Origin of the sequence: Lysinibacillus sp. NPDC086135, from assembly GCF_044746345.1 — a bacterium.
In the GTDB taxonomy this organism is placed as follows: Bacteria; Bacillota; Bacilli; order Bacillales_A; family Planococcaceae; genus Lysinibacillus.
Genome location: NZ_JBIVCA010000002.1, coordinates 229,447 through 285,647, shown reverse-complemented (window position 1 = coordinate 285,647; position 56,201 = coordinate 229,447). Strand labels below are relative to the sequence as shown.

Annotated in this window: 71 protein-coding genes and 1 pseudogene (1 of these 72 running past the window's edge); 46 read left to right on the top strand and 26 right to left on the bottom strand. The window is 34.2% G+C overall.

What is annotated here, in order from left to right; genetic code table 11:
- The 7 genes from ACIPKN_RS04480 to paaX all read left to right on the top strand — a co-directional run.
- On the top strand, positions 1–34 hold the 3' end of the coding sequence (locus ACIPKN_RS04480; protein ID WP_142510190.1) for an enoyl-CoA hydratase/isomerase family protein. It extends 743 nt beyond the left edge of the window; 34 of the gene's 777 nt are visible here — the last part of the coding sequence; its start codon lies beyond the left edge, outside the window; it ends in the stop codon at positions 32–34.
- 2 nt (positions 35–36) lie between these two features.
- Entirely contained in the window at positions 37–810 is a 774-nt protein-coding gene (locus ACIPKN_RS04475; RefSeq protein ID WP_400933762.1) for an enoyl-CoA hydratase-related protein, read from the top strand.
- A 16-nt stretch (positions 811–826) separates the two neighbouring features.
- Positions 827–2,335: an aldehyde dehydrogenase family protein gene (locus tag ACIPKN_RS04470; RefSeq protein ID WP_400933759.1), complete on the top strand. Its 1,509-nt coding sequence runs from the start codon at positions 827–829 to the stop codon at positions 2,333–2,335.
- A 74-nt stretch (positions 2,336–2,409) separates the two neighbouring features.
- Positions 2,410–3,279, top strand: a complete 870-nt coding sequence (locus ACIPKN_RS04465; protein WP_400933757.1) for a 3-hydroxyacyl-CoA dehydrogenase — start codon at positions 2,410–2,412, stop codon at positions 3,277–3,279.
- On the top strand, positions 3,276–4,478 hold the full coding sequence (locus ACIPKN_RS04460; protein ID WP_400933754.1) for an acetyl-CoA C-acyltransferase: 1,203 nt from the start codon (positions 3,276–3,278) through the stop codon (positions 4,476–4,478). Before ACIPKN_RS04465 ends, ACIPKN_RS04460 begins: the two co-directional genes overlap by 4 nt.
- A gap of 512 nt (positions 4,479–4,990) precedes the next feature.
- Positions 4,991–5,767, top strand: coding sequence for an enoyl-CoA hydratase-related protein (locus ACIPKN_RS04455; protein WP_400933751.1), 777 nt, complete (start codon positions 4,991–4,993; stop codon positions 5,765–5,767).
- 21 nt (positions 5,768–5,788) lie between these two features.
- Entirely contained in the window at positions 5,789–6,613 is an 825-nt protein-coding gene (gene paaX / locus ACIPKN_RS04450) for a phenylacetic acid degradation operon negative regulatory protein PaaX (protein WP_400933748.1), read from the top strand.
- A 576-nt stretch (positions 6,614–7,189) separates the two neighbouring features.
- On the opposite strand, the gene ACIPKN_RS04445 is transcribed toward paaX, so the two are convergent.
- Together ACIPKN_RS04445 and ACIPKN_RS04440 are read right to left on the bottom strand one after the other, a co-directional pair.
- A complete protein-coding gene (locus ACIPKN_RS04445; protein WP_400933745.1) occupies positions 7,190–7,597 on the bottom strand; it encodes a PaaI family thioesterase in 408 nt (135 codons plus the stop codon).
- Positions 7,594–8,571 (bottom strand): NAD(P)H-dependent flavin oxidoreductase, encoded by a 978-nt coding sequence (locus ACIPKN_RS04440; protein ID WP_400933742.1) that lies wholly within the window; start codon positions 8,569–8,571, stop codon positions 7,594–7,596. Before ACIPKN_RS04440 ends, ACIPKN_RS04445 begins: the two co-directional genes overlap by 4 nt.
- Positions 8,572–8,645: 74 nt before the next feature.
- Between ACIPKN_RS04440 and ACIPKN_RS04435 the strand changes: the two genes are divergently transcribed.
- The 3 genes from ACIPKN_RS04435 (at position 8,646) to ACIPKN_RS04425 (ending at position 11,033) form a co-directional block, all read left to right on the top strand.
- Positions 8,646–9,161 carry a gamma carbonic anhydrase family protein gene (locus ACIPKN_RS04435; protein ID WP_323655468.1) on the top strand — a complete coding sequence of 172 codons (516 nt, stop codon included), beginning with the start codon at positions 8,646–8,648 and terminating at the stop codon, positions 9,159–9,161.
- Positions 9,162–9,344: 183 nt separating this feature from the next.
- Entirely contained in the window at positions 9,345–9,764 is a 420-nt protein-coding gene (locus ACIPKN_RS04430; protein ID WP_132358317.1) for a hypothetical protein, read from the top strand.
- 852 nt (positions 9,765–10,616) lie between these two features.
- On the top strand, positions 10,617–11,033 hold the full coding sequence (locus ACIPKN_RS04425; RefSeq protein ID WP_323655467.1) for a DUF3139 domain-containing protein: 417 nt from the start codon (positions 10,617–10,619) through the stop codon (positions 11,031–11,033).
- A 346-nt stretch (positions 11,034–11,379) separates the two neighbouring features.
- Here ACIPKN_RS04425 and ACIPKN_RS04420 read toward each other — a convergent pair whose 3' ends face one another.
- Both ACIPKN_RS04420 and ACIPKN_RS04415 read right to left on the bottom strand, forming a co-directional pair.
- Positions 11,380–11,997, bottom strand: a complete 618-nt coding sequence (locus ACIPKN_RS04420; RefSeq protein WP_400933737.1) for an NUDIX hydrolase — start codon at positions 11,995–11,997, stop codon at positions 11,380–11,382.
- Positions 11,987–12,640, bottom strand: coding sequence for an HAD family hydrolase (locus ACIPKN_RS04415; protein WP_400933735.1), 654 nt, complete (start codon positions 12,638–12,640; stop codon positions 11,987–11,989). Before ACIPKN_RS04415 ends, ACIPKN_RS04420 begins: the two co-directional genes overlap by 11 nt.
- 989 nt (positions 12,641–13,629) lie before the next feature.
- On the opposite strand from ACIPKN_RS04415, the gene ACIPKN_RS04410 reads away from it, so the two are divergent.
- From ACIPKN_RS04410 to ACIPKN_RS04400, 3 genes are all read left to right on the top strand, one after another.
- Positions 13,630–14,337: an MBL fold metallo-hydrolase gene (locus tag ACIPKN_RS04410; RefSeq protein WP_400933733.1), complete on the top strand. Its 708-nt coding sequence runs from the start codon at positions 13,630–13,632 to the stop codon at positions 14,335–14,337.
- Between the two features lie 93 nt (positions 14,338–14,430).
- Positions 14,431–14,679, top strand: coding sequence for a hypothetical protein (locus ACIPKN_RS04405; protein ID WP_400933731.1), 249 nt, complete (start codon positions 14,431–14,433; stop codon positions 14,677–14,679).
- A 274-nt stretch (positions 14,680–14,953) separates the two neighbouring features.
- A complete protein-coding gene (locus tag ACIPKN_RS04400; RefSeq protein ID WP_400933729.1) occupies positions 14,954–15,112 on the top strand; it encodes a hypothetical protein in 159 nt (52 codons plus the stop codon).
- On the opposite strand, the gene ACIPKN_RS04395 is transcribed toward ACIPKN_RS04400, so the two are convergent.
- From ACIPKN_RS04395 to ACIPKN_RS04380, 4 genes are all read right to left on the bottom strand, one after another.
- Complete coding sequence (locus ACIPKN_RS04395) at positions 15,102–16,259, bottom strand: Ger(x)C family spore germination protein (protein ID WP_400933727.1); 1,158 nt, start codon at positions 16,257–16,259, stop codon at positions 15,102–15,104. The genes ACIPKN_RS04400 and ACIPKN_RS04395 overlap by 11 nt on opposite strands.
- A gap of 207 nt (positions 16,260–16,466) precedes the next feature.
- On the bottom strand, positions 16,467–16,871 hold the full coding sequence (locus ACIPKN_RS04390) for a VOC family protein (protein WP_400933725.1): 405 nt from the start codon (positions 16,869–16,871) through the stop codon (positions 16,467–16,469).
- Between the two features lie 76 nt (positions 16,872–16,947).
- Positions 16,948–17,295: a serine hydrolase gene (locus tag ACIPKN_RS04385; RefSeq protein WP_400933723.1), complete on the bottom strand. Its 348-nt coding sequence runs from the start codon at positions 17,293–17,295 to the stop codon at positions 16,948–16,950.
- 5 nt (positions 17,296–17,300) lie between these two features.
- Positions 17,301–18,149, bottom strand: coding sequence for a serine hydrolase domain-containing protein (locus ACIPKN_RS04380; RefSeq protein ID WP_400933721.1), 849 nt, complete (start codon positions 18,147–18,149; stop codon positions 17,301–17,303).
- Between the two features lie 49 nt (positions 18,150–18,198).
- Between ACIPKN_RS04380 and ACIPKN_RS04375 the strand changes: the two genes are divergently transcribed.
- The 4 genes from ACIPKN_RS04375 to ACIPKN_RS04360 all read left to right on the top strand — a co-directional run bounded on the left by ACIPKN_RS04375 (position 18,199) and on the right by ACIPKN_RS04360 (position 20,257).
- Entirely contained in the window at positions 18,199–18,558 is a 360-nt protein-coding gene (locus tag ACIPKN_RS04375; RefSeq protein WP_400933719.1) for a hypothetical protein, read from the top strand.
- 111 nt (positions 18,559–18,669) lie between these two features.
- Positions 18,670–18,849, top strand: coding sequence for a hypothetical protein (locus ACIPKN_RS04370; protein ID WP_400933717.1), 180 nt, complete (start codon positions 18,670–18,672; stop codon positions 18,847–18,849).
- A gap of 141 nt (positions 18,850–18,990) precedes the next feature.
- Complete coding sequence (locus ACIPKN_RS04365; protein WP_400933715.1) at positions 18,991–19,638, top strand: pentapeptide repeat-containing protein; 648 nt, start codon at positions 18,991–18,993, stop codon at positions 19,636–19,638.
- 61 nt (positions 19,639–19,699) lie between these two features.
- A complete protein-coding gene (locus ACIPKN_RS04360; protein WP_400933713.1) occupies positions 19,700–20,257 on the top strand; it encodes a putative glycolipid-binding domain-containing protein in 558 nt (185 codons plus the stop codon).
- 187 nt (positions 20,258–20,444) lie between these two features.
- On the opposite strand, the gene ACIPKN_RS04355 is transcribed toward ACIPKN_RS04360, so the two are convergent.
- A complete protein-coding gene (locus ACIPKN_RS04355; protein WP_400933711.1) occupies positions 20,445–21,203 on the bottom strand; it encodes an SDR family NAD(P)-dependent oxidoreductase in 759 nt (252 codons plus the stop codon).
- Between the two features lie 131 nt (positions 21,204–21,334).
- Here ACIPKN_RS04355 and ACIPKN_RS04350 point away from each other — a divergent pair, with 131 nt between their 5' ends.
- The 3 genes from ACIPKN_RS04350 (at position 21,335) to ACIPKN_RS04340 (ending at position 23,665) form a co-directional block, all read left to right on the top strand.
- Positions 21,335–22,219 carry a LysR family transcriptional regulator gene (locus ACIPKN_RS04350; RefSeq protein ID WP_132358281.1) on the top strand — a complete coding sequence of 295 codons (885 nt, stop codon included), beginning with the start codon at positions 21,335–21,337 and terminating at the stop codon, positions 22,217–22,219.
- 374 nt (positions 22,220–22,593) lie between these two features.
- Positions 22,594–22,836, top strand: a complete 243-nt coding sequence (locus tag ACIPKN_RS04345) for a hypothetical protein (protein ID WP_400933709.1) — start codon at positions 22,594–22,596, stop codon at positions 22,834–22,836.
- Positions 22,837–23,188: 352 nt separating this feature from the next.
- On the top strand, positions 23,189–23,665 hold the full coding sequence (locus tag ACIPKN_RS04340; protein ID WP_400933708.1) for a hypothetical protein: 477 nt from the start codon (positions 23,189–23,191) through the stop codon (positions 23,663–23,665).
- A 126-nt stretch (positions 23,666–23,791) separates the two neighbouring features.
- Here ACIPKN_RS04340 and ACIPKN_RS04335 read toward each other — a convergent pair whose 3' ends face one another.
- Complete coding sequence (locus tag ACIPKN_RS04335) at positions 23,792–24,217, bottom strand: hypothetical protein (protein ID WP_400933706.1); 426 nt, start codon at positions 24,215–24,217, stop codon at positions 23,792–23,794.
- Positions 24,218–24,231: 14 nt separating this feature from the next.
- On the bottom strand, positions 24,232–24,534 hold the full coding sequence (locus ACIPKN_RS04330; RefSeq protein WP_400933705.1) for a PadR family transcriptional regulator: 303 nt from the start codon (positions 24,532–24,534) through the stop codon (positions 24,232–24,234).
- 645 nt (positions 24,535–25,179) lie between these two features.
- Between ACIPKN_RS04330 and ACIPKN_RS04325 the strand changes: the two genes are divergently transcribed.
- The 5 genes from ACIPKN_RS04325 (at position 25,180) to ACIPKN_RS04300 (ending at position 28,238) form a co-directional block, all read left to right on the top strand.
- A complete protein-coding gene (locus ACIPKN_RS04325; RefSeq protein WP_400933704.1) occupies positions 25,180–25,815 on the top strand; it encodes a TetR/AcrR family transcriptional regulator in 636 nt (211 codons plus the stop codon).
- Positions 25,816–25,844: 29 nt separating this feature from the next.
- Positions 25,845–26,042 carry a hypothetical protein gene (locus tag ACIPKN_RS04320; RefSeq protein WP_400933703.1) on the top strand — a complete coding sequence of 66 codons (198 nt, stop codon included), beginning with the start codon at positions 25,845–25,847 and terminating at the stop codon, positions 26,040–26,042.
- 21 nt (positions 26,043–26,063) lie between these two features.
- Positions 26,064–26,318 (top strand): hypothetical protein, encoded by a 255-nt coding sequence (locus tag ACIPKN_RS04315; RefSeq protein WP_400933702.1) that lies wholly within the window; start codon positions 26,064–26,066, stop codon positions 26,316–26,318.
- Positions 26,319–27,208: 890 nt separating this feature from the next.
- Complete coding sequence (locus tag ACIPKN_RS04305; protein ID WP_400933701.1) at positions 27,209–27,976, top strand: alpha/beta fold hydrolase; 768 nt, start codon at positions 27,209–27,211, stop codon at positions 27,974–27,976.
- A 49-nt stretch (positions 27,977–28,025) separates the two neighbouring features.
- On the top strand, positions 28,026–28,238 hold the full coding sequence (locus ACIPKN_RS04300; RefSeq protein WP_400933700.1) for a hypothetical protein: 213 nt from the start codon (positions 28,026–28,028) through the stop codon (positions 28,236–28,238).
- Between the two features lie 397 nt (positions 28,239–28,635).
- Here ACIPKN_RS04300 and ACIPKN_RS04295 read toward each other — a convergent pair whose 3' ends face one another.
- Both ACIPKN_RS04295 and ACIPKN_RS04290 read right to left on the bottom strand, forming a co-directional pair.
- Positions 28,636–29,085: a GNAT family N-acetyltransferase gene (locus ACIPKN_RS04295; RefSeq protein ID WP_400933699.1), complete on the bottom strand. Its 450-nt coding sequence runs from the start codon at positions 29,083–29,085 to the stop codon at positions 28,636–28,638.
- Positions 29,086–29,816: 731 nt separating this feature from the next.
- Positions 29,817–30,434, bottom strand: coding sequence for a hypothetical protein (locus ACIPKN_RS04290; protein ID WP_400933698.1), 618 nt, complete (start codon positions 30,432–30,434; stop codon positions 29,817–29,819).
- 1,073 nt (positions 30,435–31,507) lie between these two features.
- Between ACIPKN_RS04290 and ACIPKN_RS04285 the strand changes: the two genes are divergently transcribed.
- From ACIPKN_RS04285 to ACIPKN_RS04265, 5 genes and pseudogenes are all read left to right on the top strand, one after another.
- Complete coding sequence (locus ACIPKN_RS04285; protein ID WP_400933696.1) at positions 31,508–32,305, top strand: retropepsin-like aspartic protease; 798 nt, start codon at positions 31,508–31,510, stop codon at positions 32,303–32,305.
- Positions 32,302–32,655 (top strand): hypothetical protein, encoded by a 354-nt coding sequence (locus ACIPKN_RS04280; RefSeq protein WP_400933694.1) that lies wholly within the window; start codon positions 32,302–32,304, stop codon positions 32,653–32,655. Before ACIPKN_RS04285 ends, ACIPKN_RS04280 begins: the two co-directional genes overlap by 4 nt.
- A gap of 89 nt (positions 32,656–32,744) precedes the next feature.
- On the top strand, positions 32,745–33,458 hold the full coding sequence (locus ACIPKN_RS04275) for a DUF2278 family protein (protein WP_400933692.1): 714 nt from the start codon (positions 32,745–32,747) through the stop codon (positions 33,456–33,458).
- A gap of 377 nt (positions 33,459–33,835) precedes the next feature.
- Positions 33,836–34,267, top strand: coding sequence for an SAM-dependent methyltransferase (locus ACIPKN_RS04270; RefSeq protein WP_400933690.1), 432 nt, complete (start codon positions 33,836–33,838; stop codon positions 34,265–34,267).
- Positions 34,268–34,282: 15 nt separating this feature from the next.
- Positions 34,283–34,513, top strand: a pseudogene (locus tag ACIPKN_RS04265) (class I SAM-dependent methyltransferase); the annotation flags it as partial.
- A gap of 379 nt (positions 34,514–34,892) precedes the next feature.
- Here ACIPKN_RS04265 and ACIPKN_RS04260 read toward each other — a convergent pair.
- Positions 34,893–35,102, bottom strand: a complete 210-nt coding sequence (locus tag ACIPKN_RS04260; protein WP_400934053.1) for an excalibur calcium-binding domain-containing protein — start codon at positions 35,100–35,102, stop codon at positions 34,893–34,895.
- A 701-nt stretch (positions 35,103–35,803) separates the two neighbouring features.
- On the bottom strand, positions 35,804–36,079 hold the full coding sequence (locus ACIPKN_RS04255) for a hypothetical protein (protein ID WP_400933688.1): 276 nt from the start codon (positions 36,077–36,079) through the stop codon (positions 35,804–35,806).
- A gap of 687 nt (positions 36,080–36,766) precedes the next feature.
- On the opposite strand from ACIPKN_RS04255, the gene ACIPKN_RS04250 reads away from it, so the two are divergent.
- The 3 genes from ACIPKN_RS04250 (at position 36,767) to ACIPKN_RS04240 (ending at position 38,941) form a co-directional block, all read left to right on the top strand.
- Positions 36,767–38,068, top strand: coding sequence for an MFS transporter (locus ACIPKN_RS04250; RefSeq protein ID WP_400933686.1), 1,302 nt, complete (start codon positions 36,767–36,769; stop codon positions 38,066–38,068).
- Positions 38,069–38,181: 113 nt separating this feature from the next.
- On the top strand, positions 38,182–38,415 hold the full coding sequence (locus ACIPKN_RS04245; protein WP_400933684.1) for a DUF3953 domain-containing protein: 234 nt from the start codon (positions 38,182–38,184) through the stop codon (positions 38,413–38,415).
- 268 nt (positions 38,416–38,683) lie between these two features.
- A complete protein-coding gene (locus ACIPKN_RS04240) occupies positions 38,684–38,941 on the top strand; it encodes a YjcQ family protein (RefSeq protein WP_142511061.1) in 258 nt (85 codons plus the stop codon).
- Between the two features lie 63 nt (positions 38,942–39,004).
- Here the strand turns inward: ACIPKN_RS04240 and ACIPKN_RS04235 are convergent, their stop codons facing one another.
- On the bottom strand, positions 39,005–39,328 hold the full coding sequence (locus ACIPKN_RS04235; protein WP_400933682.1) for a hypothetical protein: 324 nt from the start codon (positions 39,326–39,328) through the stop codon (positions 39,005–39,007).
- A 214-nt stretch (positions 39,329–39,542) separates the two neighbouring features.
- On the opposite strand from ACIPKN_RS04235, the gene ACIPKN_RS04230 reads away from it, so the two are divergent.
- The gene (locus ACIPKN_RS04230; RefSeq protein ID WP_400933680.1) at positions 39,543–40,403 is read left to right on the top strand and encodes a hypothetical protein; all 861 of its coding nucleotides are present in this window, start codon (positions 39,543–39,545) and stop codon (positions 40,401–40,403) included.
- A 170-nt stretch (positions 40,404–40,573) separates the two neighbouring features.
- On the opposite strand, the gene ACIPKN_RS04225 is transcribed toward ACIPKN_RS04230, so the two are convergent.
- Both ACIPKN_RS04225 and ACIPKN_RS04220 read right to left on the bottom strand, forming a co-directional pair.
- The gene (locus tag ACIPKN_RS04225) at positions 40,574–40,831 is read right to left on the bottom strand and encodes an IS3 family transposase (protein ID WP_400933678.1); all 258 of its coding nucleotides are present in this window, start codon (positions 40,829–40,831) and stop codon (positions 40,574–40,576) included.
- A gap of 236 nt (positions 40,832–41,067) precedes the next feature.
- Positions 41,068–41,415, bottom strand: coding sequence for an IS3 family transposase (locus ACIPKN_RS04220; protein ID WP_400933676.1), 348 nt, complete (start codon positions 41,413–41,415; stop codon positions 41,068–41,070).
- 98 nt (positions 41,416–41,513) lie between these two features.
- On the opposite strand from ACIPKN_RS04220, the gene ACIPKN_RS04215 reads away from it, so the two are divergent.
- The 5 genes from ACIPKN_RS04215 to ACIPKN_RS04195 all read left to right on the top strand — a co-directional run bounded on the left by ACIPKN_RS04215 (position 41,514) and on the right by ACIPKN_RS04195 (position 43,753).
- Entirely contained in the window at positions 41,514–41,663 is a 150-nt protein-coding gene (locus ACIPKN_RS04215) for a hypothetical protein (protein WP_400933674.1), read from the top strand.
- 82 nt (positions 41,664–41,745) lie between these two features.
- Positions 41,746–41,958: a hypothetical protein gene (locus ACIPKN_RS04210; protein WP_400933672.1), complete on the top strand. Its 213-nt coding sequence runs from the start codon at positions 41,746–41,748 to the stop codon at positions 41,956–41,958.
- Between the two features lie 257 nt (positions 41,959–42,215).
- The gene (locus ACIPKN_RS04205) at positions 42,216–42,527 is read left to right on the top strand and encodes a hypothetical protein (protein WP_400933670.1); all 312 of its coding nucleotides are present in this window, start codon (positions 42,216–42,218) and stop codon (positions 42,525–42,527) included.
- 202 nt (positions 42,528–42,729) lie between these two features.
- Positions 42,730–42,900: a M15 family metallopeptidase gene (locus ACIPKN_RS04200; protein ID WP_400933668.1), complete on the top strand. Its 171-nt coding sequence runs from the start codon at positions 42,730–42,732 to the stop codon at positions 42,898–42,900.
- A 379-nt stretch (positions 42,901–43,279) separates the two neighbouring features.
- Positions 43,280–43,753, top strand: a complete 474-nt coding sequence (locus ACIPKN_RS04195; protein ID WP_400933666.1) for a hypothetical protein — start codon at positions 43,280–43,282, stop codon at positions 43,751–43,753.
- Between the two features lie 131 nt (positions 43,754–43,884).
- On the opposite strand, the gene ACIPKN_RS04190 is transcribed toward ACIPKN_RS04195, so the two are convergent.
- A complete protein-coding gene (locus ACIPKN_RS04190) occupies positions 43,885–44,340 on the bottom strand; it encodes a hypothetical protein (protein ID WP_400933664.1) in 456 nt (151 codons plus the stop codon).
- Positions 44,341–44,748: 408 nt separating this feature from the next.
- Between ACIPKN_RS04190 and ACIPKN_RS04185 the strand changes: the two genes are divergently transcribed.
- The 4 genes from ACIPKN_RS04185 (at position 44,749) to ACIPKN_RS04170 (ending at position 48,177) form a co-directional block, all read left to right on the top strand.
- Positions 44,749–45,180, top strand: a complete 432-nt coding sequence (locus ACIPKN_RS04185; RefSeq protein ID WP_142511069.1) for a BrxA/BrxB family bacilliredoxin — start codon at positions 44,749–44,751, stop codon at positions 45,178–45,180.
- A complete protein-coding gene (locus ACIPKN_RS04180) occupies positions 45,168–45,959 on the top strand; it encodes a class I SAM-dependent methyltransferase (protein ID WP_400933661.1) in 792 nt (263 codons plus the stop codon). The genes ACIPKN_RS04185 and ACIPKN_RS04180 overlap by 13 nt, the downstream gene beginning before the upstream one ends.
- A gap of 779 nt (positions 45,960–46,738) precedes the next feature.
- On the top strand, positions 46,739–47,101 hold the full coding sequence (locus ACIPKN_RS04175) for an AroM family protein (protein WP_400933659.1): 363 nt from the start codon (positions 46,739–46,741) through the stop codon (positions 47,099–47,101).
- Between the two features lie 479 nt (positions 47,102–47,580).
- Complete coding sequence (locus tag ACIPKN_RS04170; RefSeq protein WP_142510951.1) at positions 47,581–48,177, top strand: YpjP family protein; 597 nt, start codon at positions 47,581–47,583, stop codon at positions 48,175–48,177.
- A gap of 155 nt (positions 48,178–48,332) precedes the next feature.
- Here the strand turns inward: ACIPKN_RS04170 and ACIPKN_RS04165 are convergent, their stop codons facing one another.
- The 7 genes from ACIPKN_RS04165 to ACIPKN_RS04135 form a co-directional block, all read right to left on the bottom strand.
- Complete coding sequence (locus ACIPKN_RS04165; protein WP_400933657.1) at positions 48,333–49,523, bottom strand: tyrosine-type recombinase/integrase; 1,191 nt, start codon at positions 49,521–49,523, stop codon at positions 48,333–48,335.
- A 125-nt stretch (positions 49,524–49,648) separates the two neighbouring features.
- Positions 49,649–50,119 carry an ImmA/IrrE family metallo-endopeptidase gene (locus ACIPKN_RS04160; RefSeq protein ID WP_248718981.1) on the bottom strand — a complete coding sequence of 157 codons (471 nt, stop codon included), beginning with the start codon at positions 50,117–50,119 and terminating at the stop codon, positions 49,649–49,651.
- Positions 50,120–50,200: 81 nt separating this feature from the next.
- Positions 50,201–50,941 (bottom strand): hypothetical protein, encoded by a 741-nt coding sequence (locus ACIPKN_RS04155; protein WP_248718982.1) that lies wholly within the window; start codon positions 50,939–50,941, stop codon positions 50,201–50,203.
- Complete coding sequence (locus ACIPKN_RS04150) at positions 50,938–51,558, bottom strand: hypothetical protein (RefSeq protein WP_248718983.1); 621 nt, start codon at positions 51,556–51,558, stop codon at positions 50,938–50,940. Before ACIPKN_RS04150 ends, ACIPKN_RS04155 begins: the two co-directional genes overlap by 4 nt.
- Positions 51,521–52,711 (bottom strand): hypothetical protein, encoded by a 1,191-nt coding sequence (locus tag ACIPKN_RS04145; protein WP_248718984.1) that lies wholly within the window; start codon positions 52,709–52,711, stop codon positions 51,521–51,523. Before ACIPKN_RS04145 ends, ACIPKN_RS04150 begins: the two co-directional genes overlap by 38 nt.
- Positions 52,712–53,219: 508 nt before the next feature.
- A complete protein-coding gene (locus tag ACIPKN_RS04140) occupies positions 53,220–54,017 on the bottom strand; it encodes a hypothetical protein (protein WP_400933653.1) in 798 nt (265 codons plus the stop codon).
- 161 nt (positions 54,018–54,178) lie between these two features.
- Complete coding sequence (locus ACIPKN_RS04135; protein WP_400933651.1) at positions 54,179–54,571, bottom strand: helix-turn-helix domain-containing protein; 393 nt, start codon at positions 54,569–54,571, stop codon at positions 54,179–54,181.
- 124 nt (positions 54,572–54,695) lie between these two features.
- On the opposite strand from ACIPKN_RS04135, the gene ACIPKN_RS04130 reads away from it, so the two are divergent.
- The 3 genes from ACIPKN_RS04130 to ACIPKN_RS04120 are packed head-to-tail and all read left to right on the top strand — an operon-like array spanning position 54,696 to position 56,013.
- A complete protein-coding gene (locus tag ACIPKN_RS04130) occupies positions 54,696–54,923 on the top strand; it encodes a helix-turn-helix transcriptional regulator (protein WP_400933649.1) in 228 nt (75 codons plus the stop codon).
- A 30-nt stretch (positions 54,924–54,953) separates the two neighbouring features.
- Positions 54,954–55,670, top strand: a complete 717-nt coding sequence (locus ACIPKN_RS04125) for a Rha family transcriptional regulator (RefSeq protein WP_400933647.1) — start codon at positions 54,954–54,956, stop codon at positions 55,668–55,670.
- A 40-nt stretch (positions 55,671–55,710) separates the two neighbouring features.
- Positions 55,711–56,013 (top strand): hypothetical protein, encoded by a 303-nt coding sequence (locus ACIPKN_RS04120; protein ID WP_400933645.1) that lies wholly within the window; start codon positions 55,711–55,713, stop codon positions 56,011–56,013.
- Positions 56,014–56,201 lie beyond the last annotated feature (188 nt).

Genomic DNA, 56,201 nt, shown 5'->3' with positions numbered 1-56,201 from the left:
TGAAAAACGTCAACCGAACTTTAAGGGGAGATAATTATGTTTGAAACTATACAATACGAACTGAAAGAATCCGTAGCCTATATTTCATTAAATCGTCCCGACACATTAAATGCATTTACTGCACAGATGAATCATGAAATTCGTACTGCCGTCAAACAAGCATCATTAGATGATGAAGTACGTTGTATTGTACTTCGTGGTGAAGGACGTGCATTTTGTTCAGGTCAAGATCTTTCAGCTATTGGTGAAGATTTGAAGCTTGGTGATATATTAACAGATTACTATGGTCCGATGGTTAAACAGTTACATAGCTGTGAAAAACCAATTATCGCAGCTGTGAATGGTGCAGCTGCAGGTGCTGGCTTTAGTTTAGCGCTTGCTGCCGACTTTCGAGTAATGTCGGAAAAATCTTTCTTTATGAATGCCTTTATCCATGTAGGATTAATTCCTGATTCTGGTAATTTATACTACTTAAAACGATTAGTTGGCGATGCTAAAGCTCTTGAAATTTCTGTACTCGGTCAACGTATAAAAGCAGAGGAAGCCAAACAATTAGGTTTAACAACTGCTGTCTATAGCAATGAAACATTTGAAGATGACGTTCATTCATTCGCGCAACAGATTGTCCAGTTACCGACAAAAGCAATCGGCCTTATTAAACGTAATATCAAGGCAGCAGAACACTTAAAGTTCGAAGACTTCCTTGTTTACGAAGCACAAAGCCAAAGTATTGCCGGAGCGACAGATGATCATCAAGAAGGTATGAAAGCATTTGCAGAAAAAAGACAGCCTCAATTTAATGGACAATAAAAAGGAGTGAATGATAATGACACAACAAGTACAAGAGAAAGTATTAGTGAAACGCGATTTTTATCATTTAATTATTAACGGTGAAAAGGTAGAGAGCAGTAATGGTGAGACATTCCGAACGATTAATCCTGCGACAGGTGAAGTCGTAGCGACTGTTGCAAAAGCTTCACAGGAAGACGCAGAGCGCGCAGTGCAAGCGGCTCGCCAAGCGTTTGATTTCGGAAAGTGGAAGCAATATCCTGTGAATCGTCGCGCACAGGTGCTCCATAAGATTGCTGCTATTATGCGCTCTCGCTTTAATGAAATTGTAGAGCTTGAGATGCTAGATACAGGGAAATCCCTTGGCACTGCGCAGGGCCAAGTAAACCAAGCGATAGAAGATTTCGAATTTTACGCGGGCGCGATTGTTGGCCATCGTGGAGCTGTAAATAATATGCCAGGTCAATTTCATAATTATACTGAAAAAGAGCCTGTCGGAGTATGTGCACAAATTGTTCCTTGGAATTACCCACTCATGATGGCTGCTTGGAAAATTGCCCCAGCCATTGCTGTTGGTTGTTCCGTTATTGTTAAACCAGCTTCTCTAACACCTTTAACAGCGATCGTGTTAGGCGAAATTTGCCTAGAAGCAGGTGTACCAGCTGGGGTTGTGAATATCATTCCTGGTTCAGGTAAAGATGTAGGGAATTACTTAGTGGAGCATCAACAAGTTGATAAAGTGGCCTTCACAGGTTCCACACCAGTCGGAAAAGGAATTATGGAAAAAGCTTCACAAACATTAAAACGCGTTACATTAGAGCTAGGCGGGAAATCACCAAATCTAGTGTTTGAAGATGCTGATATTGATGCTGCGGTAGATGGTTCACTGTATGGCATTTTTTATAACTCAGGGCAATCTTGCGAGGCACGTTCACGCTTATACGTGCACAAAGACATTTATGATGAGTTTTTAGAGAAATTTGTTGCTAAAACAAAAGCAATTAAACTAGGTGATCCGTTCGATAAAGGTACTCACATGGGGGCAATTATCGACCAAGAACAATTAAATACAATCGATGGCTATGTGAAATCTGCCATTGAAGAGGGCGCAACCATTTTAACAGGTGGCAAAGTGGCGACCGTAGAGGGCTTTGAAAAAGGCTTCTGGTATGAACCAACTATTATTACAGACGTAACTCAATCCATGAAAGTAGTGCGTGAAGAAATATTTGGTCCAGTAGTTGTTGTCATGCCATTTAGCGATGAAAAAGAAGCGATTCGACTAGCAAATGATTCAGAGTTTGGTTTAGGATCAGCAGTTTGGTCTAAAGATGGGGCACGTGCCACTCGTGTTGCGAATCAAATCCAAGCAGGAATCGTAATGGTCAATTGCCCATTCTCCGCAATGCCAGGTACCCCATTTGGCGGGTATAAACAATCTGGTTTCGGACGTGAGCTATGTATCGAAACATTAGATTTATATACAGAGACGAAAAGTATCATTTCATATTATGGTAGCCGCCCACTAAATCCACTAGGCGTCTAACCACCACAAAAACCATATGCGATGAGATATCTTCACTCGTCGTATGTGGTTTTCACAATAAGGAGGTTGCTTTCATGAAAAAAATTATTGTCATCGGGTCAGGGGTTATGGGTCGTGGCATTGCCTACGTTAGCGCAATCAGTGGCTTTGAAACAGCTATTATAGACATTAACGAACAGGCGTTACAAAATGCCCAAAATGACATTACAGCCATTTTCGAAAAATCTGTTGTACGAGGAAAATTAACAGCACAACAAGTACAAGAAGCAACATTACGTCTGACTTATGTGACAGATTTAGCTACTGTCGCAAATAAAGCAGACTTAATCATTGAAGCCGTACCCGAAAAAAGGGACATTAAACGGGCTGTCTTTGAGCAGATGGAACAGTTTGCTTCACCGCACTGTTTATTTGCCACAAATACTTCAACGATGAGCCCAACAGAAATTGCTTCTTATGCAAAACGACCTGAACAAACGATTGCGATGCACTTTTTTAATCCTGTGCACAAAATGGAACTCGTGGAGATTATTAGAGGTTTAGAAACTAGTGATGAAACAGTCCAAACCATTTGCAAAATTGCTGAACAAATGGGCAAACAAACGGTCGTCGTCAATGAATTCCCAGGTTTTGTTACAAGTCGTATTAGTGCACTCGTTGGGAATGAAGCATTTTATATGTTACAGGAAGGCTTAGGTAGTCCTGAAGACATCGATAAAGCCGTTAAGCTGGGCTTAAATTATCCGATGGGACCGTTCGAATTGGTCGATTTAGTCGGTCTTGATGTTCGTTTGAATAATTTGCGATATTTACATGAAAAGCTCGGTGAAAAATACCGCCCAGCACCATTGCTCGAACAATATGTACAAGCTGGACGTCTAGGTCGAAAGAGTGGAAAAGGGGTTTATGACTATAGCGAGCAAAAAGAGGTGGTGAAAAAATGACAGAAGTCGTAATTGTAGATGCTGTTCGTACACCAATTGGTCGTTATAAAGGTGCATTAAAAACTGTTCGGCCGGATGACTTAGCTGCGACGGTCATAAAGGCGCTTATAGAGCGAAACCCAAAAGTGCCAGTCAAACAAATCGAGGATGTCATTTTCGGAAATGCCAATCAAGCGGGAGAAGATAATCGAAACGTCGCCCGTATGGCTGCATTACTTGCTGAGCTACCAATAGAGGTCGGGGGAACTACTATTAATCGCCTTTGTGGTTCAGGCATGGATGCTATACATTTTGCAGCTCGAGCTATTAAGAGTGGTGAGGGCGATATTTTTATCGCCGGTGGTACGGAAAGTATGACACGTGCACCGTTTGTCATGGGGAAACCGGAAGTGGATTATCCGAGGGGCGATCAAAAGATGTTTGATACAACGATCGGCTGGCGTTTTACGAACCCAAAATTGCAAAGCATGTATGGAGTGGATACAATGCCCCAAACTGCTGAGAACGTAGCCAAACGTTTTAATATAAGTCGCCAAGAACAAGATGCTTTTGCATTTGAAAGCCAACAACGTGCGAAAAAAGCGCTTGCCACAAAGCGTTTCGCTGAAGAAATCGTGCCTGTGTACGTGAAAGATAGAAAAGGACATGAAATTATCGTGGATACTGATGAACATCCACGCCCCGATACATCCTTAGAAGCACTTGCTAAACTAAGACCTATTTTTGAAAATGGGACTGTGACAGCTGGTAATGCTTCTGGTGTGAATGATGGTGCCTCGGCATTATTATTAATGAGTGCTGAAAAAGCAAAAGAGTTAGGTATAACACCATTAGCACGATATATAACAGGTGCTGTTACAGGCTTAGAGCCTGCTGTTATGGGTTTAGGTCCTATTTATTCTTCAAAAAAAGCATTACAACGTGCAGGCCTAACAACAAATGACATTGGTTTATATGAAATAAATGAAGCGTTTGCTTCTCAAGCAATAGAATCCATTAAGCAGCTTGAACTGAATCCAGCACAAGTTAATGTCAACGGAGGCGCTATTGCATTTGGTCATCCACTAGGTGCAAGCGGTGCCCGAATAGTGACTACATTGCTTTACGAAATGAAAAAACAAAAAGTACAATATGGCCTTGCTTCCATGTGTATTGGTGTCGGGCAAGGAATTGCGACGATTATTGAAAATATTGAATGATATTAAAGTGTCCAATTAAATGAAAGTATGATTTTTTGCGACACGAAGGGGGTGATTTCCGTTCCGGCTGGGCGCTTTGTTGCTGCCGCTACGTTAGCACTACGCTTTCGCACAGAGCAAAGCTTCCTAGGGGCGTCCGATGAGCCGCTTCACTCGCGGTGCTCGCTCCAGGGTCTCATCTGTGACGCTGATCCCCAAGGAGTCGCCCAGCCTCCACTCCAATCACCCATATCACCTAACATGTATTTTCTGGCATGTCATAATATTTAAACGAATATGCAACAACAGGTGTTTTCTGTGCGAAAGCGAAGCGGCAGCAACAAATGTTTTCTGTAGCGAAAGCAAAGCGGCAGCTACAAAGCGAGTAGCCCATAGCGGAAATCAGCCTCTTCGAATTAATGGTTAATCAATACACTTTTTAATATTAACATAAAAGTTTTCAACAACATGAAACGGCACAATCGATGTGCCGTTTTTTTTGAAACAATCGAATAGAAAAGGAGAGTTTGCAAATGAAAAGTATTTCATTTAGAATAGAAAATTATATTGCATATGTAACAATTAATCGCCCAGAGGTGTTAAATTGTTTCAATTATGATACTTTATCTCAACTGCAACAAGTAGTAGATGAATTACATATAGATGAGGATGTCCGCGCTGTCATTTTTACAGGTGCTGGCGAAAAGGCATTTAGTGCGGGGGCTGATTTAAAAGAGCGAAAAACATTAACAACGCAAGAAGTACGTCGAAACGTACGAGCAATTCGAGACGTGTTTAATAGTATAGCAAATTTACCACAACCAACTATTGCAGCAGTGAATGGGCATGCATTAGGTGGTGGATTTGAATGGTTATTGGCATGTGATTTTGCGATTGCAGTTAACGAGGCACTACTCGGACTAACTGAAACAAGCTGGGCAATAATTCCTGGTGCAGGTGGTACGCAGCGATTACCACGATTAATCGGTGAAATGAAGGCAAAAGAAATGATTTTAACAGCCACGAAAATTACCGCTACAGAGGCAGAAGCTCTAGGCATCATTTTAAAAGCAGTGCCACAGGAGGCGTTGTTGGACGAATGTGAATCACTCGCAATGCGAATTATGCAAAATGGCCCTGTCGCTGTTCGTCAAGCAAAATATGCTATTACGCAAGGAATGAATACCGATCTACAAACGGGTCTTGCGATCGAATCAAAAGCATATGAGTTAGTCATTCCGACAGAAGATCGTCTCGAAGCTTTACAGGCGTTCAGTGAGAAACGGCAACCTGTATTTCAGGGAAAATGAGTTAGAAAGTAGAGGGAGAGAATGGGTGCAAATACACAGTCTATGATTTTTACGCTCTATGGCGATTATATTATGCGTTACGGTTCAAAAATTTGGATCGGTAGTTTGATTCGTTTATTAAAAGAATTCGGTCACACAGAGCAAAATGTACGCGTATCTGTATCTAGAATGGTTAAACAAGGATGGCTGCAATCAGAAAAACGGGGGAATCGTAGTTTTTATTTTTTAACAAAACGCGGTGAAATACGAATGCAAGAGGCGGCAAATCGTATTTTCAAGTTAAAACCGACTCAGTGGGATGGGAAATGGAGACTATTAATGTACTCTATTCCAGAAGATAAGCGACAAATTCGAGATGAATTACGTAAAGAGCTCTTATGGAGTGGATTTGGGTCCTTTTCGAATGGTTGTTGGATATCCCCGAATAATTTAGAAGAAGAAGTTAAACTCCTCATTCAAAAATATGATATTGCGAATCATGTAGACTTTTTTACAGCTGAATACATTGGCCCTCATGATCATGAAGCACTAATCGAAAAAAGCTGGTCGTTGGCTGAGATTGAGGCGCGTTATGAGCAGTTTATGGATCAATATAGTAAGCAATATATTATTCATCAAAGTGCAATCTCTAGACAAGAAATGTCGGATGCTGAGTGTTTTGTAGAGCGTACAAATCTTGTTCATGAATACCGTAAATTTTTATTTATCGATCCAGGACTGCCACAAGAATTATTACCGCCTATGTGGAGTGGAAATCATGCTGCACTATTATTCCAAGAATATTATAATTTATTGGAAGGCCCATCATGCCGTTTCTTTGAAGAAATATTCCATGCAGATAATTAAGAATGAAAAAAGAGCTTGTCCATATTTATGGATAAGCTTTTTCTATGTTAAAATATAGTTTTTTCAGCAAACGAGGAGTTGATTTTCCGTTCCGGCTGGGCGCTTTGTTGCTGCCGCTTCGCTTTCGCACAGAAAAAACATTTGTAGCTGTCGCTTCGTCACACTGCGCTTTCGCACAGAAAACATTGTTGCTGCCGCTTTGCTTTCGCACGGAGCAAAGCCTCTTAGGGGCGTCTGATGAGCCTCTTCGCCGCAGGGTTTCGGGCCAACACGATGTTGGTCACGAAGGCGTAATCACAGGACGTGATGATTTTAGCCTTCGTTCCCTATTGTTGATCCCAAAGGAGTCGCCAAGCCTTCACTCCAATCAACCACTGATCTTTCGCATGAATCTTCAGGCATGTTCCTCTAATTTATAGTGAAATAAAGAAACTTCGGCAACTCATAGTGTTCACTTTTGATATAAGCCCATAGTAAAGCGAAAAGCCTGGGGCGGAAATCACTCTTATGAAAGCGCGACAATCTTTACAAATATTTTCCCGACTATTTTTTTCAACACTACGAGAACGTATTCATTTAGAGGATCATGATAGAAGATGTTATTTTGGCAGCATATTGTCCATTTTGAGAAACGGATGCTTCCACATAGCATGTTTTTCGGCCTTGCTTGACAATTGTTGATTCAACCGTAGCCGTTCCGGTGTGAAGTGGTCGTAAAAATGCTGTTTGCAAATTGATCGATGCAAACCCTTGATTACTTTCTAATATTGAAGCCATCGAATAGGCCATCGTAATATCTGCTGCAGAAGTGATAAATCCTCCCATGACGACTTGATGCCCATTTAAAAAGCGTTCATCGATGTTCCAAGTGCAAACGGCTTTACCGGCAATAGCCGTTTTTACATGAATACCTAATGTTTTATCACATGCTGGTGGTTCAATTTCTCCATCAATCACTCGCTTTAAGTCGATCATAGTTGTCATAATTGAACACCCCTAACTGAGTCTTGGAATGTATTCAATAATGTCCGATTTAAACATTGCCGAGCATCATCCATCATAGTCTCGATAAGAGTCATAACGGTCGGTAAGTCTTGAATAATCCCTGCGATTTGACCGCTATTCATAAAACCGCCTTGTTCATTTCCTTCCATAGCACCTTTTATATGATAGGTTTCGGAAGTACGTTCTTGATAGTCAGCAAGTGTTATACCTCTTGCTTCATCAGCGAGAAGCGAAAAGGTGAAAGGGGAACATAACACACGGCGAACTTGTCCAACCGAACGTCCTAGAATGACCGTTTCCACATCAGTTGCATCAATTAGTCTTTGTTTATAAGTCTGATGTACCGGCATTTCCTGTGTAGCAATAAAGCGAGTTCCCATCTGAACACCAGCCGCTCCAAGCATTAACGCAGCTGCTAATCCGCGACCATCACCAACACCACCTGCTGCTACAACAGGTACAGAAACCGCATCGACTACTTGAGGGATTAGCGTAAAGGTTGTCAATTCTAAATCGGAGTTAATTCCAGCAGCTTCATAACCCTCAGCAACAATCACGTCTGCTCCGCCTCGCTCGGCCTTAATAGCATGTTTAACAGAGGCTACAACAGCGATAACTCGAATATGATGTGTATGCAATTTCTCTATATATAAAGTTGGATTACCTGCCGATAAAGAAACGACCGGTACTTTATGTGTAATAGCTAATTGCAATAATTCCTTTGTATAAGGATTAACATTGATTGGCACATTGAGGGCAAATGGTTTTTGCGTTAGTTGCTTCGTTGCAACTATGCGTTCTTCAACTTCGGTCGGTGTCATTGTTCCACAGCCGATTGTCCCTAAGCCACCTGCATTCGATACAGCTGCCACGAGTTTAGGACTACTGATATTACCCATTCCCCCTTGGATAATAGGGTATTTTATTGCTAATACAGAACATAATTGATTCAAATATAGCACCTCCGTTTAAAATATGTTATACTAAATTTTAGCAAAATATTCCGATGATTGAAAGGGTGATTTTTATGGAGATTACATACGCTTTAAAGAAGCCAAATGTTCATGAATCAGTATTTCAGGCGCCAGGCACGTATATTATTGGAGATGTTACGGTTGGTGAACAATCGTCTATTTGGTTTAACGCTGTACTACGCGGAGATGAAGATCGTATTACCATCGGAAAACGTTGTAGTATCCAAGATAATTCAACCATTCATTTATATGAAGGGGCTCCAGTTATTGTAGAAGATGAAGTAACAGTAGGTCATCAAGTTGTTTTACATGGTTGTAAAATTGGTCGCCGCTCGATTGTTGGTATGGGTTCTGTTATTTTAGATCATGCTGAAATTGGGGAAGAATGCATTATTGGGGCAAACACACTTATTACACAAGGCTCAAAAATCCCACCTCGTTCATTAGTCGTTGGTTCACCAGGGAAAGTCGTACGTCAGCTACAAGATAAAGACATCGAGTTAATCCAGTTATCAATCGACACATACGTCCAAAAGGGAAAAGAATTTAAAGAAATAGTAGAAGGTTAATTTGCTTGTCAGGATTGAGCTCAATGGCGTGTCAAACTTAATTAATCCTTTTCATGCTCTTTGTGTTTGTTTGTTGGATATGTAAAAAAAGGATAATATTGTGAAAGTTTTTATTAGGTTATCATTTCTCATCTTTCCACACTATATAGTATTATTATGTTTAGAATTAAGGAGTGTGAGAGTATGAGATTTATTAAATTCCTTCTGATCATTGTAATTTTCATTGGTGTTATTGGTTATGGGGTTTATCATTATGGTATGAAGTATGCATCCGATAAGGTTGTTGATACTATTTCAACAGAATTAGAGCAAAGCGGACAAATGGATGAAATTAAAAATACGATTGAACGTGACCCTCAACTAAAATCATTTATGGAAGAGGCTAAAACTGCAGACAGCAGCAAATTGCCGTTTACAACAAAAGAAGAGGCTACAAAAGTAATTATTCAAAAAGTTGGGATTTCGGAGCTTAATAATATAAGAGTAAAAGTACAAAATGGTTCAATGACGAAAGAACAGGTCATTCAAGAAATGGAAGGTAAATTAACAGATGAAGAAATAACGGCCCTAAAAGTAGTTATTTATAAAGAGTTATATAAATAAAACGTTGAAAAAGACCATAAAAAGGGAAAAACAGGACGTGCTATTGTAGCATGTCCTGTTTTTTTGCCTTATTAAGCAAGAAGTTAAAGCCTCTGGCGGATGCCACGTAATGATGCCGAGGAATAATAGACTCTAAATATTTGTCCCTTCTTTTGTGTCAAATCAGATATAAGTTAATGAATGACTCAAAGTACTTATAATACAAAAGGTGGGGTATTATGGCGATATTTCGGGTTCATAAAGAGGAGAATTATGTTGTAAAATAAAGTGTTTCTGAATGACACTCGCTTTATCGTGAAAGTAAGTTTAAGAAAAAAGAGAGAACAAGAGCATATTGCTAAACTTAGTCAACTTGATTTAGAGTTTGTTGCACAGTTTATGACACCTGAACAACGTATTCGATTCAGTATCTCACATTCCTAATATTACATAATTCCAAATTCTAAAGTTTAAATCTACGGGGCTTGTATGCAATATGTCTAATCACTCACACAAGTCATTTTGTTGTGCTTTCTCAACCGTTCTGTAGCCAATCTAGCATGGCTTTGTAACACCAACCTACCTATGTAAATGACTCTTCTGCTCCACTACCAACCCCCATAGACCGTTAAAATGTAGATAGAATTATAATTACCGATTGACTAAATGTTTGAATGGTGTAAAATTACACTATTAGAGATGCTTTAATGGATAAATTGAGCAAATGGTTTGTAGCTTCAATTTTACTCGGAATAATAGGGTGTTCAATAAGCGAAACAAAGCCTATCACACATTAATCTAGTACTTGTGCGTAAAAAATGAATATTCTGTTATTAAAGAGAAGGAAGAAACAATATTGAGGGGTGTTGTAAGATGAATAAAAAAAAGATATTAATTATAACTAGTACCCTAATTGCTGTTATTGTCTTTGCTCTGCCAATTGGTTTTATTTATGTTCTAAACAACGGTAATCCATATACAAAATACGTCGCTAATAAGTATGTTCCAGAATATTTGGAAGAGAAGGGATATACAGAAGAAAAAATTGAAGAATCACATTATGTTGAGCCAAAGCACTTAATAAATAAAGATTATTATCACGGACATTATATGGTTATCTTTAAAGATGAACCTAATACAACTTATTATTATGGAATAACTAAAAAAGGAAAACGAGTTCAGCAATTTTGTGAAAAAGATAGACTTTCAAATGGCATTTCTGAAATATTTGAGGGTGAGACAAAACATAGTGAACAAGACTGTAAAAGTTCACTTGATAATAGAGATTAGTTTACTATTGATTATCAATATATGTCCAGGGTAACACCCAAATGGCGTGTGGTTTGCTACAAACTCTAATTAATAAACATTGATTGCCAACCCGCTAAAGGTAACCTTTATAACCCCTCAAGCTTGAAGTGTTTCATCTTTATACTGCTCACGTTTTTCCACTGCATTTTCCTTTTTGATTCATGAATAGCTTCAACATCTGCTTTAGCAGGCACATACTTCGAAATTACTGCCTCTTCGATTTGATAGCCTAATTCTCTCAATAAAAATAAAGTGTTAAAGATATAGTATCTTTTCTCAACATTAAAATTAAGAAATTGGACTTTTTCATATTATTAACTTTAGATTAATCAAAAATCGTATTTTTATGAGGATTTCTTAAGAATTCGAAAAGCGTTTTGATTTGACTTTCTGTATTTCTCCCTAAAGAAAGGTTTGGTAAATTATCTTCATGATAAAAGTGTACTCCTTTTGTTTCCAAACCATTACTTGCTTGCCCACCAATAATCTCACATTGAATAAACAATTTATAATAATGATATGGTTGAGGTGGATGAGGGTGCTTATTCATATCCAATAAAGCAAGTAATTTCGTAGGAACTACATCGTATCCTGCTTCCTCTTTAATTTCTTTGACAATGTTTTCGCTAGGCGACAAACCTATATCGCAGAAACCACCTGGCAAAGACCATCTATCATCAATTTTTTCTCTTACCAGTAGTATTTTATTATTAGTAAATACTGCTCCTCGAACATCTATTTTGGGTGTTTGATAACCCGTTTCATTCGTAAATAAATCCATGATTTTTTGCATTTCTAATCCAGTGTATTCTAGCATTATCTGGGCACTTAAAATTCTTAATTCTTCATAGCGTTCAATATCGTAAACGTCTTTTGAAAAAGTTAATCCTGCCTGGGATATTGCTTGTATCTTCTTCGCCCATTCTAACCATTTATAACTCATGACGACTACCTATATTAAGAAAATCAACAAAATGTTTAACGCTGCTAAAAAAAGAATGAGGCTCTATTTTAAATTCAAAAGTTTGATAATCCTGCAACCACTGAACTCCTACGGTATATACATTTGCTTCAATTCCTGCTTGTATATCAGCATCACTATCTCCAACATACATAGCCTCATTATTTCGTACACTCAATAATGATAAAGCCTTGATTATTCCTTCTGGATGAGGTTTTGGCTGAATAACATCATCGCCAGTTACTATGACATCAAAAAGGTGATCCATTTGAAGAGCTTTTAATGAAATGTCTAAACTTCTTCTTGCTTTTCCGGTAACAATGCCTAATTTAATACCATAGTCTTTTAAATGTTTGATCATTTTATCAATTTCCACATTATGGTTAACCAAGTAAGAATGGTTCTCTAAATACTTTTGATAATACAATTCAATAGCTTGCTCTTTATTTGAATTAATTAGATTTTCTCTAATAATTCCTGTTTCTGAAGGACCGAACATTGCTTTTATTTCTTCAGAAGAAAGGTCTTTATTGTCAAATTCTTTGAAGACATTCTGAAAGGCGTAATAACAAATTGGTAATGTGTTTGCTAAAGTTCCATCGAAGTCAAAAATAATAGCTTTCATAACATCAATCCCTTCATTTTTTTGTTTTTATTCCAATATTATCAAATGAATAATTCGAAAGGTTCATCACCAAAAGTTGCGGATGACTTTTGTTAAAACTTCTATATGTAAATAGTTGATTGGAGTGGAGACTGGGCGACTCCTCGGGGATCAGCGATAGAGGAACGAAGGCTAAAAGCATCACATCCTGTGATAACGCCTTCGTGACCAACATCGTGTTGGCCCGAGACCCTGCAGCGTAGCGGATGTTTTCTGTGCGAAAGCGTAGTGTTAACGTAGCGGCAGCACCAAATGTTTTCTGTAGCGAAAGCGAAGCGTCAGCTACAAATGTTTTGACTGTGCGAAAGCGAAGCGACAGCAACACCAAAAGCGGCTCATCGGACGCCCCCAGGAAGCTTTGCTCTGTGCGAAAGCGAAGCGGCAGCAACAAATGTTTTCTGTAGCGAAAGCGAAGCGTCAGCTACAAAGCGCCCAGTCGGAACGGAAATCAACCACACGTTTTGGTGATGATCCATTCGAAAGGGATAAGTATATAAATTTTCCTAATAAAAACATTCGAAAAAAAGAATGGGGCGTAGGAAGGAAAATACATATTGATTTTATTTGTTTTTGAAAAATTAGGCTGCTCAAGGTGTAGATCAAAGTAATATTAAAATTGAAGAAGTAAACAAAAATTATAAATATAGAGGATATGATATAGCAGTGACATTTAAAAATGAACCGTCTATGTATACGAATATTTTTATCACGCAAAACTAAAGAGATTGATTTAATTGTACTAGACGATGGAAGAAGGTATGAAATATCCTCCGATCTGATGTAAATTAACAATGGTACATGAATAATATTAAATTATTGAGAGGACTCAACTAACAAAGAACGTATTAGGAGAATACCAAAAGTAGAGAGTTCTTAGACGGAAAAGGGGTAGCATTGAGAACCTATCCTTTAATTGTGAAATAAAGTAAATATGGAAGAGAGGCTTTTTTATGTTGAAATTTATCGGCTCGGGTAGTGCATTTAATACAAAATTAGGCAATACTTCAGCTTATTATAAAATAGGAAATCAAATGTTGTTAATTGATTGTGGTAGCAATATTTTTCATCGCATTAAGGAACATAATTTACTGGAAGGTATTGAGCACATCTATGTATTAATCACTCATACTCATGCGGACCATGTAGGAAGCCTTGCTGATTTTATTTTTTATAGTTATTATTGTCATGGTGAAATGGCAAAATCTAATGTATGTGTTTATTCCGTTTATGATGTAAAAATTGAAGAATTGTTGGCCATTAATGGCATTATTCCAGGCGTGCAATGTTTAATAAAAAAATGTCAATCGGATACACCGTACTCACTTCATTTCTGTAAAGTGCTTTTCGAAAAATCTAGTCATGTTAAAGAAATACCTTCTTATTCAATTGAATTATCTATAGATGACAAACTTTTCTATTATACTGGAGATACAAATAGCCTAAAATCATCTTTACTAAATCCAATGGCATACGATTATGTTTATGTTGATACTTGTAAAGCTGATTATGAGGGCAATGTGCACTTGTCCTTACGAAAATTGAGTGAGTTAGTGAGACCTAATGTACGTTCAAAATATTGGTGTATGCATTTAGATGAAGGCTTTGACCGTCAAGAAGCTGAAACGTTAGGGTTCAATGTTGTAGTGAACGAATTGTAAGGACGTTCGCCATTAGGAAAGTAAGTAGCATCCTCTACTTTATTTGTCGCTTGATGATAAAATTGAAATAGTATCTGAAAGGGGGAGAGAAGAATGGGTTTCTTTATTGTATTTATCGGATTCATTATTTTGGTAGGTGTCATTAGCTTAATAAAAAAGGAATTCTCTAATCATGATCGTTCAATAGGAAGTCATTCCAACCATGCAAGTAGTCATATAGATTATAGTTCAACAAATTCATTCGTATCCATTGAAGATTCAAATACAGACAATTGCTCGGACAGTGTGTCTAGTTATAGTGATACATCTAGTTGCAGTGATAGTGGTGCGTCGTCCGATTAGCACCCCGATATTTTCTAAAATAATAATATTAAAAGCTGTAGCGTTTGACACTACTACAGCTCAGAATTGGTCTTGCCCTTTTAATGGCTTAGCCACCAACAGCATTATACCACATAGAATGAAAAATCACAGTTCAAATGAGACTTTATTGCAGTGAATTGAATATATCGTTGAATAGATGACACAAATGAGTTTTAACTTCTCTCAGCAAATGTTTTTGTAGTGAAAGCAAAGCGTCAGCTACATTCCTCTCCCAACTTACAGGTGGGAGAGGATGAAGGCGATTTTACGTTGCTTTTCAGCGGATGTCCAAACGGCAGTTGAAATAGGCCAAATCCTTTGGCAATTTATATTTGCTGCTGACGCTACGCTTTCGCTTGTTGGTCTTAAGCTTCTGGCCGATTCCGGACGCAATTATATAGTTATTCATTAATTGTTTCAGCAAATGTTTTTCGACCAGGATTAACTTTATTTACGATAACATTTACTTGACTAAGTGAATCTGCTGTCAATGGAATTTTGCCATCTTTCTGTATTTTTTTCCATGCTTTTACGTTTTTTCGATATAGGTGCTCTGATAAGCGGAAAACATCAACATCTAATTCTATACCTGCTTCATAAGATTTTTTTATATCTTTTTTTACTTCCTTAATAATACCTTCCCTTATTTGGTCGGTGTTTACTTTTCCTTTGAAACCATTAATGATTGCATTTAATTTTATTTCCGCTTCAAATGTTACTTCATTGTTTTTTACAATTGGTTTAATTTTTGTACTTAATTTTTCTAAATCAACTGTTAAGAATTCTTTTTCTTTATTGTTTAATTTAATGGTTACATCTCCTCGCGTTTTTTCATGGTACATCCATTGGATACCTCTTGCATCCCCATCATTTATATAGCCTTTAAATCCATCCTTTGAAACTACTCCGAAACCAGATAAAGCAGTTTCCTCTGTTGGTTTATTAGTCGTTTCCCAGTTTTTATTAATTGTTACAAGTGGAACATTCACTTCATGACTCGGTTCATTTAAGCTGATAATTAATTTTCGTAAATCAACAGGCTCTACATATGTTTGTAGCTCTTTTGTATGCATTGGATTGCTTAGTTTTGATGCGGTTAGGGATTTATTTAATATTGGTGTGATTAAAAGAATATCTTTAATAGGGTCCTTTGTAACATATGTCAATATTTGGTATCTTGTTTCCCGATGCCTTAAAAAACTGTCAATAACAGGAATGGAGTTCTCGTCTTTTAAGGCATCCTCAGAGAAAAGAATAAAAGTCATATGTCCCCAGAAAACTTTTTGATCGATGGAGCGATATAATTTAAAAAAGGCATCTTCCATCGTTTTACCTTTAGCAAATCCAATTTCTGACGGTGCTGCTTGAGGAGTAGGCCCTTCAGATTTAGCTACATTCGCAAAATTTATGATTTGCATATATATTTCATATTGACCATCTTTATAATCGATACCAATTCCATCAATATAGTACATCCTTTGTGGTTCTTTAACATCCCAACATCCGGCGAGTAATAGTACAGCTGTTAAACTTACTATTAACATAAATTTTTTCTTCATTTTTGATCCCTACTTTTAGAAATTCTGTGCAATCTTGTGGAGTAAAGGGGTTTTGTTTATAGTTTGGACAAAAAATGAGAGGATTATAAGCAGTGAAAAACTTAGAATAGGTTAAGCCATCTAAACAAATGACCAGGACTCTTTATATAATGAGTCCTGGCTTATTTCTTAAAGCGAAGCGAGATGAAGAAAGTCCCCCTGATCACTTTATATTCCTGTATTATCACGAAGCTCTATAATAGTTCCTTCAGGTGCTTTTAACTTACAAAGCTGGCCATTTTCAACCTGATAAATAATTTCATCATTTTTACGAATAAAATGAACATTCATATCCTTCAACCGTTCTACTTCTTGACTAAGATTGTCAACCCATAAACAGAAATGTACAATGCCTAGAGCATTTGAATTGCATGTATCAAGTTTTTTATTATACTTTCCCGTTTGGAGTTCAATATAAAATGCTCCAAGTTTTAACCAAGTATTAAAATGTCTATCGTGGAAATTTGGTGACTCCTGTGCTACTTCAAATCCTAATACTTCGCTGTAAAAAGTTAAAGATTCATTATATGTATTCGTTTGTATGCAAATGTGGTGCACATATTTTTCAGCCATAAAGTTTTTCTCCTTTTATTTTATAGTCATATTTTAATATAAATTACATAGCTAGTGAAATGACATCTAATTATCTTTAAAGACAACTATACAACGCTTTCCTTAGAGCAAGTTCTCTTGGTTCATTAGCCATGCCAAATCCATGTTTATTCATAGCGTAGGCATATCCTAATCCCTCGTCTGGATCAGCAAAGCAGAACGAACCTCCAGCTCCAGGATGTCCAAAAGAGCTTTCACTTCGACCGAATTGCATTTTAGGGAAGTGTTTCCAAAAGCCTAAAGAGTATGCTATGTCTATACAATTTACATGGTCGTAATAGCCTTCATTTGGAGGCGTGGCGCCAATACTTAATTCATTCATTGTTAAAGAGCTTATTCCGAGTATCTTCGCACGGCTTGCAAATGCACCATAAATTTTTGCCATCCCTCTTACTTGTCCAACTCCGTTACCTGAAGGAAATTCAATAGAATAGGACGATGATTAAAATTATCATTTGCAACAAATTTTTTAGGATCAACTAAACTCCGAGCTACTAGTGACTTGGAATTTAAAAAACCAAGTAACATTTTTGGCGGTAATTTGGTCATGCCCTTAAGTAACTGAATAGGGTGATTTATGCCTTCTATAGTTGTAATGCTGTCTTCCGGAATTTCAGCAGGTAGTCCAATATAAAATTCTGCATTTAGCGGTTCAGCTATTTCTTCTTTGAAAAAATCTTTTAGGGTACGATGTTTTGGGTCAGTTCTTTTAATGAGCTCTGCAATTAATGTTCCAATTGTCCATGCATGATACCCATGAAATTTTCCAACTTCCCAATCGGGTTTACTTGCAGCAAGGGACTGTGATAACCGTGAAGTATCTAGGTCTTCTAAATTATCAATTTTTAATCTATCTAGAGCTGACAAACCAGCTTGATGTGCCAGGAGCTGCCTAACTGTAATTTTCTCTTTGCCATTCTGAGCGAATTCGGGCCAATATGTACAAACTGTCTTTTCATAATTAATATAACCTCTTGAATGCGCTAGACTTAAAGCTAATGCAGCAAATCCTTTTGTAGCTGAAAATACTTGAACTAATGTGTTTTGCTCCCATATAGCACAAGTTTTGCGATCTCGATATCCTCCCCATAAATCAACAATGGGCTCGTTATTTATATAGACAGCAAACGCTGCTCCAACTTCTCCTCTGTTTGTAAAATTTTTAATAAATTCTTCCTTCACTAATTCAAAACCGGGTGCAACAAAACCATGAATTGGAATATTACTTCTTTTTCTCATATTGCTTGTCTCCTTCGAAGAAATAAAAAATAAAATCATTGTTGAGGTAATGAATGAATCCTTACCACCAAAAGAACTATTAATTAGATTTTTTGAAATTTCTTTTAAAGCAATAGAAGAAAATGCATTTTTACAAAATCTTTATCAAAGAGGGGAGTACGAGAAAATAATGAAGAGACTCCCGAAAGAACTTATCGAAGATCATGCCAAAGAAGATGTAGAAAGTTCTTTAGACTTTGTGAAATTTTTACAGGGGAAAGGAGTTACTGAAGAAGATCCTGAAATTCTAATTGGCCTTTTTCGAATAATCATGTTGCTACCTTTACATCGAGAAGAAATTGGTGAACAAACTTTTTTAAAGACGATAAAAAAATTGATTGCATGTTTATCAAACGATTTAACAACATAATGAAAAGTGCAATCAAATGATACTTGAATAGCTTATTACCGAGAAAATAGCATTTAGCATATATTCTTACAAGTATAATTTACGCCAAAAAGGGTAATTTATATATCGGAGGTGATAACTTTGACAAAAGAAAAGCGTAATAAAAGTGAAGAGGACCAAGTAGAATTTGGAGCAGATTTAAGCCCAGACGATTTAGATGTGCGTGAAGAAAATGATCTAACGAATGAACAAATGAACAATACAAATGAACAACAACACAATGAAAATACTTCCTCAAAACGTAATAAATAATAAGGAATACACATAAAAATTTCCTACCACAATCTTTCGGTTGTGGTAATTTGAATTTATTCTTTTACATAAGAAAGAATAAACTAATATATCCATTATAATAAGGTTTTCATGTAAACTATTTGAGAGAGGAGAAATAGCATGACGACAAAATTTAAAATTGAAGTTCCGCTTATGCCAAATGATTTGGCTCAAGGAACTTTTGAAGACATTTTTTATGATGAAGAACCTTATTTATCGAATCAATTGATTACGAATATAAGTAGAGAGAATGATAATATTGAACGTTTATTTTTATCTAAAGTTATGTTTCAAAAAGTATCTTTGATTAACGCGAATTTCAATAAAATTGATATGACTGATGTCATCTTTGAAAACTGTGACTTATCTAACTCAAAATTCAACGAAGGAATTATTCATCGAGTTACATTTAAAAACTGCAAGCTGTTAGGTGTTGATTTCTCGGAGGCCAATTTAGGGAACGTTTCTTTTAAAAGTTGTAACATGAATTTGTGTAACTTTGGGGTAGCGAGACTAAAACAAAGTTGTTTTGAGCAGTCATCATTACGTGGGACAAGCTATTACGACTGCCAATTTAAGAAAGTGAAATTTGAACATTGTAATATAGATGAAGTTGATTTTAGCGACACGCCTCTAAACAATGTAGATATCAGTACATGCACATTTGAACGATTAAATGTAACGTTAAAAAATTTAAGTGGCTGTGTGGTGTCCACTGAACAAGCAATTGGTTTTGCTGAACTGCTAGGTTTAAAGGTTAAACGATAATATCCCACTATTAAGAAAAATAGGTGTTTTGAAGAGGTTATTATAGATAGGGGAGAATGTTTTGAATCAAAAGATAGTATGGGAGAATGAGGAACAGTTTGGCTGTGAGCATTTAAGCATTATTAAAGAAGAAGAAAACTTCGCAGCGAAAGGGACAATTATATATGTAGAAGGGGATGAATCTAATGCTCATATTGTAGAATACAAAGTTGATCTAGACTCCAATTGGTTTACTAAAAAATTGACAATAATTGTTGATGAACACAATAGTTTGAAATTAACGTCTGATGGAAAGGGCAACTGGTTTGAAAATGATGGACAGCTAATTGCTAAGCTAAAAGGTGCAATTGATATTGATATATCTGCAACGCCATTTTCAAATTCACTTCCTATCAATAGAATGAATTGGGTCCTTAATCAAGAGGAACATTTTGAAATGGTATACATATCGATTCCATCCCTTGAGGTAAAAAAAGTTCCCCAATCCTATAAATATTTAATTAACAATGGTAAATTGAGATATTTTAAATACCGTTCTTATGATTATGAAACAATTATATGTGTAGACGAACAGGGTTTGGTTATAGACTATCCTAATGTATTTAGAAGAATATGGTGATCTAAAGGGAATAGGGAATAACTTGTCTCCTTCGAATGACATTTAACTGTTGAGATGGCTATGTTTTTTCTTTCAGCTGTGAATGAGCATAAAACTATTTGACTAGACCTGTTTATAAAAAAATAAGACCAAGATTTCCGTCTTGGTCTATTTTATTGTTCTATTATTTTGAAAAAATGTTTATTTACTAGTGAGCAACTTGTCCGCCATCTGCAACATAAACATAACCGTTACAGAAGCTTGCTGCGTCTGAAGAAAGGAATACAACGACTTCAGCAATTTCTTCTGGTTTAGCAGCTCGCCCCATTGGAACGTTGGAAACCACCTCATTCCATACCTCAGGATTATCTTTCCACATTTGAGTCATTGGTGTTTCTGTTAAACCAGGTGCGATAGCGTTTACTCGGATACCGTCTCTAGCGTGGTCAATTGCAGCTGCTTTTGTTAAACCAGTTACGGCATGTTTTGCTGTTACGTATGGTGCCATATTTGGATCGGCAATGACACCAGCTACCGAAGCTGTGTTTACAATTGTACCACCGCCATTAGCAACCATATATTCAAGTTCATGTTTCACCGCAAAGAATACACCTTTAACGTCAACTGCCATTACTTTATCAAAAGTATCTTCTTCAATATCTACGAATTTTGCTGGTTTATTTAAAATGCCTGCATTGTTGAATGCGTGATGTAATCCACCAAATTTTTCTACTGTCTTTTCAACAAGTGATTTCAATTGCTCTGGACTTCTTACATCTGTTTTAAAGAAAACAGCTTCTCCGCCTGCTTGTTGAATTAGTTCTACAGTTCCTTGTGCACGGTCATCAACATCGCCAATAGCAACTTTCGCGCCACGACGTGCAAAAGCTATTGCTGTAGCACGTCCAATACCAGTAGCTGCTCCAGTGATTAAGACAACTCGACCTTCAAAATCTTTAACATTCATATTATTGCCTCCCCATATGTGTAGGTTTTTCTTTTCATGTGTAGTATAGCTTTCAGTAAAATGCTTATTCAATATTTTTGAATGAATGAGCTTATTCCTTTATAGTAATAAGCATAAGAAGGTGACTAATAATGCAATTAACTCAATTAGAGTATTTTATAGTAGTAGCCCGCTTGGAGCATATGTCGAAAGCTGCGTTGGAGCTAGAGGTTTCGCAATCTTCATTAAGCAAAACGATCGCTCGTTTAGAGGATGATATTGGAGTACCACTCTTTGATCGAAGAGGGAAATCTATTCGTTTGAATGAATATGGACGCATTTTTTATGAGAAGGTGGAAAAGGCTTTAGATGATTTACAAGAGGCGAAATCAGAAATTCAAGAACTGGCGAATATACGAGAAGATAGTATAGCGATTAATGTGATGAATTCAAAACTACTGCCAAAATTATTTTATGATTTTTATAAAAAGCGTCCAAATGTTAAAATCCGACAATATGTATTGCCAGATAAATTAGCTCTACAAAAAATAATTAGTGGCGAAATTGATTTAATGATCGTTATTAATCCGATTAAAGATGACAGAATAGAGTGGGTTCCATTATTTACTGAAGAAGTCTTTTTAGTAGTGCCGAAAAATCATCCACTAGCTGCTAAAGAAAGTGTTTCACTGATTGAGACTAAGGATGAACTGTTTATTTTGTCAGAAACAGGACAAAATTTTCGCACAACAGAAAATCAATTATTTGAAAAAGCGGGCTTTACTCCGCAAATTGCCTTTGAAGGTGAAGATTTATCGATTATTTTACAATTGGTGAACGAAGGAAAGGGAATCTCTTTTATTTTTAACTATTCATTTTTAGATCAGTATTTAGACAACGTGAAAATATTGAAAATTTCAAATCCTGACTGCTTTCAAACAGTAGGGATTGCTTGGAATAAAAAAAGAAAAAGTTCATTTGTCGTAAATAGTTTTCGTGATTTTGCTATTTCATTTTTGATAAACAGTACAATATAGATGTGTGAAAGGTACCTGAAGTGAGGCTAATTGCACGTTTGTTTTTGAGTTAAATAAAAAGGGTCACTTACAGGCTAGTGACCCAAAAAACTATATGGAACTAATAAACTTATGGTTTTTTTTTTACCTTAATTGAAGATACCTCTGGCAATTAATATAGCCGAGACGTTATAGACGCTAAAGCTAGAGAAGCAAGACAAACTAGTACCACATCATGAATAAGGAATGAAATTGAACCATTGATAATAACACCACACAAGGATACAGAAGTGTTACAGAATAATTTCTAAACAAATCGTCCTTTGCAATAGATAGAATATTGTGAAACTTATTTGAACTTAAGACGTAGTAATAGATAGGGAGGAGGGATTAACTTGAAAAAATACTTATTATTTGCAGGGGTTTTTACGTTGGCATTTATAGTATTGCAAGTACTATCTGGCATGCTATTAACAGTGTCTTATACGCCTAGCATACGATGGGAAGAGGTGTCGACTTTACCTTCACAAGTGGTGTTTGGAAATACAAGCTTCATTCCGCCACTTATTATTTCTTTAATAGCGTTAGTAATTGCTTTTGGTAGTACCAAGCTAATCAATAAAAAGGTTGTTCACTAATAAAAAGGAAGGGGTCTCTTCCCTTCTTTTTTGAATGAAATCATGCAAATCCTTAATTAATTATTATAAACTAAGCAGCTTTGCTTGCCTTTTACATAGCAGTGAAGGGCTTTTTTTATGCGTTGTGTGAGCATTCAAGGCGAGCAGCAGACGAGTTACAGTGTACATAATGAACTTAGAATACGCGCATTTCGCTGAACATTGCTTAAAAAAACCAAAATTCTAATAACAAAAATGATAGAGCATTGTTGCAATATATGGTATAACGTTCTATATTTTAGTATAATATTCTATGTTTTTAACAAAAATAAGTTTCCTTTATTAGGATAAAGGACTGAAGGAAGGAATTATATTGTTATATTTAGGATTGATCATGATTGCTTGTTTATTTTTATATTTACACAGAGCATCATTTTCATTGGTGCCTGATTCAAAGTTACAATTACCAATTAAAAGAATGGATAAGTTAATTGTGTTTGCTCCTTTTGTTACAGTAGTCGTGTTTTCTATTCTTTTTTTAACGGTACTGAAGGGACAATTAGCTGATAGAATATCGCATGCTTTAATCGTTTTTAGTCTTTGGATTTTTTTTACCTATTTCATAAAAACTTTATTTGGTTATTGGAAAAATAAAAATATATTATTAGTTTCTTTAGTCGGAATACCTTTGACGCTATATTTTATTTTCCAATTGACTCCGTTAGACAATTATACACAGTTAGTTTTTCTGAAAATAAGGAATGTATCATTTATCGTAGGTCTAGTATTAATCGTTTTATTTTATTCGAATTATTTACATAAAAGGAAAGTTAGAATTGGCGAAGGATAAGTAAAGAATAAGGCGATTTTAATTTATTCGCCATTAGAAAATAGAAGCGTATTCGGGAAAAATCGAATACGCTTTATGCTTTATTAATTGTAATTAGTTTTATGTTCAAGAATTTTCTAGCGATGGTTAATTAGTTAGTACCAAAAAAGCAATAATACTCAATCCATATAAGCCCATAAATCCGAGACTCATTTTTGATAATTTAGTGCTAATAGAAAAAGCTTTTTGTAATCCTTCTTTAAAAAGATGCACAATGAAAATAGATACTGCTAAGAAAAACGATACGATTGCAATGATTAACGCAATTTGTTCCATGAAAATAACCTCCTGTGATGATCTATATTGTAGAATAATAAGTATATTAATCAAACCGACAAGCAATAATACATTGCTCATTCGAATACCAAAAACTTCTCGTTCATTTATTTCAATTTTCCAAGCATCAACTATACCTCTGAGTAAATCAATCGTCAAAAAGAATGTCCAATTTTTTTGTTCTAATAGATCAAATAATTCATCGCCATATCGTTTTCTCCAACTTCTTGGATACAAATAAATTAACCACTTCATATAAGACCAAGCCTTTTTGCGCCAAGTGTAGTTATTGCTTGGATGTCTTTAATTTGGTTGCTTAAATATTCACGTCCGGCATCTGTTAACCTGTAAGGTTTTTTGCGATCATCTGATGCAAGCACTTGAATATAGCCTGCTTTTTCTAAACGTGTAATTGCTCCGTATAAAGTTCCAGCACCTAACTTAATACAATAATTTTTTTCAATATCCTCCATGATTGCATAGCCATGACAATCTTTTTCTGCCAGACTAATCAAAATAAACAGTGAAGGCTCTGAAAATCTATCTTTTTGCATACAATACCTCCTTTTAAAAGTTTATTACGTTTGGCGATATAACGTATAACGTAATATTAACTGTTATTTACAATTTATGCAATAATGAGGCTCATCACCAAAAGTTGTGGATGACATTTTTAAAAACATATGCACTGTACTGTATATTGGCTGATTGGAGTAGAGGCTGGACGCCCCCTAGAAAGCGCCCAGTCCTAGTAAATACATGTCATTGATGTTACTGTGAGTATTTCAGTAAAAAAACTGGTATCCTTTCTAGTCTTGGAGAAATAACTGAAGGCTGGGACCATGTTGTTTGGGACATTGATCGTTGGGAGAATGACGGAGGTAGAAGTGTTGGTACATGACTTGGCTGTGGCAGTTGAATGAAAAAAATTTTTGCATTGAGGGGGAGGTAAGTCTGTCTCCCTTAAAAATATTTGTACGGACAAGAATCAAATGAAAATTTTTCTATTGTCTTCCACAATCTTCTGTGGAGGGCTTTTTTAGCTTGCTCTCTGCTTTTCCATTTGGTTCACCTTCAGTTTTTTTAAATTAATAAACTTGTAAGGAATAGGTAAGAAAAAAGAGAAAATCGATTCGTACAATTAAAGTACAAAATGAAAGGGACTGATCTAAATGATACTAATTAGAGGAACCGATCTAATGACTAAAAATTTTACCGAAGGAGATAGTACATTACTTAAACAAAAGTTATGTGAGATCTGTGCTCAGAGTTGGAAAACGAAAGGTTACAAATTAACTAGCATCGCTTCTCTTACTTATGAAGTTGGAATATCAACGGAATCTTTTTACAGACTTTACAAAACAAAAGAAGAGTTGTTTCTTGAAGTACTGTCAATGATGCAAAATCAATTGAAAGAACAATGGAACTCAATAGTACAAACTAACTCAGGTATTGAAGGTTTTAAAATAGCTATGAAATGGCTTTTTGAAGAGTATGTTAAACATCCTACGTTATATAATTTCAACAATCCAGATTATCATTTATTTTTAAATAAGCTTCCTAAAGATGAAATTGAAAGTCTCAGGAAAAATGATAAGAATTTTTTTGATGAAGTCTTAGAGCGTTCAAATTTAAATTTGAGAATTCCTAAAGAAAAAGCATATGGGATCTTAAGTACATTATTATATTCTGCAGCGATGAAAAACGATTTAGTTTATAACAAATGCGATATATTCAACTTTCTACTTGAGAGTTCGATATATCAAATTTTCACAATATCATCTTCTTTAGCAAACAAAAATGCTAATAAAGAACCATGGTGTCAACTAGCATAAACAAAAATTAAAATTGGGGGAAATCAATATTGGCTAATTTAACATTTGATATCTTGCAACAAAATAATACTATAGGAATATTCAGTTACATATCAATTGGACTTGCACTTGTGGTGTTTATTATTGGATTGTTTTGTATGTTAAAAAAGAAAAAATACGGAATATACGTATTCTTTTCCAGTTTCTTGTTATTAATTAATCCAGCTTTTGATATTTTCTTAAATTAATTCTAACGGAGGTAAATAAAAATGATTAAAAAATTAGATGAAACGTTGACAAGAGTAAACAAGTTAGCTGGAGTGAATATAAAAATTCCAAAAGCAACGAAATCAAAACTGAAATATAGTAGGTATTTAACAACTGCCGTAGGAGTAGGAGGATTAACGTTAGGAATTATTGGTTCATCAAAGTCGTTATTAGTTCTAGGAACAATAGGTATTGTAAGTTCTATTGCAACAACGAATGAATTAAGAATACTGAACGGAACCCGGTCAGGGGAATAATAAAAATGTATTAAACGGCTTGAGCTTTGAAATCTAAAGGGCTTAGGTCGTTTAATCGTTTCTGGTAGCGGTAGTGATTAAAAAAATGTGTATAGTCATCAATCAGAATATGGCTGCTCGCCGTAGGTATCGCCTATAAGCAAACACTAATCATGAAAAATGTCCTTTCTAAATATTTTTTGGATTAATTACTACAATGGAAAATACAATAATGGATGCAGTTATGGCACTATCTGGATTTCTTTAATGTTGGATAGAGTCACGCACACTCATTTGCGGGCTAGTTCTTTACAATTGTTGGGGCAAGTCTTGCTCCTACAAGGGCAAGGGGAGAAGACAAATTGGACATGGTGCTGAATAAGCACCTACAGTAACAGGAAATACATTTGGTTCTTCATCAGATGGAAAAGAAACTTCGAAAAAAGATGGTAACGGTAATAGCATTTTGATAAACTTGGAAAACAAAGTGAAAAATCCTCTCGTGGTTTGTCTGGACAACAATTACAATACGTGAGTTTTCGCTTTTTTTTTTATAGTAAAATGTAAAATTATTGAATTAAAGAAAATCAACCACATGTTTTGGTGGAGAGCCAATAATAAGTTATTTAAAAGAGAGAAAAAGCCTAGTTTTTTTTGCCATTAACTTTTCCTTGTCAAAACACAAACATAATCATACAAGGAAAAGGTCTAATTTTCTGTAAGAATTTAGGCTTAAAGCATTACCCGAAATTAAGCATAGTGGCGTTAATTATACGTGATAAGGAATAGGAGTTGAAAGTTACGTTGTTCATGACTCGGAGTTTGGAAGGATGAAAAATCATTTGGGAATCTAAAAATTATTATGGAAATATAAGTAATTTAAAGCTTATAATTGGAATAGGTGATAAAAAGTGAATAAACATAATAAAAAGATAATCAATATCGCTGATAATCGTAGTCTATATACAAAATATCAACGTACCAGTGCTCCGAGTGTCATCTTTATAGCTGGATTAGGCGATAACTTTGAGACATGGAAAAAGGTTCAAGACCTAATATCGGATGTTACGTCAACTTTGTCCTACACGAGAGCAAGTATTGGTAGAAGTTCAGTCGCAGCTGTCCCGCAGACTTGTCATGATTTGGTCGAAGAGCTTTCAGAATTGTTGCAAGAACTTGATGTAAAGAAGCCATATATACTAGTAGGGCATTCTTTTGGTGGTTTGATTGCAAGATTGTATGCCAGTCTTTATCCACTCGACATCTGCGGCATGATTTTGGTTGACGCTGCACCGGAATTTAAAGAACTTGCTTATGAACAGGTTTTGCCGGAAAATTTGGTTGCAGGAAATAGAGAATATTTAAAAAACCCTTCGTTGAATAGTGAAAATATTGATAAAATGCAGAGCTATAAGCAAATAGTGGATCATACAAGACAAATTGACCTTCCTCTCACAATTATTGCAAGAGGTTTACTTGATAGTGGAGAAGAGGGATGGCCATCTCAAAAGATATTGGAAATTGAACAAAATCTCCAAGCAGAATTCCAAAAGCTGTCAACGTCAAGCAAGTTTCGAATTGCTAGTCATAGTGGACATTATATACATCATGATGAGCCAGAGATTGTGATTGAGGAGATTATACTTATGTTAAAGGAAATCGAAAAATTACTTAATTGAAAAAAGATGAGTGATCTTTTTTTGGAATCTTTGATGGGGAATTTCTTGGATGCTTAAAGTATTATCTTCTTTTAGCTTCATTTTAGTATTATTAGTAGGTTGCGATAGTGAAAAGAAGTTCACGTTAAATGATATACAAAAAGTTAAGTTAGAGCTAATTGAAAAGGAAACTCTAAAAGAAGGAATATCATATTCCATAAAATTGATAAATGATAGTGATTACGTTTCTTTCATGATGAAGGAAGGGGGAAAATGCTTATAAAGGTAATGAATATAAGGTTGAAGCTAAAGGAAACAAATTAGATATTCAACCAGGGGAAAAGGTTACTTTAAATGTCTTTATGCCGTTTGAAGGTATGGGGGATAAATCTTTGTTAGGGATTGATAATCCTATTATCCAATTAAAAGGTTTTATGGAAGTAGTCGACGATAAACATCAGTTTACTTCTGGAGGGGGCTTGATCAAGGATTGAAGCCAATTTTTATATAGTGGTATTGCGCAGGGAGGTCATCGGGCAGATGACATTAGTTGACCTGTTAAAACAGGTACGTTTCCTCAAGCCAGAGCGATTAAAAATCACATAAATGGCAAATCCTATACCTTCCTAAAATTTAAAAACTAAGATAGCTTAAATGCTGTCTTGGTTTTTACTTCTTATTTAATTAAAAACACTTACTTTCATTAAAGGCAGATGACGGTTAGGAAACACAGTAGATGGAGTAAAGCCAATATTCTTCGCGCCCATTTTTAAATAAAAACCTTCCGCGTTAGGTTCACTATCAAGAGTAAACTCGCTTATTCCTAACTCCTTCGCTTTAGTTAATAAATGGTCCCATATCATTCTCCCTAATCCTTTACCGATATAATCAGGGTCTATGAATAAAGCATCTAATTTCTGTTCATTAATAGTAAAGCTATAAAATGCTACTATTTTATTGTCACTTTCCATTACGTAAACTGGATTTTCTTCTATGTACTCTTTTGTTACAGTTAAATCATCTTTACACTGTTGTAGAAAATCTTCTGTATATCCCCAATAGGCTTTTGACTTATAAGCCAAATTGCTTAATAGATGACAATCTAGAACTTTTGCACTTCTAATTAACATTATAATTCCTCCGATTCATCATTTTTATGGAAACATTGAACTTATAGCCCGTTTTATTCATTTATTACCATAATGTTAAAGTTGTAAATATTAAGAGTAAAGCGACTTATAGACAATTAAGGAGCTTCGGTAAAGAGAAAATTAGTAATTGCATATGGGCGAAGTGAAAATGTGAAAGACTTAGTTCAGTATAATTATTGATTTTTTCGGGGTTTTATAAAGTATGAAATGAACATTACAGAAAGCCCTATAGAAATGTATAGTAGTGCAACAGATTTATTTGAAATTAATGAACTGTATCCGAAGGAACCAGATAATCTGCTCCACCCGTGTGAAAATAAAATGATGCCTAAAATTAATAGGATATACCCAAGTGTCGAATGTGTTTTCATCGGCATAGCAACTCCTAATATTTAGATTAATAACTTATAAAAGGATAACATAATTAGTAGATATTAGAAAATATGGATTGCATCAATTATTGCACGATATGAGGGAAGAAACTATAAAAAGGGTCACTTGGGATAGGAGTGACCCTTAGTAACAAGATTCGGAGGTGTAAGGCTAAATTAGCTTTACATTACTATTAATATGACAAAATAGTTTTTTTGTATAGTTCATAGCCTGTAAAATAGATTTTTAAAAAATTATAGGGTTAGGTGGAACGCACAGACACACCAATTCGATTTAGTGCTAAAAAATATCTTCTGATATAAGGGGCTCGAATTTGATTAAATTTTATTCCAAATAATCATAAATTGTGCTGCTTCGGATTCAAGTGCAATTAGATGGTCCTCAGTAGAGGGTTCATCTGAAATTAACCTACCTTTTTGGACATTTAAAATTGCCGGCTTTATATCAGGAGAATGCTCAATGGTGAAATCGGATTGTTTTAATAGTGTCAAAGATGAGCGGCATTTATTTTTATCAATTCGTTCGTCTTTCCCTTTGAAATATAACTTGATTAAGTGTGGAACACCATCAATCTTTAATCCTAGTTCTGGCGATGAACGGACAGTTAAATATTCGCTATACCAATTGGATTTGCCTGGGTCAAACCATTCAATTTCTTTATTTTTAATAAATTTTAAATGTGCTTTGACTGCTTCCAGGTAATTTTTTTGTTTAGCTTGAGCAACTTTGTTAGCTACAGAAAGCAGGTAATCGTTACTAAATTCGTTCTCATGAAATTTTCGGATACCATCCCGTAACGGTTTCCAGTAATCAAAAGCGGGATTGTATTCATCTTGATATTTTATTTGTCTAACCATTGAAGTTTTACCTGTAACGCCTTTGAAAGTAAAGTCTGTAAATTGTGTAAGACCGATAGAAACTTTTTTTGAAGACACTAATAACAGCTCCTTTATTTGTCAATATTCCGCGAAATACTTTAGATAATTTTCAGGAGGTTGTAACATGAATCAATTACAAACATTCGGCCATGACAACGGCGTGTATTAACGACTAACAAGCATTGCAAGACAATCTACGAAGCTATCGGAGCAAGGGAAACAAATGTGGTTTTGAAAAATTATGATGTAGCCATTAAAAGAGCATACGATATTATTCAAAGTTTAGAACATAGAAGTGGATAGTATTAATAATGGACTGCAACAGGTAGAGGTGCCAAATGTTCAAAAAAGTTGCCGTTGCATGAACGCTTGGTAGTAGCGGATAAGTGATGATTCAGAGGCTGAAACGGTTAGTGAATGATCTTTATATGTCAGATGATGGCGGGGATCAAAAACATAAAGGATTTTGTGTAATAGGTGAGTCACTCATTATAGTTATTGGTATATCAGTAATTATTGCATGCTGGTAATTAAAAAGCTGCCTAACAGTTACCTGTTAAACAGCACATGGATATTGTTAATATAAAACAAAAAACGGGAAAAATCAACAATTTTTTTAGATGTTTTTGAAGTAAATTACTCTTGTAAAGTAGTTTGCAAATGGTTGGTTTTAGGTCATCACTTTTTGATTATTAAGTTCGAAGGAGTGATATTGGTTTGGAAATTATATAAAGGGTCACTTGGGATAGGAGTGACCCTTAGTAAGATTCGGAGGTGTAAGGCTAAATTAGCTTTACATTACTATTTGTAAAGTTAATAGCCTGAGAAATAGTAAAAAATAAAAAGCTGTAGTGGTCACACGCTACCGTTCTGTATGGGTTTTACCACTTATTATAAGTTTTAGTTGTGTAAGCAATTAGTAAACATATGAAGCTTTCCAGTACAACGATATTTAGAGTCGGATACAAAATTTTGAATCAGGTGTGGAAGTAGTCGAAAGGCTGCTTCTTTTTAGTTTTTCGAAAAGAATGGATACTTCAACTAGCGATGAAGTTTAGTTGAAGTAGAAGGATTTATTGGAAGTTTATAGAAGTAATAAGGAAAAATAAATTATTTGTGGGAGGGATAAATTGAAAGTTATAGACAAAATGGAGATGTTTGATTTTACAACATTAGAAATGAATGATGAAGAAAAAGAATTTGCCTCTGCTTTAACATTCATTACAGAAGGAAAAGAATGTTTGGCTACAGAAATTTTAAAGAATCTGTATTGTGAGTCTCATGATCTTTCATTGCGAAGTAGCTGTGCCAAGATTTTATTTGAGCTATATTTTACGAAATCCGAATGGAAACAATTAGAGATACTCGGCCTTCTTGATAATCAAAGCATTGATCAAAGCAATCGTTTAATTGCGAAAGCTTGCAGCAAGTCTGAACAAACAGCGTTCTCCTTCTTAAACGATGAAATACGTATTCCAATGAAACTAAGCATCTCTGGCTCTCCAACGGTTGATGTAATGATTAATGGAAGTAAGAAAAGCTTTTGGTTAGATACTGGAGCAGGGATGACGGTCATCTCAAATGCTTTAGTAAGTGACTGTAACATTAACATTGTGAAAGAACAAGAATTGGAGGTTGGAAATTCAACAAACCAAAATTTTAGTGCCGATTTGGCCATCATCGACTCCGTTATCATACAGGGTCTAACGATTTTTAATCAGCCTACATTGGTGTTGGCGAATGATTTATTAATGATTAAAAACCCTAAAACGGAAGAAATAATGCAGGTAGACGGTATTATCGGATGGGATATCATACAACATATTTTACTGGAAATCGACTATGGACGAAAACAGGTAATAATTCAGAAACCGCAACGAAAAGATGATGTGGAGAACAACCTTTTCTTTTGTGGGTACCGATTTTGAAAGTGAAAGGTCAGAATCAAGTTCCGTTGTATTTCGGTTTGGATACAGGTGCAAATAAAACTCATTTTGGACAACCGCTCCTATCGAAAATTGTTGATCTTAAAATGGCAAAAAGAATGATACATTCTGGAGGCTTAGGTGATGTAAAAGAAAGAGAATTAGACAGTATAGAAAGTTTAATTGTTAATTTGAATGACAATCAATCGATCAGCTTACACAACGTGAGAGAGATGTTGACAGGCCTTGCTACTTTTTTCAAGCTAGATGGTGTTTTTGGTAGTGATATTGCTAAGGATGGGCGTATGGTGATTGATTATACGAATAGAAAGTTTGAGCTTGTATTTAACTAATGATGCTTCCAAGAGTCAAGCAATTATTACGATGTACTTAATCTTGGTATAAAGTTTTATTAGCATAACTTTATAGGAGGTAATAGTTCATGCCCTTATTCAAATACGGAGTGCTAAAAGGTAAAGTTGTTGACGTTAGACCTGTGGATTCATATGATAAGACGCCTCATTACGAAGTGCATATTCGAGCAACAAAGAAGGATAAAAGTGAGGAGAATTATAGGATTGCGATCAATGTTGCCTCTAAGGTAAAGCCTTCAGAAGTCCTATATTTTGTTAGTGAAGATTTTAACTCTAAACAAATAACTATTATTCCAAATTACGAAGAAGGATTTACAGAAGTTACTAATGAAAATCGTGAAATTGCATTAGATTATATTCGTGGTGGCTTATTTGATCCCAAAAAAATGATTCCTCTCCCTGCAACAAAAAATGGTCCAGACAATGACTTGAATGAAAAAGTTAATAAATATATGCAAGCGGCTATGGCTAAAAAAGCGACAGTTTATGCTTACGGAGAAAAATTTAAAACTGAAGATGAAAAAGATAAATATTTCGGTTTTTCTCCAGGTAGAGGCATTCATGATATTCATATGAATCAAGGAAATAGTAGGGATTTTAGAAAAGACGATGGGATATGGCAAGATGGTGGTGTATTCATTCATTTTGAAAAAGAAAACAGATGGGTTGGTATATTCCTCGCATTCCAATCGCAGTCTTGGTGTACAGATGACAATGGACATGCAACTAAGCCAGTTAGTGTATGCAACCATACAAATAGAAAATCAGTCATAGAAATGTAAAAAATCTAATTGAGTATAAACGGTATTACATCATTTTAGGTTACTTAATAGAATAGCAACATTGATATACCAATGTTTGTAGAGGATAAATGAAGCTGATTTTGCAATTGAGCAAGCAAACAGCAACATTTATCCTATTTTTGTTCCAAAATTTAGTTTTTTGAGAAGTAAACAGATAAATTTTAAGAATATCGAATTAACTCTAATGAACATAAACTACTTATAGAATCATGAAATCGTCACTGAACGAATATGCTAAAGGCTTATACAAGAATTTCATTTCGAATAAAAAGGCATTAATATTATAATGTGGAGAAATGGAAATCGGTATGCAACAAAACGTTCATTTTATTGAAAACACAAGGAGGTCAAGATAAATGAAAATTACCATGCGATATGGGGTTGACGCTCCATTTTGGGTTGCCAATTTAATTATTATCGAGCTGATATTTACGTTATCGGGTGTGTTTGGTTCAGCCAATGGATTTGTATTGGGCTATGGTTTGATTTGTCTTGTGACGGGCCTTTGGATGTTTACATACTCAACAACAATCAAAATCGCACACAGAGAAGTGATTTTGAGTCTTGCACAAGCTAAATCAGGTGATGAACTTCTTGATGTGGGTACAGGTCGTGGACTTTTAGCTATTTCCGCATCTCAAAGGGGTTGTAAGGTGACAGCCGTTGATGTTTGGTCAAAATGGGATTTGGGAGGGAATGGGAAAGCTAAACTACGAGCTAATATGATTGCTGAAAGTGTGGCAGAAATCGACATCGTGGATGCTGACGCCCGGGAACTTCCAATTTAGTATGGTAGTTTCGATGTTGTTGTCTCAAACTTCGTAGTCCATAACATTAAAAGTGTAGAAGGAAGAAGGAAGGCAATTCTTGAAATGTGGCGAGTTTTAAGGCCAAATGGTCGATTAGTCATTTCTGATTTCAGTAAAACTGCTGAATACATTCATATATTGAATTCAGTCTCCAATCGCGTTGAAATAAAGCAATTTTTTTATACATTTCCGTTTTCTAAAGCTGTTGTTGTGCAAAAGATTTAAGAAATCAATATACAGAAAAGATGATTATCAGTTTTCTTTTAACGAGTTGGATATTAAATTGGTTTAAGTTTGACGAATTGTTTATTCAAGCGCTTAAGGAAATATTTAATAAAAAGGTGACGATTGCTAGTTATTATTTTATATTTTTTAGTATTGGGGCAATTGGAGACTTAGTCTTATTTTTTAACGGAAATTATATTACCAATTTACTCAGCTAACGATCAGATTGCGGAATAATGACACATTAAAAGCACAGAACTCTCTGTGCTTTTTAACCTTCAATCTCATAATAATGAAGAGAATTCTATTAATGTTTTGAGGATTGATCATCAAGTAGGGCAATGAATTTAAGATATTCACCTTAACAGAATTACAAACTTTATCTCTCGCAAGCAATACCATCTTTGTCACGATCTTTCGAAGCATTTGCTTTATATAGTTCAGCTGATACAAAAGGTGCGTATTTTGTTTTTCCACCTTTATTTTTTACATTGGCATCTTTAGCAACGCCACCTTTGTAGTCCTTATTTAACTCTTTACAATTTTTGTATGTTTTCGCTGCAGCCTCTGTTGGTGTTGGGATACTCATTGTTCCGCCGATTAATAATGCACCTGCGATAATTGAAGTAGCTAATTTTTTCATAAATGTTCCTCCTAAAATTATTTTTATTGTTTGATAATGAAATACATACTAACAATAGTGATTTAAGTGGATTTTCCTTTGTTATTGTTAATTGATGTCAAACAATAGGATTAATGACCTTGAGTAAATAATACTATTACTTTCGTGAGAAAACAATCCATTATTTCTTTATATTTACAATAATGTGCCGATTGGATAAAGCATGGGCAGAAATATTGTAATATTGTAATGCTGTAGGTAAACGACTACAAGGGTTTGTCAATCACCGAGAAGAAGCGGTTATTCAGTATTTGTAGATGGAAAAAAAACACAGATGTTCCGTACACAAAGCGGGGATTATGGTAGCCGTGAAGCAATAATTGCTGCTATGAATGCAACTATCCAACAATGATACTTATCCTATGCAGAGCCAGTAAAGGCAAATTCAAATATGTCGTTTTATTAAATAGGTGGAGCAACACCTTACCTGAAGCTAAAATGATTGTTCAACGCGCTATTTTAGCAGGTAAATTAAGTTATGTTACAATTCGTGGTACCACCAAATAAATTGTCAAAGACCAAGATAAGCTTAATTGCTATCTTGGTCAATTTCTAAGTTATGATTAAAAATTCACATAACAACCTTCATCTCTTTCTGGGTCAAAATATCAGAATTCTCTTATCCCGCGTTTTTCTTGTAAGTATTCTTTTAATATCTCTATATCTTTTCCGAAAGTTTCGAATGGGTTACTATAAAAACTTATTAATTCTGGACTATAATCAGGTATAGACGCAGTTAATATTTCTTTATCATCGTAGTGAAAATCGACATACCACCCTCTATAACAAATCAAATAAGTTCCATCGTCTTTTAGCCCGCATTTGTCTTCATAAGGAACGATGTTAACATTACATATTTTGTTATTTATTAAAAATGAATCCATGTTGCTGATACTCCTTTGAGAAACTTTGTATACATTGCAATTTAATGAAAATTTCTGATTAGGTATTAATAATTATTCCACACTAGAGACCATATTACTTTTACAGAATCTGGAGTAACCGTGGCTATTAACTTAATCTTGACTAGCTACTAGAAGATCTAATACATTTCTATCTAATATGGTCGATTTAGATTTTCTGTACTTCCTAGTTTTTTAACAGTAACAATACAATCAGCTGTTAAATTAGTATTTTCGATGTGAGCAGTTATAGTAACTACGTAATTGTATTATGGAGTCTAATCAAATGTCTTTAGAACGAATAGCAATCCCTTTATAAGATTAAAGTGATTGCTATCCGCCTTGATAAAACTTAATATTTCAAATTGTTTGAAAATGATTCGATAAAATGTATAATTATTTAAAGGGGAGGTAATAAATACCGTATAAATTGTTTTGGTGTTGTTAGTTTCCAAATAAATTAATAATTATCATTCGGTGTTAAACAAGTAGGAGATGTTCAATCTTCAAAACAATGTTCCACCTCTATGATATTACCTCTACTTGAAATTCTAAACTAGAAAACAATACTGTTATACCTTTTTTTGCCAAAACATTCTATGCAGTATCTTCATTTTGCTTGTAGATAATTCTTTCAAAACAATATAGGGATGCGGAAGGAGATATGTGATGGAAAAAAACTCAAATCTATGGAAAATTGTATTTGTAGCTAGTTTTATAGGTTTAACAGTTGATGGTATGGATATCCAAATGTTGTCATTGGTTATGCCGAGCCTAATGGACGAATTCGTCTTAGATACGAAGGCTGCTGGTTGGATCAGTACATTCTCGCTATTAGGGATGGCACTTGGTGGAATTCTAGGCGGTTGGTTATCTGATCGCTTTGGCCGTGTTAAAATGATGACCTATATGATGATATTATTCTCAGTTGGAACAGCTCTCTTAGCTTTTGTACAAACATATGAACAATTTATTATTGTTCGTTTCATATCAGCAATTGGTATGGGAGCTGAATATTCATTAGCCACAATGCTAATGGCTGAATATGTAAAAGTTAAAAATAGAGCAACTATTATGGGCGTATTAGGCTCTTCCTATTCATTAGGATATTTAGTCGCGGTTTTATTAGCGGGCGCGATACTACCTGAATATGGTTGGAGACCATTATTCTTACTATCAATCTTCCCGGTTGTTGTGGCGATCTATATTCGAGTAAAAGTACCTGAACCTACTGGCTGGAGATTGGCTAAAAAACAAGCTAAGACATCAAAAGTAAAGAAATCAAATGAATGGCTTGCGTTGTTTAGGGATAAGAAAGTTTTTACAATTTTTCTATTTTGGATATTAACTTCTTCCTTATTGCAATTCGGATATTACGGAGTAGGTACTTGGTTACCGACGTATATAGTTAAAGAATTAGGCTTTAATTTCAAAGAAATGACAGGATATTTAATTGGAACATATACAGCATCGATTCTCGGTAAAGCACTTGCTGGTTGGGTTGCCAATGTAATTGGTCGTCGTTGGGTTTTCGTGATCGCAGGATTATCTACAGCGGTCATGCTACCAGTCATATATTTTTATCAATCACCTGGAAACATCATTGTTTTAATGACTGTTCTAGGTTTCGTATATGGAGCGCCATATGGTGTAAATGCTACTTATTTAAGTGAAAGCTTCCCGACTCCTTTTAGAGGAACCGCTGTAGGTGCGGCTTATAATACGGGAAGAATCGGTGCCGCTATAGCTCCAATCCTTATTGGAATTATCGCTACTTCACAATCCATAGGATTTGGACTAGCTGTGTTAGGTATTTCTTATGCATTCATGGGGTTAATTCCTGCACTATTCATTAAAGAGAAAATGTATGATACTTTTGAAAACGATACTAAAGGAGAAATGTTAGAAAAAGAGGGGGAGGTAGGGGAAGAAGAAGTTCTAGGAAAAGAGGTTCTAGTGCAAAAATCTTAAGACCACTGCCGCCAATGTTAACAAGGGATGAATTTAATAGATACAGTCATTTCCATAACCTCTTTTATATTGTATGATAAATAAAAGATGGAATTTAAGAGGGGTGGGATATTATGCTAAAAATTTTGCAAATTGTTTTTGCAATCATAGGAATATCTCTCTCAGCTTATGAACTTATCACACGTGATTACCAGCTGAATTACCTAATGATATTCTTCTTAGGTTTATTTGTTCTAACTTTAGGAATTAAAGAATTTCAAAGAAAAAGAAAAGCTTATGGTTGGTTAATGATTGCGCTATTTTTATTTTCAGTATATGTGTCAATTCAAAGTTTCATATGGATCTAAATAAAGGAGTGGTGTCCACTCTCCATAATTCAGTCAAACTACTACAAGTGCACGGAATGCACTATAAACTAAAATACAATTTGCTTTACGATATAACGTAGTGTAGCTCTACCACGATTTCACAGATGAGCTAACTAAAAAATTAAATATTTTACCGCATCAGACGAGCCTTACATCTAGCACTGTAAGGCTTTTTTATTATGGAGTCATTATGTGACAAATGTTACCTTTTAATCTATATTATTAAATAGATTGGAGGTAGCATTGTTTGGATAAGGGAAAATTAATATTAGATATTCTAGAAGGATTAATTAATCAGGAAGAGCCTAAATTTTATGATTTTGAAATAGAAAAACAAACATTCGGAGAAATCGTTGAAATGATCCAAGAAAAAGGGTTCATTTCTGGTGCGAGCATTTATCGTGAATGTCTAGAGAATAAAGTAATTTCGGTTTCCTTGTATAACGCCAAGGTTGAATTGAAAGGATTAAATTACATAGAAAATAATATTATGAGTCACATCTAACTGTAGTGAACCCCAAAAGATAGATTTTTAGTCTAACTTTTGGGGTGAAGTACAATTGAGTGACTATTTTTTATTTACTGGTACAACTACTGTTACTTTTTCACCAATAAATCTGTTATCTTTTGAAGCACTATCAAAAACAAATTTTAATTCTTTGACACCTTCTAAACCTTCTTTTCCTAAATTAAAAATAACTTCACCTTTTTGTATTACTTTGCTAATAAATTCGGACTCAAAATGAGAAATTTCAACAATTGAATTGATTTGACGTTTTGTATCAGTAGTCATTTTCGCCGAATTTGGATGGAAACTTAAAGTATCATCAGATAAATTTTCTCCTGTTATAGATAGGATAAGTACATTTGTTTCAGCATCTGTTTCAATCATTTTTGGATCACGTGCAACTAGTTTAGCTGTTTTTATTCCATCAATTGAAAATTCAACATCAGCACTTTTGTATTTTTCAGTTAGCTTTTTATTTATCCATACATTAAAAATATTATAAAAACAAGTATGAGAGGTTACTAAATTGGTAGTCTCTTTTTATAATGACAATACTTTCCTTTTAAATTATTATTATATGCAGGAGGGATAGTATTATATGACTAACGATTTTAGTGCAAAGAAATGTTTTATTATTACACCTATAGGAGGTACTGAATCTGAAATTAGAAGGGCAACTGAGGGGCTAATTGAGGCGGTTATTATTCCAACTTTAAATGATTTAGGATTTAAAACAGAAAATATTAGTGTTGCTCATAGAATATCTGAAAGTGGCTCTATTAATAGACAAATAATAAAAAAGATTATTGAAGATGATTTAGCAATTGTTAATTTAACAGGTTTAAATCCAAATGTTATGTATGAACTAGCAGTTAGACATGCAATAGCAAAACCAGTAATAATGTTAGCAGAAGATGGAACAGGATTACCATTTGATATTGTAGATCAAAGAACTATTTTTTATAAGAACGATATGCTTGGGGCTGTGCAACTAAAAGAGGATTTAAAAACATTTGTTCTAGCCGTATTAAAAAATACAAATGTAGAGAACCCTTTAATACAACTAATACAAGAAAACAATGCTTTAAATAATATATCTGGAATTGATAAAGATGCAGCAGAAATAATTCTTGATAGGTTAGATAGAATTGAAAGAACAACGTTTAATAGTAATAAAGAAAGTAAAAACCAAAAGGTGTTAAGGATTGAATTTAAATATAACGGAAAAGAAAGTGAGGAAAGAGTAAGCGATTATATAACAAAATGTTTGTTTAGCGGGACTTTTGGAGATAATGTACATGGTTACTCATTACTTTTTAAAAATAAACAGTCTCAAACTCCTATGGTTATATTAGAGGTTGACTTGCTTAGACCTATTAAAGAAAGGTTTAGGTATATTCTGTTCAGAGAATTTATTGATGATGATATAATTGTTGGTATTGAGAGCATTACATATTGATGGTTATCACAGGGCCGTAAGTGAAAGAGTTTTTACTTACAGTCCAAGAAGTATCATAGTTACAATCTATTTAGGAGAATAATCAGGATTTACGAAGTCACACTCATAATGTAGAGAACCCCAAAAGTTAGACTTTAACCGGAATGGATTTCTCCATTCTGGTTTTTCTTTTATGCAGCCAATCTTTTACGATAGGTGACCGGACTACATCCAAGTTTACTTTTTATTCGCTTGTGATTGTAGTAGTAGATATACCTATCAATCGCTTGTTTTATTTCTTCAAAACTAGTATAGATAGTTCCATAATACATTTCTTGTTTCAGTAGGCCAAAGAAGTTTTCCATTGGCGAATTGTCTAAGCGGTTTCCTTTTCGAGACATGCGTGGGAATATTTTCTTGTTTTTCAGTAGATTTGCGTATTGTTTCATCTGATACGCCATCCCCGATCCGAATGAAAGGTTCGTCGAAAAGGGCAATCTGATGTCCGTTCAATTGCCTCTAGTTGAGCATCATGAATTGCTTGTGCGATCGGTCGTTCAGATAACCGATAGGAAATTATTTCACCATTAAACATATCTAGAAATGCATCTAAATTAGCCATTTTTAATGGTTACTTTTCTGTTTTCTCCAGTAACGAAATACTTGAATTCAGAGGTATCTGTTGTCAATTTTTGATGTGGGATGGATGTATGAAAACGGCCGTGAATACGATTCTTCTCAACTGTTCCAACATTGCCTTTAATGTACTATATTTGCGAGATTTTCTCGTAAATTTCACGCTTTGTAGACCTAGTTTCTGTTTAATACGCTGTATTTTTTTATGATACACAACGATTCCGCGGTTACGCAATTCATCATCTATTCTGCGATAACCGTAATTACCATGATTTTCTTCAAAAATTTCACTAATAATACGCTCAATTTCTTCATCTGAATTTTCTTTATCAAATCGCTTTTGCCAATACATATAAGTCGGTTTAGGGAACTTCGTCGCTTCGAGAAGAATACTCAATTTGAATTCTGCTCGGAGTTCGTGGATGATTCTGGCATCTACTTCTTGAGACGATCCGGGACAGGTAACCCTAAAGCTCGAAGCTTACAGGGGCAAAGGTGATTTTCCTACTTCATAAAGTAGAAGATATAAATACAGATGAAATGAATTATCCAACAGAAAAGTTTATAAGCTTATTTGATTATTTATATTCAAAGCAAGAAGAATTGAATGTTTTATCATGGAGTGAATATTCAAAGATGATTTAAGAGAAACGGGAGCAAAGCTTAGCGTTATTTAAAGAGGAAATCCTTTCTTTTTATAGAATAGTGATGGAAGAGGGTGATTTTATTGTTTGAAAGAGAATTTAAAGCAAAATTAGAAGAAAAAATTAAAGAGTATGAGGAAATAGTTTTTCAAAAGGAGAAGGAAGGTTTATTAAAACCTAGTGCTAGAAAGACTTATCTATTGCACGCAAATAACTTTATTAGATGGTGTAATGGAGAATTCGTACCTGGAGATAGGAATAAGAATAAGAATAAGAATAAGAATAAGAAAAATTAATAATCCCAAACGCTTGCGAATTTGCCTTCCACAATTATCTGTGAAAGGGCTTTTATTTTGTAAAAAGGACGGTGTTCTATGGAACATACACAAAAACTAATGGCTAGTTTTGTAGGTGCTATTTTTGTACCAGTATTTGAATTTTAGTATGGAGAGGGAGAAGTCGTAATGTATACGATGACCGCACTCTTTTTCTTTTTAGTAATGATTGGATTAGTCGAGTTCGTGCAAGTAAGAAAGATAAATGTAACGGGTCATTGTATGGTATCGATGGTTTATCCCGTAGCTTCTTTTTATTACTTCTACCTGCAAGTGGACATTTGTTAGATATGATTTTCGGTGCTCCAAGTGTTGTATTCGGTTTATTAGCAGCTGGTTTGTTGTATCACATTATTCAATCGATTACTGCTAACACTATTCTTACAGGTCGGGGACAATGGGTGCCAGATTGGATTTTAACAAAGTTAACAGATTGGGTACGTAGTGAAATTGAAGGAAACTTGCACGTGCTGAAGAACGAAAAACGAAGAAAGAGGGAGAAGCGTAATGAGTACCATGACGAGACTTAGCCGAGCTTTTAACGCCTGCTCAAACAGCCTGTAGATTACTATTCCAAGAGTGCTATAAAGCAGGCGTTCGTAACATCTTTATTACGGAAACATACCGCGCCAACACTACCTGTATGCACAAGGACGAACACGACCAGGACAAATTGTTACCTGGACATTAAATTGTAACCATAAATCACGTTTAGCTTGGGATATAGCAGTAGTGTCACCTAAATCTTTGTATAACGTAACTACATTAAACAAAGTAGGTGCTATCACAAAGAGACTAGGTGTTACATGGGGTGGAACATGGACGAAGGCAGTTGACCGACCACACTTGAAGTTAAATCGAATTGGACACTTCCAAAAGGTTATAAAATTGAAGGTCAAATAACAGTGCCTACGGACAGCAAGACAAAGGTTCAATTAATTGTTGAAAATAAAATAAAAGATAAGAAGAGGAATCTAAAGATGAAAAACTCATTAACATCAACAGCTAAGCAGGACATGAAAGACTTACTAAAAAAAACACATAAACGAGGTATTTTAAAGGTGGACCACAGTGCATAGAGTAAGCTCAATGTCAGATGGCGAAGTATTAGGATTGCGGATTTCGGATTTCGGTAGTTAAAAGAACTTTATGAGTTATAAAAAGACCAGTATTTCCTAGTAGTTCATATATAGTATGACAACAATCTATGGTATAGTAACTGTGGATTATTGTAATTTATCTAGTACAACCAAACGCTAATTAGGGTAAAGGGGAATTATTTATGGCTTTATTAAAAGATTATTTTAGTCAACCTAGTTGTGAAGTTGAAATAAATTTAAAATTAGTTAATGATGCGAGTATAGAATTCCACATTCATTTCCGCTCTGGTCCTGCTTTTCCAGAGGTGTATACAGAAATCGTTTGCTTAAAGAAAGATTTCTTAAAGTTATTAGATGATTTAAAACAAATCGATATTATGCATCTAAGTATGCTAGAACCTCATGATCCAGGCTTGTGTATTTATCACATTCCTCTATTTGGAAATTATTATTATCCTGGACATGGTTTTCTTCAAGTGCCCGAACATGAAAGGGATGAATGGGAGCCTTATTATAGATTAATTTTTGTGTTAGATGCAGGGGAGAAGAATAATCATAGTGCATCAGAAAGTGGTCCTGCACTATGTCTAAAAGTAAAAATGGAACAAATTAACGAATTTGTAGACAGTTTAAAATCAGAGGTAAATAGTTTTTGAGTTTATGAATAATTTACAGAAGTAAAACACAGAACGTTAATCAAGCCCTGAAAACACAGGTTGAAGAATTACTATTAAGTACCAAAATAAAAATAACTAGGCACTCATATTTTGACTCTGGGCTAAATTTTTCAGATCATGGAATTAATTATCTTCATGATTCCATTTACATTAATCGTTTCATTACTTGCTTTATCTACAATAAATGTGTATTCGAAATTATTCACCACAGTTCTATACGTTATAAAACCATCACTTTTGAAATAAACCATTTCCTGACCATTTCCCAAATGAACTTTCTTTGCATCGTTTGGATATGACATATCATTATCGTTAGGTATGATAGCTAGAGTGTAATGTTTTTTCCCGTTGTTTTCATCTAAATAATATATAGTTAATTGTGAACTCTTTTGGTTAAATGATGCGAAAACATGTGTAAATGAAATTGGAGGAAGTCGAGTAGGTAATGAAATGTCCTTATTAAAAGATGTCTTTCCCTCTTGAATAGCTTTGTTCACCTCAGTATATTCTCCATTTTCTAAATAGATTTTTTCTAAATCAGTCGTAATAGCATATGCATTACTCATATGAAAAGTTAGAATCAAACATAGAAAAAAGCATATTTTTTTCAATTAAAATCTACCTACCTCCGTAAATATATTACTTATTAATTTTCCTAAAAAAGAAGGAATTATGTATTTTTATCTATGCCTTCAACATTATCTTATTACTTCTCTAAAATTCTTATTAGGACTGTTAAAATAATTGTAGTGATGGCAGCAATAATTAATATCCCAACAATAAAATCCATTTTTTAGGTGTGTAACAAGTGTTTAACAAACCAATCCTCGTTACACAAAAAAGTCACCAAAATCACGAAAAAGTCACATTTCCCCCGAAAACGCATGAAATCGGGCAAAAGGCAAGTCTTTGTACATTCTTGAAAAACCTTGTTATAATAACCTTTGCGAATACATATGAAAGAGGGTAAAAGCATGAACGCTTACGATGAATATATGAAACAGGTAGTGAAGCCGATGCGCGAGGAGTTAGTGGGGGCCGGATTTACGGAGCTTACGACGGCTGATGCGGTGAATGAGTTTATGGCGGAGGCGAAGGGGACTTCGTTGGTTGTGATTAACTCGGTTTGTGGTTGTGCGGCTGGGTTGGCGCGTCCGGCTGCTCGTGAGGCAGTGGAGGCGGTGAAGCCTGATCATCTTGTGACTGTTTTTGCAGGTCAGGATCCTGAAGCGACTGTTGCGATGCGTAGCTTTTTTGAGGATGTGCCACCAAGTTCACCGTCGATGGCGATTTTAAAAGATGGGCAATTGGCATACTTTATTCCACGTGAACAAATTGAAGGGTTCCCTGTGGAGCAAATCGTTTCACATTTAACCGGTGTTTTAGAGCAAACATGCGAGAAGTAAAAACGATTGTTACAACAGCGGGCAGACCAGACGATTTATCGTTGGGGCTCGCTGCTTTTGCGTGTAAACAATTAGATGTATCGTTTGAGCCGAGAAAAAAGCGTTCTGTTCGGAAGATCTCTCAGGAATTGCATGCACATGTAATAGTTGCTGGGAAAAATCGTTTTGAGTATTATGCTTTTGGAGCAAATGAGCCATTTTTCTTTCATCCAAATTCAGCGGCGTTTCGCTTAAAGCGTGTAGCTCGTGGGGAAGCGGAGCCGTTTTTGGAAGCGGCACAGCTTAAAAAAGGAGATTCAGTGCTTGATTGTACATTGGGACTTGCTGCGGATGCAATGCTGGCGGCTTTTACAGTTGGCAAAGCGGGGCGAGTCGTTGGACTAGAAGCGAATCCTAATGTGGCCTTTATAGTTGAGCAAGGAATAAAATCCTATGATACGACTGAGTTGCCGTTAACTGCATGTATGCGTCAAATTGAAGTGGTGCAGGTTGAAGCAGTTAACTATTTGAAAACTTTGCCGGACAATACTTTTGATGTCGTGTATATGGATCCGATGTTTGAAGAGATTATTGAAGAAGCCAATAATTTTGAAGCATTACGCTTAGCTGGGGAACATGTGACATTAACGGATGAATGGGTAAGTGAGGCGAAACGAGTAGCAAGAAAACGGGTAGTATTAAAGGCTCATTTTCGCTCAGAATGGTTTGCCAAATATCAATTTTTACAATTAACAAGAACAGCTGCGAAGTTTCACTATGGTGTTATAATTGTTGATTAAAGTAAATATTGAGTGTTTTCTAGAGGCTTATTCATATTGAACTAGCCTCTATTTTTTATCTATAATTCTAAATATGATAATATGCACCACCAAGGTAATTCGAAATAAAGTATTTACTTTTTAAAAACTCTGTAGTATAATATAAACCGTGCTATTTTAGGTGGCATATTTACGTAATCTGGAATTCTGCTTTTTGTTTTTGAAGATACTTATTCACACTGGCGCATGCTTTGGGGCTGCAAGGACGCAAAAGAAGGTTGGGTTTGCGTTGCTTAAGTTAGAAAGCACACAGTGGAATTTTACCGCGGTGATGAAACTAAATGTTTCAATATAATATTCCCCAGATGATTGGGTTGAGACTTTACAATTTACGAAAAATGTTGCCTATTAAATACTAAAGGGGTGGCTTCGCAAAAGCGAGGCTGCCCCTTGCCTAATTTACGGATAGAAAAGCTGAAGTGACGGAAAGAACCATCGAAAAGACATATAGAAGAGCCTAACAGTAGACCGATTATGTCTACTTTTTTATGTAATAAATTTCTAGTTGTCGCATCCTATATAGTTCTTTTTTATAATTTTTTCAGATGAATATTTCAATATACAATGTAAAAATGGCTAAATTGATTTGCAAACCATTTATCATGTTCAAAAGCATTGCGGTCTGCTAATATGTGATGTTATGGATAGGGTGTGAAATCTTTATTCTCTGAATATTCCTGCTTATGGAGATGTATTAGACATCCAAAAGTAGGGGTGACTATGAATCAATAAAGTCGTTTTTGACTCAGTCTCCTCGTTCAGACATTACACCAACATTTAAAGAAATATTTCATAAAGATATAGAAATTGTTGAAAGAGGAGCATTAACTTCCTTAAACGAGTTTAATTATCCCATTAGAAGTACGCTTAAAAGTAGTAAGAGGTTTCGGATAATATCAAAGTTACCAGATGATTATGGCAACTTTGAAGCAGCAGCCCGTTATTTTAAAGATTACAGAGTGGATCTAATTATTTTAGATTGTATGGGATGCAATGAAGAGCATAGGCAGTTAGTTAGAAAAGAGAATGGTATTTTAACAATTTTGCCAACAATACTTATAAATCAAAGAATATGGAAAGTATTCCCAGGCTGTAGGCTATAGATAAATTTAGTCTACAGTCTCTTTTTTGCCGAAAATTAATTTTCCGCGAGGAGGTATGAGGGAAGATTCGTCAAGTAGCTCAAAAAGTTCGGGACTGTGAGCGGAAGAATTGGCTATCAAAGTAGAAAAGTCCGCAAGCTCGCGGACTTTCTTTGTTAAAAGGAATTGTATTAGTTCGTGAAGCATAAAGATGATAAGTAACCTAACATTAATAAAAGACCAATACCCATTGCGATTTCCATGTTTTGTACCTCCTTTTAAAAAAACGACACATTTAACCCGCATACTGTCAACAAATACCCGATTAGTTTGGGACAACAGGATGATGGTCATACAAACGTTTTCACAAGATGTGAAGTTTTTACTTTATACATAAATATTGTACAATGAATTATAGAAATATGAAACCTTTTATAGGCTTATGCGTATATATAAGTAATAGAATTACCAATTTGTACATAAAGAGAAGGTGTTAATTTATGAAGAAATGGGTTCAAAAAAGTATCGTCATTATGGTTGCGTTTTTAACTTTTGGATTAATTACGCCAACACATGAGATATGGGAAGCATTTGATCAAAATCCATCAAATCGTGCTTCTATCGGACCATCACCTGGGACAAGCACTGCAGAAGCAGCTGCTCTTCCGATAGAAACAGAAATACAAGAAGAACCGGTCGACTATAGTGCATTGCTCGTTGACGCGGCGAAAGAGCAATCCTATAAAAAATTCGGCACAAAAATCGGCCCGAAAATTAGCAATGAATTTGATTCCATTATCTTCCCGAAGATGGAGGAAGCCATTGCGATGACTGTAGCTAGCTTAGACGATTCATCATTAGCATCGTTAACAATTTCTGAAAAGCCTAGTGGCAACTATGGAGAAAAAATTTTCAATATTAGTAGCAATGAAACAGGGATGGATTTAATTCGCTTTCATGTCCGCACAGAAAAAAGACCACAGGAAGGTTATTATTACAACTTCCACTACCATAGTGCCGAGGACGACTTTATGGCACATAACAATTTAGGGGATATATACTGGGAGAAAAACACACCCCCGAAATGGTTATCCTAAAAAATTACGAAACACTCGTTTAAAATGCGGGTGTTTTTTTGTTTGAAAGCGTTGATATAACAACGTTTATAATGATTTATTGAATTTTTATATTTACAAATTATATGGGTAGGGGAGAGAGGAAAAACGCGAGTGCCCCAAAAAGTGCCCCAATTTCATCGTTTTTTGATTTCCTCAGATTCTTCAAATGAACTCAAATTGATAATTTCATCCATAAGATTTGAAGCGTGCACCTCATCTTTTTCAAATGAATGTGCATAAACTTTATAAATTGTTTCAGGAGTATCACCAACTAAAGCTGCAACTGTAGATACAGGGATTTTATTAGATAACTGTATCGTCACAAATGTGTGTCGTAGATAGTGAGGTGTAAAGTGAGTTATCTTTTCTCGATCACATATTAAGTCTATGATGCGTTTTAAATAGCGTTCGCCAATTGGTTCTCCAGCATATGTAATAAATACATATCCATCTGGATTCCGAAATTTATATGTTTCCATTATTTCGTCATACCATTCCCTGTAATCTAGTAAAATACTTTTGATATTTTCATTCATTGGAAATTTCCGATAACTATTTTTAGTCTTCGGTGTCCTGGATCCGTAACGATCTTTAGTTTTATTTATGTGAATTATATTGTTTTCAAAATCAATATCAGTTTCCCACTGCAAAGCCCTCAATTCGCCAACACGCATTCCTGTTAGGAATAGCAGACTTAAACATGCATAATGAGTAATTTTATATTTAGTGCGTGCGGTTTCTAATACATTTGTTATTTCATCTATGGATAGTGCGTTTCTTTTGATACTTTCAGTAGCTCTACTTAAATTAGGGGATGAAAACTTTTTTCTGTCTAAAATTTCATTTTTAATAGCAAATGTGAAAATGGCATTCATGCGTCTAAAAATTGACATAATTGTTCCTTCTTTAAAACCTTTCATTATTAATGGATCTATTAAATCTTTTTGAACAACAATATTATTTACGTTTTTTATTTTGATATGTCCAATTGAATCAGATATATATTGTCTCATTACATAATTGTGGTTTCTTTCAGTAGTTGGCTTCCAATTTGTTTTATTCGCTTCGACATAAATCTCATTTAATTGGTTCACTGTTAAATTATCATTTTCTACGAAACTCACATTTCCATCTAATATAGTAGCTTTCAGTTCAATTAATGCTCGTTCAGCTTTCTCGATTGAATCAAATCCTTGTTTTGTTTTTTCTCTTCTTACTCCAAGGCTGTCGTAATATTTATATCTATATGCAAATTTTTTCTTTCCGTTCATTTTGTACCAATAGACATTATCTATTTTAGTGGTTGTCATCTTCTTACGAACCACATAGATCACTCCTTTCCGAAGCGAATGTTCTGTTTATATGTATTAAAATAATTTTCTGCGTATAGATTAAGAAATTAGCTAGTGTACCATATCAATCATCTCATATTTCAAAGGGAAATATTATGTCAATACTGCATAATTCGTTTATTGTAATATTGTGTTAAACGCCTCAATGCAAATTGGTATTCAACATTAAATAATTCCTGAAGTCTAATCACTGTTTGTGGAGAACAATCCTCTAGATGTAATTCATCTAACATAAAAGTAGGCATACAGGCGTGATACATAAAATTGTTAGCTTTATGTTCCTGATATTCACGGAAGAGGGGAGACATATAGAATTGATCCCCGGTATGTAGTAATACATGAGCTAATTCATGACAAAACTCTTGCCATTGTTGCTGCGGGTTAAGTGATTCATCTAAGAAAATATAAGGTTTATCTTTTGCAAATAATGCTTGGCTAGGGTCTGACCAATAAAATATTTTAATTTCTAATTTTCTTGCGATTACATGAAAATTTAAAAGGGAAGGGGAAAGGGTATCCATTCGTGTGAAGAAATCCTTAATGAAATCTTCTAAGTAACTATAATGCATTTAAACACCTCATGAATAAGAATGTATGTTCTTTTTTGTGTATAATAAAACCCTAGCTATTAAAGTAGGGTCCAAACAATATTATAAAAGCGATTTAATTAGAAGAATATTAATAATAGCATTTATAATTAAAATAAAAAGTATGATAAGAATATTTTTCTTTGTTTTAAGGAAAACTTCAAAAAGTGTCATTATTTTTTTTACATTTTTAGGTTCCTGTATATTTTGCAGATTATTGAAATAATCTACTAGATTTTTTAATTTATCAATAATAATTTCTTTATTTGCAACTTCTGTTACATCATTATTTAATAAATCTAAAAAATTATTAAGAGATTTATAGTTTTTAACTTTTTCTGAAATAATTAGATAATCATTTTTATTTAATTGAACTAGAAATTTGTCAATTATTTCGTTGGAAAGATTAGAGCATAATATTTTAAATCTCTCAGAAGTATCAGTATTATTATTTATTGTATATGCAAGTTCTTTTGAAGTTGTTGACTCGATAATTCTACATATCACTTCAATTGATTTTATATTAGCTGTGATTTCCTTATCTATAATTTGCAAAAACATATCAGATTGGCTTCTCTTGGTAATATCTTCTTTTATTTTGTTCAAATAAAAAACTATTATTGCCACAATACCCGAGAAAAATGCCCCTAATAAAGGTGGAGTAATCCTGCTGATTACTTCTGTATTATTTAAGTTAGGATAATTTGAAGTAAAAAAATCTATAAACTTGTTTGTTGCAATAATCATAATTATTAGTAAGATAAGAATTATAATACTTAAAATTCTATTAGAATAATTTTTCATGATATTGTTTTTATACCTTCAGCAAGTAAATTATCAATTTGTTGTTTAATAATGAATATTTCGGAAGTTATACTACTCAAACCATCTTCTGGATGTTTCAAGACATCAGAAACACCATAACTACTTTGAATTGTAGCCATATCTCCCCCCTTATCATCGCACAGTTTATTAGATGATAAGGAGGGTGGAGCTTTTAAATCTAAGTGTAGTTCTTCTTGTAATTCTTTGCAAATCTCAAATGTATAAGAAATGTTATTAAATAGATTATTAACACTTGGTTCAGAAAGATTTAATAATGGATGTTTACAAACAAAACATTCATAAAACTTTTCAATACTGTCTTCAAATGTAATTTCTCCGCATTCATCACATTCTAATTGATATAATTTTTTTAATAAGCCATAATTTGAAAGCGTTAGAAATAAGTTTATTGTTTTTAATGTATCTATCTTATATCTAAAAGAAAAATCTAAAGGATCAATTACAGTCGCTTTTTTCTTTACATTATTTAAGAAAAAATCTCTCAAATGAAAGTGTAAAGATTCAAACGGCATAAGTAATTTAAGGCTATCTTCAGACTCATAGATACTGCTCAAGTTCGTGTAAAAGAAACTCACTTTTCATTCTCCTCTCAGAATCTCTTCTAATGTTATTATAATAGTCTACCATATAACTTCCTTGAAATTCTCTAATTGTAACTTCTAATCCTATAAAGTTATTTGATAATGGTTTAAGTTTATAATTTTGTTTATTTATTCGAAAATACATTGAAATTTCATCTACTTTTGTATCTTCTGTTACTAGACTTTTAAGATTCCAATACAATTTTTTTCCATATATATGTTGTCTTTTTGCGTCTCTAGTAACCGATCTTGTTGTATTACCGTCATGGAATGAAAAGGCAAAAATATATCTATCTGTGAATGTCTTTGAATTTAGATTTTGAGCAACATTTTGGAAATACATATACTTAACGATTTTTAGATTAGATTCCAAGTCATCTTCAGATTTTAAATTTAATATATCTAAAATAAAGGCTTGAATGTCTATATCTAAAGTTGTTTCTGGAATTGGTAAAGAATCCTGAATAATTTCTTCAGCTTTCTTAGTCTCTGTTAAAAATAGTTGATATATTTGATTTTTAATCTCTTTCTTTGCCTTTCTCTTATATGTAACTGTAGGAGTAAGTTCTTTAACATAACCAAATATTTCTGATATTAAACTTCTGCGATTTTTTCCTGCGTTACTTCTTAACGTGTCTCTCATCTTTATAATAAATGTTTTTCTGGAAAAGTTATATTCGCAAGCAATAAAGAAAATTGTTTTTTTAGTTTCCTCATTTCTTGTAAAACCATATCTAAAAAGTAATACTAGTGAATCATCTTCTTGTCTAATTGAAACGAGTTGTAATTCTTCATATTCAGTTGATGAGTAATGTATTGGTCTATCAAGAGCATTTGTTTTATCATCAATAACATTTTTAATTCTGTTAATATTATCATCGGTTTCAAAAAAGTAAATAAAATGATTATCTGGTAGTACCCACGTCAATTCATTAAAAAGTGTCTTATCTAATTTTTCTTTATCGACAACTTCTCCATCTTTACTTTCTAATATTCTTGTTATTGTGAGAAAACTGTTATCTACAAACATATTAGTTTTCAATTTATTATATTCTTTTGCGGTTTTCCAATAACTACTTAAAGTATTATGCAAATAATCTGCTGTAAAATTTCTAAGTAGATTGCCGCTAAATGGATTAGTTATCATTTTTATAGCTCCAATTCATAGTATTGATATTTTTGTTTTGGTATGGGAATTATCAGTGAAATATGGCGTAAGTAAATATAACTATTTGTTGTTTAAAAAAATAAACATCCCAAATTTGTGTTTATACCTTAAATAAAGGATGTTTAAGAGGACAAGCTATTTAGACATGCCCTCGGTATTTAGCCTTCTTTGTATCCTTATAACGATTTAGTCATTATCGTTTTTAATAATTTCCCACATTTTCCGTAACTTCTGTAAGTCCTCTTCACGACTCTTAGGTAATTCCTTGTACCATTTTTGTAGGGTAGGGTCGTTGGCAAATGCTTGGAATGCAATTTCGTCCTTTTGAGATTCAGTAAGTGGTATAGGGTCTTCAGTATTATCAAGTAATAATCTGTTGTTGTGTTTAATGTTTTAGCTAAAAGTACAAGCATTTCATTTGAAGGAGTGCTATAAGTACATTTGGCTAAAGTAAATATAACTATAAAAATATTAAAAAATATAAAGTTTAGTTGGCTTTAATATACTTACATGTAATAATTTTATCCAAATTAATTAATAAAGGTTCTTTACATAAATTAACATCATCAGGTTTTCCAATTAATATAAACTTATTATCGATTGGATAATATATGTAATACTCTTCGTATTGAACTCCATTTTCCAATTCGATTGAAACTAAAATGGGTTTTTCTAATTTTTGTAAATTTAATCCCTCATATAAAACAAAATAAACAAAAGTAAGTTCTAAAAATGAGGTAAATATAAGGAAAGATAATGATTCATTTTTCCAAAGGATAACATTCAATTTACCGAATATAGGTAAAGTTAAAATATAAAACAAAAGAAAAGTATACTTGCGGAGATTTATTTTATTATTCAATAATATTTTATTTTCATTGAATAAATCTATATATTTCTTTATAGTTTTGTTATTTAAATTTAATTTAGAGAATAAATTTAATTTAGTAAGAAACTTTGAAAATGTAATAAGTATATTAAAAATCCATTTGAAAATCCATTTAAAAACTATTGAAAGTATTAAAAATAAATAAATTATTAATAATATATTTATTAATTTATTCATTATATTTTCTATTTTTGGGTCGCTAAATATTGCATAAAAACAGAAGGTCGGAACTATTATAAAAATCAAATAAATGATTAATACTTCATATAAAAATTTCTTTTCTTTACTGAATAATTGTCTTTCAAAAGACCCCGAAGTAAATATTTTGTATATTCCTACTATGATTGGTATTGAAAATATAATTAGTTCTTTGTAATTTTTAAATATTTCATCCAATAAATCAGCACTTCTTTCAAAATAGTTATAATTGTTTTAAGAGTACAAAACAAAAAATAAAAAACATAAATGTTCAATATTTACAATAATGTTACTCTTAAAGGACATGTCTAAAAACATGTCCTTTGTTTAAATATTATTAATCATTTAAATTGCAATGATTAATCATTATCATTCTTAATAATTTCCCACATCTTACGCAACTTCTGTAAATCCTCTTCGCGACTCTTAGGTAATTCTTTGTACCATTTTTGTAGAGAAGGATCGTTGGCGAATGCTTGGAACTCAACCTCTTCTTGTTCAGCTTGTGTTTTTTTTGTTTCATCGGAATCTAAATAACCAGCGTACTTCATTAATTCTTCATAATTATAATTATAAGCTTTTGATAATAATTTTAGTGTTTCAGGGGTAGGATTTACATGCTTGCCAGAACGTTTATCGAAACCTTTTTCGATAGTGTCTAAATAAGTATGACTGATACCTATGCGCTTACTCGCATCACGTAAGGATTCTCTACCTCTTAATTCTTTTAACAACTCACCTAGAGTCTTCATGTAATCACCACCTGTAATACATACTTTACATTAAGGATAGAAAAATATAAATAAAATTGTTGTTAATCATTATTGACAATATTGTTATACATGGATTACAATACTAAGCAAGGAGGTGTTATCCATGGTTAACAACAATGTGCGGTTAACAAGACAAGAAATAGGGATGACTTTATCTGAATTGGCTAGACGTTCAAATACATCTCGACAAACTATCACAAATATCGAACTTCATGGTCAAGAACCAGGGGTTAAACTGGGTTTACAAATTGCTATGGCTTTAAACAAACATCCTAACGAAATTTTTTTTTATGATTTTGTTATACAAGGTTTACAAAAAGGGGGTATCTAACTGTCCCCTAAAAAATCAGGAGGTTTTATCATGAATCAATTAACAAGAAATATTTCAAGTTTAGATGTTGCTGAGATGGTCGACCGTGAACATCGCTCTGTAATTCGAGATATTCGCAATATCATCGAACATATGGGAGGAGAGCACAAAATTGTGCAGTCCTATTTCATTGAATCAACATATACAAATAGTCAAAACAAAACGTTACCTTGCTTCTTATTAACGAAAAAAGGTTGCGAATTATTCGGTACTCGAATGAATGGTGAAAAAGGTACGCAGTTCGCAGTGAAATATATTGAACGATTCAATGAAATAGAACAACACATTGAAAAACAACTACCGCAAGATCACATCACACTTGCACTTGAATCAGCGTTAGAAACTCGTAAGCAAGTACAGGGCATTCATACAGCAGTGGTCGAAGTGAAAGAAACTGTGCAAGTGCTTTTCGACACAATGCGAATTGACGGTCGTCAAGAGTATGCTTTGAAATCACAAGGTAAAGCAAAAGTATTAGAAGTTTTAGGTGGTTACGACTCTCCAGCATACAACGCTATGAGTAAGAAAGTATTCGCTAAAATGTGGGGCGATTTCAAACGACACTTCATTTTACCGAGATCTACTGAATTACCGAAAGCGCGCTTTGAAGAAGGTGTAAGATTTATTTCAATTTGGCGCCCAGATACTTCAATGGCTATCGAAATTGATTCTTATAATAATCAAAAACTCTTGAAATTAGTTAAATAAGAAAGGCACTACATTATCGACTAAAGAAAGGGGCAACAATATGGCTACAGAAAGCGCAGTGATTCTATCACTTTTTGAGATGTCTGGCATTACACCTGAAATAGTTCATAAGAAATTAACTGAACTTGTTGAAACGTCTGCCAAGCCATTGATTTTGTTTTGGGATATCAAAGACATTATGAAAACTACAACTTTTAGTCGCAAGTTTTTGGAAGACCACATTTTAAATGATCCACGTATACAGCGATATGAACGCCAACGTGAAAAAGGTGGTAAACGTGTCTGGTTAAAAGAACCGACATCAAAATTATTACAAGAAATCATCATGAACGAATGGTATTAAAAAATGCACTGGCAGGTGCAGTTAAATAGGAGAGGCCAGGGCAAATGGCCTCATAAATATCAAACTACCAATCTAGTAAGAGGTTGGGGCAAATCAACCTCTTATCTCAATCTTAAAGCTAACTTGAAAGAGAAACAATGCAACGGACGCATAATATGCTCAAACTGCATAAAAAAGGGTGAATATTT

Coding starts and splice junctions, on each gene's coding strand:
- ACIPKN_RS04475 (WP_400933762.1), top strand. CDS start 37: ATGTTTGAAACTATACAATACGAACTGAAAGAATCCGTAGCCTATATT.
- ACIPKN_RS04470 (WP_400933759.1), top strand. CDS start 827: ATGACACAACAAGTACAAGAGAAAGTATTAGTGAAACGCGATTTTTAT.
- ACIPKN_RS04465 (WP_400933757.1), top strand. CDS start 2,410: ATGAAAAAAATTATTGTCATCGGGTCAGGGGTTATGGGTCGTGGCATT.
- ACIPKN_RS04460 (WP_400933754.1), top strand. CDS start 3,276: ATGACAGAAGTCGTAATTGTAGATGCTGTTCGTACACCAATTGGTCGT.
- ACIPKN_RS04455 (WP_400933751.1), top strand. CDS start 4,991: ATGAAAAGTATTTCATTTAGAATAGAAAATTATATTGCATATGTAACA.
- paaX (WP_400933748.1), top strand. CDS start 5,789: ATGGGTGCAAATACACAGTCTATGATTTTTACGCTCTATGGCGATTAT.
- ACIPKN_RS04445 (WP_400933745.1), bottom strand. CDS start 7,597: ATGACAACTATGATCGACTTAAAGCGAGTGATTGATGGAGAAATTGAA.
- ACIPKN_RS04435 (WP_323655468.1), top strand. CDS start 8,646: ATGGAGATTACATACGCTTTAAAGAAGCCAAATGTTCATGAATCAGTA.
- ACIPKN_RS04430 (WP_132358317.1), top strand. CDS start 9,345: ATGAGATTTATTAAATTCCTTCTGATCATTGTAATTTTCATTGGTGTT.
- ACIPKN_RS04425 (WP_323655467.1), top strand. CDS start 10,617: ATGAATAAAAAAAAGATATTAATTATAACTAGTACCCTAATTGCTGTT.
- ACIPKN_RS04420 (WP_400933737.1), bottom strand. CDS start 11,997: ATGAGTTATAAATGGTTAGAATGGGCGAAGAAGATACAAGCAATATCC.
- ACIPKN_RS04415 (WP_400933735.1), bottom strand. CDS start 12,640: ATGAAAGCTATTATTTTTGACTTCGATGGAACTTTAGCAAACACATTA.
- ACIPKN_RS04410 (WP_400933733.1), top strand. CDS start 13,630: ATGTTGAAATTTATCGGCTCGGGTAGTGCATTTAATACAAAATTAGGC.
- ACIPKN_RS04405 (WP_400933731.1), top strand. CDS start 14,431: ATGGGTTTCTTTATTGTATTTATCGGATTCATTATTTTGGTAGGTGTC.
- ACIPKN_RS04400 (WP_400933729.1), top strand. CDS start 14,954: ATGAAGGCGATTTTACGTTGCTTTTCAGCGGATGTCCAAACGGCAGTT.
- ACIPKN_RS04395 (WP_400933727.1), bottom strand. CDS start 16,259: ATGAAGAAAAAATTTATGTTAATAGTAAGTTTAACAGCTGTACTATTA.
- ACIPKN_RS04390 (WP_400933725.1), bottom strand. CDS start 16,871: ATGGCTGAAAAATATGTGCACCACATTTGCATACAAACGAATACATAT.
- ACIPKN_RS04385 (WP_400933723.1), bottom strand. CDS start 17,295: ATGGCAAAAATTTATGGTGCATTTGCAAGCCGTGCGAAGATACTCGGA.
- ACIPKN_RS04380 (WP_400933721.1), bottom strand. CDS start 18,149: ATGAGAAAAAGAAGTAATATTCCAATTCATGGTTTTGTTGCACCCGGT.
- ACIPKN_RS04375 (WP_400933719.1), top strand. CDS start 18,199: ATGAATGAATCCTTACCACCAAAAGAACTATTAATTAGATTTTTTGAA.
- ACIPKN_RS04365 (WP_400933715.1), top strand. CDS start 18,991: ATGACGACAAAATTTAAAATTGAAGTTCCGCTTATGCCAAATGATTTG.
- ACIPKN_RS04355 (WP_400933711.1), bottom strand. CDS start 21,203: ATGAATGTTAAAGATTTTGAAGGTCGAGTTGTCTTAATCACTGGAGCA.
- ACIPKN_RS04350 (WP_132358281.1), top strand. CDS start 21,335: ATGCAATTAACTCAATTAGAGTATTTTATAGTAGTAGCCCGCTTGGAG.
- ACIPKN_RS04330 (WP_400933705.1), bottom strand. CDS start 24,534: ATGCAAAAAGATAGATTTTCAGAGCCTTCACTGTTTATTTTGATTAGT.
- ACIPKN_RS04325 (WP_400933704.1), top strand. CDS start 25,180: ATGACTAAAAATTTTACCGAAGGAGATAGTACATTACTTAAACAAAAG.
- ACIPKN_RS04315 (WP_400933702.1), top strand. CDS start 26,064: ATGATTAAAAAATTAGATGAAACGTTGACAAGAGTAAACAAGTTAGCT.
- ACIPKN_RS04300 (WP_400933700.1), top strand. CDS start 28,026: ATGCTTAAAGTATTATCTTCTTTTAGCTTCATTTTAGTATTATTAGTA.
- ACIPKN_RS04295 (WP_400933699.1), bottom strand. CDS start 29,085: ATGTTAATTAGAAGTGCAAAAGTTCTAGATTGTCATCTATTAAGCAAT.
- ACIPKN_RS04275 (WP_400933692.1), top strand. CDS start 32,745: ATGCCCTTATTCAAATACGGAGTGCTAAAAGGTAAAGTTGTTGACGTT.
- ACIPKN_RS04270 (WP_400933690.1), top strand. CDS start 33,836: ATGAAAATTACCATGCGATATGGGGTTGACGCTCCATTTTGGGTTGCC.
- ACIPKN_RS04260 (WP_400934053.1), bottom strand. CDS start 35,102: ATGAGTATCCCAACACCAACAGAGGCTGCAGCGAAAACATACAAAAAT.
- ACIPKN_RS04255 (WP_400933688.1), bottom strand. CDS start 36,079: ATGGATTCATTTTTAATAAATAACAAAATATGTAATGTTAACATCGTT.
- ACIPKN_RS04250 (WP_400933686.1), top strand. CDS start 36,767: ATGGAAAAAAACTCAAATCTATGGAAAATTGTATTTGTAGCTAGTTTT.
- ACIPKN_RS04245 (WP_400933684.1), top strand. CDS start 38,182: ATGCTAAAAATTTTGCAAATTGTTTTTGCAATCATAGGAATATCTCTC.
- ACIPKN_RS04235 (WP_400933682.1), bottom strand. CDS start 39,328: ATGATTGAAACAGATGCTGAAACAAATGTACTTATCCTATCTATAACA.
- ACIPKN_RS04230 (WP_400933680.1), top strand. CDS start 39,543: ATGACTAACGATTTTAGTGCAAAGAAATGTTTTATTATTACACCTATA.
- ACIPKN_RS04225 (WP_400933678.1), bottom strand. CDS start 40,831: ATGAAACAATACGCAAATCTACTGAAAAACAAGAAAATATTCCCACGC.
- ACIPKN_RS04195 (WP_400933666.1), top strand. CDS start 43,280: ATGGCTTTATTAAAAGATTATTTTAGTCAACCTAGTTGTGAAGTTGAA.
- ACIPKN_RS04190 (WP_400933664.1), bottom strand. CDS start 44,340: ATGAGTAATGCATATGCTATTACGACTGATTTAGAAAAAATCTATTTA.
- ACIPKN_RS04185 (WP_142511069.1), top strand. CDS start 44,749: ATGAACGCTTACGATGAATATATGAAACAGGTAGTGAAGCCGATGCGC.
- ACIPKN_RS04180 (WP_400933661.1), top strand. CDS start 45,168: ATGCGAGAAGTAAAAACGATTGTTACAACAGCGGGCAGACCAGACGAT.
- ACIPKN_RS04170 (WP_142510951.1), top strand. CDS start 47,581: ATGAAGAAATGGGTTCAAAAAAGTATCGTCATTATGGTTGCGTTTTTA.
- ACIPKN_RS04160 (WP_248718981.1), bottom strand. CDS start 50,119: ATGCATTATAGTTACTTAGAAGATTTCATTAAGGATTTCTTCACACGA.
- ACIPKN_RS04155 (WP_248718982.1), bottom strand. CDS start 50,941: ATGAAAAATTATTCTAATAGAATTTTAAGTATTATAATTCTTATCTTA.
- ACIPKN_RS04145 (WP_248718984.1), bottom strand. CDS start 52,711: ATGATAACTAATCCATTTAGCGGCAATCTACTTAGAAATTTTACAGCA.
- ACIPKN_RS04135 (WP_400933651.1), bottom strand. CDS start 54,571: ATGAAGACTCTAGGTGAGTTGTTAAAAGAATTAAGAGGTAGAGAATCC.
- ACIPKN_RS04130 (WP_400933649.1), top strand. CDS start 54,696: ATGGTTAACAACAATGTGCGGTTAACAAGACAAGAAATAGGGATGACT.
- ACIPKN_RS04125 (WP_400933647.1), top strand. CDS start 54,954: ATGAATCAATTAACAAGAAATATTTCAAGTTTAGATGTTGCTGAGATG.
- ACIPKN_RS04120 (WP_400933645.1), top strand. CDS start 55,711: ATGGCTACAGAAAGCGCAGTGATTCTATCACTTTTTGAGATGTCTGGC.